General features: G+C 63.8%; 42 protein-coding genes (2 of these 42 cut by a window edge). 13 read left to right on the top strand and 29 right to left on the bottom strand.

Annotated elements, in window-relative coordinates; genetic code table 11:
• The 3 genes in view from ACKAMS_RS07080 to ACKAMS_RS07090 are tightly spaced (at most 53 nt apart) and all read right to left on the bottom strand, a layout consistent with a single transcriptional unit that may run on beyond the window.
• Positions 1-797: the 5' portion of a thiolase family protein gene (locus tag ACKAMS_RS07080; protein ID WP_408988802.1), read on the bottom strand. Its footprint begins 442 nt before the window's first position; 797 of the gene's 1,239 nt are visible here — the first part of the coding sequence; the start codon lies at positions 795-797; its stop codon lies beyond the left edge, outside the window.
• Positions 794-1,726, bottom strand: a complete 933-nt coding sequence (locus ACKAMS_RS07085) for a fumarylacetoacetate hydrolase family protein (RefSeq protein WP_408988803.1) — start codon at positions 1,724-1,726, stop codon at positions 794-796. The genes ACKAMS_RS07080 and ACKAMS_RS07085 overlap by 4 nt, the downstream gene beginning before the upstream one ends.
• 53 nt (positions 1,727-1,779) lie before the next feature.
• Positions 1,780-2,571, bottom strand: a complete 792-nt coding sequence (locus ACKAMS_RS07090; protein WP_052740903.1) for a cyclase family protein — start codon at positions 2,569-2,571, stop codon at positions 1,780-1,782.
• A gap of 211 nt (positions 2,572-2,782) precedes the next feature.
• Between ACKAMS_RS07090 and ACKAMS_RS07095 the strand changes: the two genes are divergently transcribed.
• Positions 2,783-3,391: a TetR/AcrR family transcriptional regulator gene (locus tag ACKAMS_RS07095; protein WP_020905785.1), complete on the top strand. Its 609-nt coding sequence runs from the start codon at positions 2,783-2,785 to the stop codon at positions 3,389-3,391.
• A 13-nt stretch (positions 3,392-3,404) separates the two neighbouring features.
• Here the strand turns inward: ACKAMS_RS07095 and ACKAMS_RS07100 are convergent, their stop codons facing one another.
• Genes ACKAMS_RS07100 through ACKAMS_RS07110 form a run of 3 tightly spaced genes read right to left on the bottom strand, consistent with a single transcriptional unit; the run spans position 3,405 to position 5,862 of the window.
• Positions 3,405-4,388, bottom strand: coding sequence for an alpha/beta hydrolase (locus ACKAMS_RS07100; RefSeq protein ID WP_408988804.1), 984 nt, complete (start codon positions 4,386-4,388; stop codon positions 3,405-3,407).
• 19 nt (positions 4,389-4,407) lie between these two features.
• Positions 4,408-5,334: a PIN domain-containing protein gene (locus tag ACKAMS_RS07105; RefSeq protein ID WP_408988805.1), complete on the bottom strand. Its 927-nt coding sequence runs from the start codon at positions 5,332-5,334 to the stop codon at positions 4,408-4,410.
• A gap of 54 nt (positions 5,335-5,388) precedes the next feature.
• Positions 5,389-5,862, bottom strand: coding sequence for a GtrA family protein (locus ACKAMS_RS07110; RefSeq protein ID WP_276525119.1), 474 nt, complete (start codon positions 5,860-5,862; stop codon positions 5,389-5,391).
• Positions 5,863-5,925: 63 nt separating this feature from the next.
• On the opposite strand from ACKAMS_RS07110, the gene ACKAMS_RS07115 reads away from it, so the two are divergent.
• From ACKAMS_RS07115 to ACKAMS_RS07135, 5 genes are all read left to right on the top strand, one after another.
• Complete coding sequence (locus ACKAMS_RS07115; RefSeq protein ID WP_003943934.1) at positions 5,926-7,359, top strand: FAD-binding oxidoreductase; 1,434 nt, start codon at positions 5,926-5,928, stop codon at positions 7,357-7,359.
• Positions 7,356-8,117, top strand: a complete 762-nt coding sequence (locus ACKAMS_RS07120; RefSeq protein WP_019746424.1) for a decaprenylphospho-beta-D-erythro-pentofuranosid-2-ulose 2-reductase — start codon at positions 7,356-7,358, stop codon at positions 8,115-8,117. The genes ACKAMS_RS07115 and ACKAMS_RS07120 overlap by 4 nt, the downstream gene beginning before the upstream one ends.
• Before the next feature lie 90 nt (positions 8,118-8,207).
• Positions 8,208-10,061 (top strand): galactan 5-O-arabinofuranosyltransferase, encoded by a 1,854-nt coding sequence (locus ACKAMS_RS07125; RefSeq protein WP_408988857.1) that lies wholly within the window; start codon positions 8,208-8,210, stop codon positions 10,059-10,061.
• A 73-nt stretch (positions 10,062-10,134) separates the two neighbouring features.
• Positions 10,135-10,743, top strand: a complete 609-nt coding sequence (locus tag ACKAMS_RS07130; protein ID WP_024487671.1) for a TetR/AcrR family transcriptional regulator — start codon at positions 10,135-10,137, stop codon at positions 10,741-10,743.
• 99 nt (positions 10,744-10,842) lie between these two features.
• Positions 10,843-11,475, top strand: coding sequence for a hypothetical protein (locus ACKAMS_RS07135; RefSeq protein WP_195849558.1), 633 nt, complete (start codon positions 10,843-10,845; stop codon positions 11,473-11,475).
• Between the two features lie 22 nt (positions 11,476-11,497).
• Here the strand turns inward: ACKAMS_RS07135 and ACKAMS_RS07140 are convergent, their stop codons facing one another.
• Positions 11,498-12,169 carry an MspA family porin gene (locus ACKAMS_RS07140; RefSeq protein WP_020968119.1) on the bottom strand — a complete coding sequence of 224 codons (672 nt, stop codon included), beginning with the start codon at positions 12,167-12,169 and terminating at the stop codon, positions 11,498-11,500.
• A 335-nt stretch (positions 12,170-12,504) separates the two neighbouring features.
• Here ACKAMS_RS07140 and ACKAMS_RS07145 point away from each other — a divergent pair, with 335 nt between their 5' ends.
• Complete coding sequence (locus tag ACKAMS_RS07145) at positions 12,505-14,337, top strand: glycosyl transferase (RefSeq protein ID WP_408988806.1); 1,833 nt, start codon at positions 12,505-12,507, stop codon at positions 14,335-14,337.
• A 9-nt stretch (positions 14,338-14,346) separates the two neighbouring features.
• Here the strand turns inward: ACKAMS_RS07145 and map are convergent, their stop codons facing one another.
• Entirely contained in the window at positions 14,347-15,111 is a 765-nt protein-coding gene (gene map / locus ACKAMS_RS07150) for a type I methionyl aminopeptidase (protein ID WP_020905776.1), read from the bottom strand.
• A 49-nt stretch (positions 15,112-15,160) separates the two neighbouring features.
• Between map and ACKAMS_RS07155 the strand changes: the two genes are divergently transcribed.
• The 3 genes from ACKAMS_RS07155 to ACKAMS_RS07165 all read left to right on the top strand — a co-directional run bounded on the left by ACKAMS_RS07155 (position 15,161) and on the right by ACKAMS_RS07165 (position 22,146).
• On the top strand, positions 15,161-15,430 hold the full coding sequence (locus tag ACKAMS_RS07155) for a helix-turn-helix domain-containing protein (RefSeq protein WP_003943854.1): 270 nt from the start codon (positions 15,161-15,163) through the stop codon (positions 15,428-15,430).
• Between the two features lie 82 nt (positions 15,431-15,512).
• Positions 15,513-18,770: an arabinosyltransferase domain-containing protein gene (locus ACKAMS_RS07160; RefSeq protein WP_408988858.1), complete on the top strand. Its 3,258-nt coding sequence runs from the start codon at positions 15,513-15,515 to the stop codon at positions 18,768-18,770.
• A gap of 73 nt (positions 18,771-18,843) precedes the next feature.
• A complete protein-coding gene (locus ACKAMS_RS07165; protein ID WP_408988807.1) occupies positions 18,844-22,146 on the top strand; it encodes an arabinosyltransferase domain-containing protein in 3,303 nt (1,100 codons plus the stop codon).
• On the opposite strand, the gene ACKAMS_RS07170 is transcribed toward ACKAMS_RS07165, so the two are convergent.
• Complete coding sequence (locus tag ACKAMS_RS07170) at positions 22,143-23,093, bottom strand: DMT family transporter (protein WP_408988808.1); 951 nt, start codon at positions 23,091-23,093, stop codon at positions 22,143-22,145. The genes ACKAMS_RS07165 and ACKAMS_RS07170 overlap by 4 nt on opposite strands.
• Before the next feature lie 73 nt (positions 23,094-23,166).
• Here ACKAMS_RS07170 and ACKAMS_RS07175 point away from each other — a divergent pair, with 73 nt between their 5' ends.
• Positions 23,167-24,078, top strand: a complete 912-nt coding sequence (locus tag ACKAMS_RS07175; RefSeq protein WP_408988809.1) for a LysR family transcriptional regulator — start codon at positions 23,167-23,169, stop codon at positions 24,076-24,078.
• Here the strand turns inward: ACKAMS_RS07175 and ACKAMS_RS07180 are convergent.
• The 17 genes from ACKAMS_RS07180 to ACKAMS_RS07260 form a co-directional block, all read right to left on the bottom strand.
• A complete protein-coding gene (locus ACKAMS_RS07180) occupies positions 24,075-25,616 on the bottom strand; it encodes an acyl-CoA carboxylase subunit beta (protein ID WP_019746413.1) in 1,542 nt (513 codons plus the stop codon). The genes ACKAMS_RS07175 and ACKAMS_RS07180 overlap by 4 nt on opposite strands.
• On the bottom strand, positions 25,613-30,556 hold the full coding sequence (gene pks13 / locus ACKAMS_RS07185; RefSeq protein WP_084324967.1) for a polyketide synthase Pks13: 4,944 nt from the start codon (positions 30,554-30,556) through the stop codon (positions 25,613-25,615). The genes ACKAMS_RS07180 and pks13 overlap by 4 nt, the downstream gene beginning before the upstream one ends.
• A gap of 37 nt (positions 30,557-30,593) precedes the next feature.
• Entirely contained in the window at positions 30,594-32,483 is a 1,890-nt protein-coding gene (gene fadD32 / locus ACKAMS_RS07190; protein ID WP_003943899.1) for a long-chain-fatty-acid--AMP ligase FadD32, read from the bottom strand.
• Between the two features lie 182 nt (positions 32,484-32,665).
• A complete protein-coding gene (locus ACKAMS_RS07195; RefSeq protein WP_019746410.1) occupies positions 32,666-33,661 on the bottom strand; it encodes an LLM class F420-dependent oxidoreductase in 996 nt (331 codons plus the stop codon).
• Positions 33,662-33,867: 206 nt separating this feature from the next.
• Positions 33,868-34,821 carry a cutinase family protein gene (locus ACKAMS_RS07200; RefSeq protein WP_408988810.1) on the bottom strand — a complete coding sequence of 318 codons (954 nt, stop codon included), beginning with the start codon at positions 34,819-34,821 and terminating at the stop codon, positions 33,868-33,870.
• Positions 34,822-34,830: 9 nt separating this feature from the next.
• Positions 34,831-35,382 (bottom strand): DUF732 domain-containing protein, encoded by a 552-nt coding sequence (locus ACKAMS_RS07205; RefSeq protein ID WP_019746408.1) that lies wholly within the window; start codon positions 35,380-35,382, stop codon positions 34,831-34,833.
• Positions 35,383-35,488: 106 nt separating this feature from the next.
• Entirely contained in the window at positions 35,489-37,372 is a 1,884-nt protein-coding gene (locus tag ACKAMS_RS07210) for an alpha/beta hydrolase-fold protein (protein ID WP_020905771.1), read from the bottom strand.
• A 253-nt stretch (positions 37,373-37,625) separates the two neighbouring features.
• A complete protein-coding gene (locus ACKAMS_RS07215) occupies positions 37,626-38,636 on the bottom strand; it encodes an alpha/beta hydrolase family protein (RefSeq protein WP_020905770.1) in 1,011 nt (336 codons plus the stop codon).
• Between the two features lie 331 nt (positions 38,637-38,967).
• Positions 38,968-40,887 carry a flagellar motor control protein ZomB gene (gene zomB / locus ACKAMS_RS07220; protein ID WP_029254208.1) on the bottom strand — a complete coding sequence of 640 codons (1,920 nt, stop codon included), beginning with the start codon at positions 40,885-40,887 and terminating at the stop codon, positions 38,968-38,970.
• The gene (locus ACKAMS_RS07225) at positions 40,865-41,770 is read right to left on the bottom strand and encodes a decaprenyl-phosphate phosphoribosyltransferase (RefSeq protein WP_003943808.1); all 906 of its coding nucleotides are present in this window, start codon (positions 41,768-41,770) and stop codon (positions 40,865-40,867) included. The genes zomB and ACKAMS_RS07225 overlap by 23 nt, the downstream gene beginning before the upstream one ends.
• Positions 41,767-42,300: a phosphatase PAP2 family protein gene (locus ACKAMS_RS07230; RefSeq protein ID WP_003943893.1), complete on the bottom strand. Its 534-nt coding sequence runs from the start codon at positions 42,298-42,300 to the stop codon at positions 41,767-41,769. Before ACKAMS_RS07230 ends, ACKAMS_RS07225 begins: the two co-directional genes overlap by 4 nt.
• Entirely contained in the window at positions 42,281-44,194 is a 1,914-nt protein-coding gene (locus ACKAMS_RS07235) for a glycosyltransferase (protein WP_092765756.1), read from the bottom strand. The genes ACKAMS_RS07230 and ACKAMS_RS07235 overlap by 20 nt, the downstream gene beginning before the upstream one ends.
• Entirely contained in the window at positions 44,191-45,405 is a 1,215-nt protein-coding gene (glf, locus tag ACKAMS_RS07240; RefSeq protein WP_046377735.1) for a UDP-galactopyranose mutase, read from the bottom strand. The genes ACKAMS_RS07235 and glf overlap by 4 nt, the downstream gene beginning before the upstream one ends.
• Before the next feature lie 69 nt (positions 45,406-45,474).
• Positions 45,475-46,398, bottom strand: coding sequence for an MBL fold metallo-hydrolase (locus ACKAMS_RS07245; protein WP_408988811.1), 924 nt, complete (start codon positions 46,396-46,398; stop codon positions 45,475-45,477).
• A 108-nt stretch (positions 46,399-46,506) separates the two neighbouring features.
• Positions 46,507-47,658, bottom strand: coding sequence for an acyl-CoA dehydrogenase family protein (locus ACKAMS_RS07250; RefSeq protein ID WP_408988812.1), 1,152 nt, complete (start codon positions 47,656-47,658; stop codon positions 46,507-46,509).
• A gap of 2 nt (positions 47,659-47,660) precedes the next feature.
• Positions 47,661-48,842 (bottom strand): thiolase family protein, encoded by a 1,182-nt coding sequence (locus ACKAMS_RS07255; protein ID WP_007731825.1) that lies wholly within the window; start codon positions 48,840-48,842, stop codon positions 47,661-47,663.
• 90 nt (positions 48,843-48,932) lie between these two features.
• Positions 48,933-50,354, bottom strand: a complete 1,422-nt coding sequence (locus ACKAMS_RS07260; RefSeq protein ID WP_408988813.1) for an amino acid permease — start codon at positions 50,352-50,354, stop codon at positions 48,933-48,935.
• 172 nt (positions 50,355-50,526) lie between these two features.
• On the opposite strand from ACKAMS_RS07260, the gene ACKAMS_RS07265 reads away from it, so the two are divergent.
• On the top strand, positions 50,527-52,020 hold the full coding sequence (locus tag ACKAMS_RS07265) for a PucR family transcriptional regulator (RefSeq protein ID WP_003943944.1): 1,494 nt from the start codon (positions 50,527-50,529) through the stop codon (positions 52,018-52,020).
• Positions 52,021-52,122: 102 nt separating this feature from the next.
• On the opposite strand, the gene ACKAMS_RS07270 is transcribed toward ACKAMS_RS07265, so the two are convergent.
• Positions 52,123-53,685 (bottom strand): SpoIID/LytB domain-containing protein, encoded by a 1,563-nt coding sequence (locus ACKAMS_RS07270; RefSeq protein WP_408988814.1) that lies wholly within the window; start codon positions 53,683-53,685, stop codon positions 52,123-52,125.
• A gap of 331 nt (positions 53,686-54,016) precedes the next feature.
• On the opposite strand from ACKAMS_RS07270, the gene ACKAMS_RS07275 reads away from it, so the two are divergent.
• Positions 54,017-56,026, top strand: a complete 2,010-nt coding sequence (locus tag ACKAMS_RS07275) for an N-acetylmuramoyl-L-alanine amidase (RefSeq protein ID WP_408988815.1) — start codon at positions 54,017-54,019, stop codon at positions 56,024-56,026.
• Positions 56,027-56,063: 37 nt separating this feature from the next.
• Here ACKAMS_RS07275 and ACKAMS_RS07280 read toward each other — a convergent pair whose 3' ends face one another.
• Both ACKAMS_RS07280 and ACKAMS_RS07285 read right to left on the bottom strand, forming a co-directional pair.
• The gene (locus ACKAMS_RS07280) at positions 56,064-56,885 is read right to left on the bottom strand and encodes a Cof-type HAD-IIB family hydrolase (protein ID WP_037131235.1); all 822 of its coding nucleotides are present in this window, start codon (positions 56,883-56,885) and stop codon (positions 56,064-56,066) included.
• Positions 56,886-56,938: 53 nt separating this feature from the next.
• Positions 56,939-57,671, bottom strand: the 3' portion of a protein-coding gene (locus ACKAMS_RS07285) for a 1-acyl-sn-glycerol-3-phosphate acyltransferase (RefSeq protein ID WP_095969475.1). The gene runs 2 nt beyond the window's last position; 733 of the gene's 735 nt are visible here — the last part of the coding sequence; only part of the start codon is in view: it crosses the right edge, with 1 base visible at position 57,671; it ends in the stop codon at positions 56,939-56,941.

A 57,671-nucleotide genomic window follows, 5' to 3' on the forward strand; every position in this document is an offset into this window, starting at 1 on the left:
ACCAAGCTGCAACCGAGTACCCGCGCCGCCCGCCGAGAGGAATCATGCCTTCGCGCAAAGTCTGCAGTGGTCACAACAATTGCCGCCGCACCGTCACTGACGGGCGAACACATCGGAACGGTCAGAGGCCACGCGACTCGCCTCGCGGCAAGCACCTCGTCGACAGTGAAGGGTTTGCGAAAGTGCGACCACGGATTGTCTACGGAATGCGCATGATTTTTGGCTGCTACGAACGCGAGTTCGAACTCGGTCGTTCCGAATCTCTCCATGTGCGCCCGAGCAAGAGAAGCGTAGATCTCCATGAACACCGACCGCTCACCCTGCGATCCGAGTTCACCCGGCACCGGAGCGGAGAGTGAGGCAAGGCCGGCGAGCGTCTCGTCGCGATGCGCAACGTCGAGTGCACCGTCGAACACCTCCAGACTTCGAGCGGGATCCGAGCACACCAGCTTGTCCACCCCGACCGCCAATGCGACCTCGGACAGACCGGCGCGAACGTGGGCGATCGCCAGCCAGAGTGCCGTTGCCCCGCCGGCGCAGGCATTTTCGACATTGACGACCGGGACTCCACCGAAACCGTAAGGCCTCAAGGCAATCTGGCCTGGGATCATGTGCTGCCGGTCGATCGCCTTCTGACTGACGGTCGCGTAGAAGACTGCACCGACGTCACCGCGGGTCAGGCCCGCGTCTTCGACGGCGTCGATCGCTGCACGCCCCGCCAATTCCGAGGCCGAGGTATCCGCGTGCCGCCCGAAGGGGGTCGCGCCGACACCGAGAACCATGACTTCGCCGCTCACGCCACCACTCGATTCCTCAATACACCGAGGCCGGCGACCTCGAGTTCGACTACGTCTCCCGGTTCGAGGAACCGCCCGTGTTCCAAGCCGCATCCACTCGGCACGGTGCCGGAACAGAAGACTTCACCCGGGTACAGCCGCGTGGAAGTCGAGGCGAACGAAATCACGTCCTCGAAACGATGGTCCATGTCGGCGCTGGTTCCTCGGCTCACCTCGTCTCCGTTGATTCTCGCGGTCATCTCGAGCTGGTACGGGTCACCGACTTCGTCGGCCGTCACGATCCAGGGGCCGAGGACATTCGCGTTCGAAAAGTCCTTGCTCTTACTGAGACCGAGTCCGGTGGAGATCTCCTCGAGCTGAGTATCGCGGGCGCTGAAATCGTTGAAGATGGTGTAACCGAAGATATGCGCAGGGGCATCCGCTCGTGAGATGTCGCTTCCACCGCGCCCCAACACACAGGCGAATTCGAGTTCGTAATCGCGCAGGCTCGAGTACTCGGGCCACACGACCTCAGATTCGTGTCCGGTCACCGCCAATCGGTTCGCTATGTAATACAGCGGGCGCTCCAACTGGATCTTCGGCAGTTCGACGTCCTCGAGTGCGACCCCTTGAATTCGGGCGCGAGCGTTGCGGAAGTGATCCATGAAGCAGCCGAAGTCTCGGATCTGGACCGGCTGAGGAAGCGGCGACATCCAGCGCACATCACCCCCGTCGACGATCGCACTTGCCGGCTGCTCGTCTGCGAGCCGATCCAGGATCTCCCGTGCCGCCGGACCACCTTCGATGATGGTTTGCATGGTTTCCAGTTCTGGAGCCGGTTTTCCCGTCACATCATGATGAGCTCGCTCGAGTAACAACAGTTGCTCGCCGCTGCCCGTCACCAGAGCCGTCTGCTGGGTCTTGTCGTATTCGACGGTCGCAAGTTTCACTGTGAGTCAATACCTTTCACTGAATTGTTCGTTAGGTGAGGCAGGAATTTTGCTCAGACGAACGCGACCACACGAGCCGGGGCAGCGCTGGCTCGCGCAAGCTTGATCGGGAAAAACGCCACGTGAAATCCCGAGGGCGGAAGCGCGGCGAGGTTCGCCAGTTGCTGAACGATGAATACTTCACGTGCGCGTCCGGCCCGGTGCCCGTCCCAGAGAACCGAGTTGTCGCCGGTGTCACGAAATTTCTGCGCCATGACTGCAAAGCTCAAGTCCCAGCCGGCAGCGTCGGTGCCCAGCACCTTCGCGCCTTGCTCGGCGAGAAACAGCGTGCCTTCGCGACTCATCCCTGGATACTGAAAGAACCCAGGATCGGCCAAGGTGAAGCTCTCTTGTCCGGTACGGAGCAACACGGCACCACCCTGGGGAACGGACGCACCGTTTTCCGCCAGGGCAGCTTTCAGCGCGTCCACCGAGATCGGCTGATTCGCCTCGCACCGGCCGCGCAGGTCGAGCACCACTGTCTCGCAGAACAATTCATCCAACGCGATGTCTGTGATCGTGCGAGAAGGCTTACCCTCCGAGGTTGATCCGTAGTGCAACGGCGCGTCGACGTGTGTGCCCAGATGGCTGTTGAACTCACTCAACATCTCCGATCCCCACCCCTCACCGTCCGGAAGATCATGAATTCCGCACTGCAGTGCTGCCGCGAACTCGTCGCGTCCGGCACCTGCGGGGTGCGAGTAGGTCACCGAGGGGGCAACGACGGAAGCCAGTGCCTTCAAACCCTCGGGGAGCAGTTCCCGATCGGCCGGATCGAGAGTTCTAGTCAGATCGATGAGTTCCATGTCCGCCCATTTCCGTTAAGTTATTGGACGCTCAGCATAGAACTGGACGATCAACATAGGCAAGAGGGTGTCGCGAGAGGAATACGGCCGTCCGATGACCGGCCTCGTAGCATGAGTGCCGGTGCGCAGGTCTCGGCCCCGACGGGCACGTCGACGTCACCGCGTGCCGGAATTGGCTGCACTCGAGAACGAAAGAAGGCAGGAACACCGAATGGCGTCGACACGCAAGCAGGAGATTTCCGAGGAAACCAGACGGCGACTGGTGAAAGCCGCGGCCGAACTGGCTGCCGAAGGCGGGTCGACCGCGATGTCCGTACAAGCCGTGGCAGAAAGATCCGGTATCAGCAGAGGGTCCGTGGCCTGGCACTTCGGATCGAAGGACGGGCTTCTACGAGCCGTCGTCGAGGACGCATTCCGGTGGGGCATGGAAAAGCTACGCGCAGAGTTGGCATCATCCTCGGCGACCGGAATCGAAGCATTGATCGAAGCCAACTTCGTACTTATGTCATACCCCGAGGCACGAATTTTCTCGACCATCTTGATCGAAGCCGTGATTCCCGGGTCCACCATCCGCGAGACCTACGCAGAGCAGTACGTCGCAATGCGAACGCTGTACGCGGACTACCTGCGTTCGATCGACACCCCGGTCGCCAATCCGGAGTTGGTTGCCGTCACCCTTCTGGCCGGCACTCTCGGGATCAACCTCCAACATCGCCTCGATCCCGACAACGTCGATCGACGTTCAGCAGTAACCGAGCTCGAATCGATCTATGCCCGCGCGATGGCACCTACCGCAACGTCAGGACACGAGAATCCCTAACCGGACCGGAAGTTCAACTTCCCGAACAACTTTCGCCCGCGACCTGGGGCGGGACCGCATCGAGCCTGGCGCGAATGAACCTGGCAACGTCACGTAGCGCGGCCCGGCTCTCCGGCAAGCCAGGCCAGACGGCGGGAAACGCGTGAACCTGGCCGTTCCAGATCTGCAGCGAGCACGGCACCCCCGCGGCGGCGAGCCGTTGCGCCATCACCTCCGAATCGACTCTGAGCACCTCGGATTCGGCGGCGATCAGCAACGACGGCGGCAAAGCTGCAAGATCGCCGTCGACGGGCGAGTTCGTCTGTCCGCCAAGCTTTCCGATCGCCATCAATGCCGACACCGGGGCGATCACGTCGCGTCGAGCGTTGGCATGGACCGATTTGGTGGTGCAATCGAGATCGAGGAGCGGTGAGAGGCCGACAAGACCGGCCGGAACCTCGAGCCCCGCGGAAACTGCTGCAAGCGCCGTCGCGAAGACCAGGAAACCTCCGGCCGAATCACCAACGAAGACAACCTTTTCCGGCAAGGCTCCCTGTTCGAGGAGCCACCGGTACGCATCCAGACAGTCGTCGACGGACCCGCTGATGCTCGTGCTCGGCAACTGCCGATACGCGATGTGCAGGACCGGAAGGCCGGTTCGCTTGGCGATGCTGGCCACGACCGGCCGATGCGTGTTGAGCCCGCAGCACATGAACCCGCCGCCGTGCAGGTAGAGAACTACACCCTCGCGCAGATCAGCCGTCGAGCCTGCCGTCCGGACGAGTTCACCGTCGAAACCTGGAAAACGAATCGCTTCCCGATCGATCCCGGACGGAATGCGTACACCCGCGGCCGAGTCCAGAACTGCGGCGCGGCGCATTGCGCCAGGCGTCAGCGGCGCGATCCCGACCACGGGCCGAAGCATCCATCGACACGCGTTGTAGAGGACCTGCGATTCGATACTCGGCCTGCCGTATCGAGTTCCGGTCCTACGACTGACTGTCGGCAACAGAGACATCTGTCCAGATTAGAAGCGATCAGGCACCGAAGAGGTCGACTTCGTCGAGATCGTCGACGATCGTGACCTTTCGTTTCCGCCCGCCGATGACCTTGCCCAAACCACGCAGTCCACCGGACTGAGCTTTCGGGGCGGGCTCGATGCGCTGCGGCGCAACTCTCGTCCGCGCTGCACGCTGTACGGGCTTGGGTGCGGGAGCTGATGCCGGTGCCTCCGGAACGACGGGCGCCGCCGGAACCTCGGGTTCGGGAATCTCTGCTGGAACGACCGCTTCCGGCTCCACGAAGCCCTGAGCAACCGGCGCCTCGGGCGCGACCTCAGCGACCTCAGCCACCTGCTCCACCTGCACCGGTCCGTCGATCACCGGGATGTCCGACGCCCAGCGGACCCGATACTCGAGGCCGCGCGATGCCAGTTCACGCGCGAGATCCGCGTGCCAGACCCCGTCTTCGCCGTCGCCGTATGCCCGTGCGTCGGTACTGACCCAGATGACGTTGACCTCCGGGTTACGGTCGGCGAGATCGAGCACGGTCAGCCAGTTCAGCGTCGCCGGGTAGCCGTCTCGCTTCTTCTTGTCGGTATAGGGCCGACGCAGCGAGATCGCCCTCTCGGCCACCTCGAGATGCGACACGTCGACCGGATCGACCACTTCGACGCCGATCGCCACGAGGTCTTCGATCACGTCGTCGACGTAGCCGTCGGCCTTGTCGTGAGCCGCGTCGACGAACCTGGTGAGGTCGCGCCGCAACCCCAGTCGGTCGTACATGCGCGCCTGGACGCTCAGGGCCGCGATCATCTCCGCCGATTCCTCGCGGTAGCGGCTCGCAACTTCGAGCACGACCAATCGAGGCACGACGACGCGGTGTCCGAGTGCGCGAGCGTCGGCGATGGCGGCGTCGAACCGTGCGCCCCTGGTCAGGGCCGAAGAATCGAGAACGATGATCATGGGCTCGATTCTCTCTCGAGAAACCGGACGAATGCGCTAATCCACCCCGAACCGTTACTTGATCTTGAAGATCACTGCCCGCTGAACGATGAAGTTGATGACCGTCGCGGTGCCCTGCGCGATGACGAAGGCCAGCGGTGTCCGCCACCAATGCTCGTCGAAGACATGGACCATCAGTTCGTTGAGTCCGACCTGAACCGCAAAAGTGACCGCGTACAGCGCAACTACAGCGATGAAGCGGGCGCGAGAAGGCTCGGCCTTGAACGTCCACCGACGATTGATGAGGTACGCCGTCGTGGTGCCCGCAACGAAGCTCAGCGATTTTGCGGCGACGCGCGGCAACCCCAACGCGAGGAGCAGCACATACAGCCCGTAGTCCACGACCGCCGACAGCCCACCCGTCGCGACGAACCGGACGATCTGCGTTTTCAGGTCCATCGCGTCGTCGGCGATGTCCGTCGTGACAGGAATCTCGACGGGCAGCGGGACATGGGGTTCGTGCTGGTGACTTGCAGGTGTTTCGGGCACGACGACGAGAGTAACCACTCGAGTCGGAGCCGTCGGCACTACTCCCAGGTAACCTCTACCTTGATGTCCACGACAGCAGAAGAGACGCCGCAGCCGGCTCTCCACACCCAAGCCCGCACCCTCACCGGTTGGGGACGCACCGCCGCCACCACCGCACAGGTGCTGTCCACCCCCGACGTGGAAGTGATCGCCAACGCGGTCGCCCAGGTTGCGGAACAGAACGATTCCAAGCCATCGCATCTGCGACGCGGTGTCATCGCGCGCGGCCTCGGCCGCTCGTACGGCGACCCGGCGCAGAATGCCGGTGGGCTGGTCATCGACATGAATGCACTCAGCCGCATTCATCGCATCGATCGCGACACCGCCCTGGTGGACGTCGACGCCGGTGTGAATCTGGATCAGCTGATGAAGGCTGCTCTGCCGTTCGGCCTGTGGGTTCCGGTCCTGCCGGGTACTCGCCAGGTCACGATCGGCGGCGCCATCGGCTCGGACATCCACGGCAAGAACCACCACAGCGCAGGTAGCTTCGGCAACCACGTCGTGTCGTTGGATCTACTGACGGCCGACGGCAAGGTTCGCACGCTCACCCCCAAGGGCGGGCGCAACGACCCGAAGGCCGCACTGTTCTGGGCCACAATCGGCGGCATGGGCCTGACGGGCATCATCTTGCGGGCAACCATCAAGATGACACCGACCGAGACGGCGTACTTCATCGCCGACGGCGACGTCACCAACAGCCTCGACGAGACCATCGCGCTGCACAGCGACGGCAGCGAGGCCAACTACGAGTACTCGAGCGCCTGGTTCGACGCGATTTCCGCGCCCCCGAAGCTCGGCCGTGCGGCAGTCTCGCGCGGATCTCTGGCGAAGCTCGACCAGCTTCCGGCCAAGCTGCAGAAGAACCCGCTCGCCTTCGATGCGCCGCAGTTGCTGACGTTCCCCGACGTCTTCCCCAACGGGCTGGCCAACAAGTTCAACTTCACCGCGATCGGTGAGGTCTGGTTCCGCAAGTCCGGCAAGTACCGCGGCAAGGTCCAAAATCTGACGCAGTTCTACCACCCGCTCGACATGTTCGGTGAGTGGAACCGGGCGTACGGATCCAACGGATTCCTGCAGTACCAGTTCGTGGTTCCGCCGGAGGCCGTCGACGAATTCAAGAAGATCATCGTCGACATCCAGCGCAGCGGGCACTACTCGTTCCTCAACGTGTTCAAGCTGTTCGGCGAGGGCAACCAGGCGCCGCTGAGCTTCCCGATCCCGGGCTGGAACATCTGCGTCGACTTCCGCATCAAGCCGGGCCTGAACGAGTTCGTCACCGAACTCGACAAGCGTGTCCTCGAATTCGGTGGGCGCCTGTACACGGCCAAGGATTCGCGGACGTCCGCGGAAACTTTCCACGCCATGTACCCGCGCATCGACGAGTGGATCGCGACGCGCCGCAAGTACGACCCCACAGGCGTTTTCGCCTCCGATATGTCCAGAAGGCTGGAACTGTGATCAACGCTGTAGGTAACCCGCAAACCGTTTTGCTTCTCGGTGGAACCTCCGAGATCGGCCTCGCCATCTGTGAGGAATACCTGAAGAAGGCGCCGCTCCGCGTCATTCTGGCGGCTCTTCCCGGCGATCCGGGACGCGAAGCTGCGGTCAAGCAGCTCGAAGCGAAGGGTGCCACCTCGGTGGAGCTCATCGACTTCGACGCCGTTGATTTCGAATCGCACCCGAAGGTGATCGACCAGGCGTTCTCGAACGGGGACGTCGACGTCGCGATCGTCGCCTTCGCACTGGACGGTGACTCCGAAGAGCTGTGGCAGAACCAGCGCAAGGCGGTTCTGGTCGCAAACGTGAACTACACAGCGTCCGTCTCGGTCGGTGTTCTTCTCGGCGAGAAGATGAAGGCTCAGGGCTTCGGCAAGATCATCGCGATGTCGTCGGTTGCCGGCGAGCGCGTCAAGCGTGCCAACTTCGTCTACGGCTCCACCAAGGCAGGCCTCGACGGTTTCTACCTCGGACTCGGCGAGGCTCTCGCGGAATTCGGACCGCAGGTCACCGTCGTTCGCCCCGGCATGGTGCGCACGCAGTTCAGTGCCCACGTCAAGGAAGCTCCGCTGACGGTCAACAAGGACATCGTCGCGAAGCTCGCTGTTGCCGCCTCGGACAAGGGCAAGGAAATCGTCTGGACTCCCGGCCCGTGGCGTTTCGTCATGATGGGTCTGCGCCACGTGCCGCGCCCGATCTTCCGGAAGTTGCCGGTTTAAGCTCCTCCCGTGCCAGAAACAACGACTGCTCCGAGTACAGAACTTTCGACCCCGTCGCCGTGGCGTAATGCCGCGGCGACGGTGGTGGAAATGGCCCTCGGAGCGCTGGTCGCCGCTGTTGTAGCCGCTGTCGGGCTCTTTGCTTTCGGCCGAGTGCAGTGGCCGGCGTTCACGTCTTCCAACGTCACGCAGGCCGTCACGACGGTGCTGCAGGTGCTCTGCATCGCAGTGGTCGGTGTTGCGGTTCTGATGTTCCGCGCCCGCAAGGCCGAGCGGGTCGCAAAACTCCTCTCGTGGGCCGGGCTCTCCGGTTTCGTCACCACGACGCTCGGACTTCCCCTGGCCGCGACGAGTCTGTATCTGCACGGCGTCTCGGTCGATCAGCAGTTCCGGACCGAGTACCTGACCCGGCTGACGGATTCGGCTGCGCTGCAGGACATGACGTACGTGGATCTGCCGCCGTTCTACCCGGCCGGCTGGTTCTGGATCGGTGGACGCGTCGCGAACCTGCTGGGCATGGACGGTTGGGAAGCCTTCAAGCCCTACGCGATCGGCTCGCTGGCTGTCGTCGCCGTCGTTGCACTCGTGTTGTGGACCAAGCTGATTCGACGCGATTGGGCCGTAGTCGCAGCGTTGGCCGTCACTGCCGTCGTGTTGGCGTACAACTCCCCCGAGGCGTACGGCGCCGTCATCAACCTCCTGATCCCGCCGGTGCTGATCCTGGCGTGGGGGGCTCTCGATCGCCCGGGTGCCTCTCGATTTGCCGGAGCCGGCGCAATTCTCGGGACGGGCCTGTTCCTCGGTTTCGCCGCAACCGTCTACACGCTGTACCTCGGATTCGCCGCATTCGCCGTGACTCTGATGGCCGTCGTTGCCGCACTACTTGCCGCCCGCGCCCAGAACACGTGGAAAGCCGCGCTGGGTCCCCTAGTCAGGCTCGCCGCAATCGCGGTGATCTCGGGTCTGGTCGCTCTGACGGTCTGGGCGCCTTACCTGTTGAAGGCACTCTCGGGTGCCACTGCAGAATCCGGCACGGCAATGCACTACCTCCCCGATTCCGGTGCGGTACTGCCCTTCCCGATGCTGAGTTTCTCGCTCGTCGGCGGACTGTGCCTACTCGGCACGGTCTGGCTGATTTCTCGTTTCCTCTTCTCCCGCCGCGCCCGGGCACTCGGTATCGGTGTCATTGCCGTGTACCTGTGGGCACTGCTGTCCATGACGTTCACCGTCGCCGGCAGTACGCTCCTCGGCTTTCGACTGGAGCCGGTCCTGATCGGACTCCTTGCCGCCGCCGGCGTGTTCGGATTCTTCGAGTTCGCCGGTTGGATCGTCCTGGCCACCAGCGAAAATCCCCGCGTCAAAGCGGTACTGGTTGCACTCGGTGTCATCGGAGCCATCGCCTTCGCGCAGAACATCCCGCAGGTGCTGGCGCCGGATATCGCTGTGGCATACAGCGATACCGACGGCAACGGCGAGCGCGGGGACAAGCGACCTCCCGGGGCCGAAGCCAATTACGCGGACATCGACCGGATCATCCGCGAACAGTTGGGACGTGAACCCCATGACACGGTGGTACTCACCGCCGACATCGGCTTCCTGAGCTTCTACCCGTACTTCGGTTTCCAAGGTCTGACGTCGCACTACGCAAACCCCCTCGCCGATTTCCGTGCCCGCGCCGCACTGATCGAGCAGTGGTCGGAACTGAAGACCCCTGACGAACTGATAGCTGCGCTGGACGCGTCGCCGTGGCGCAGTCCCGACGCCTTCGTCTTCCGCCAGGGCGCCGACGGGTACACACTGCGGTTGGCCGAGGATGTCTACCCCAACGACCCGAACGTCCGCCGCTACACGGTCACGTTCCCCAAGGAACTGTTCGACGATCCTCGTTTCACAGTCACCGAGCAGGGCCCGTTTGTGGTCGTTACCCGCTCTGACGCGATCTAACCAGGAGATACGTCACAAAAGGCTTACCGTCGGGGTCGTTGACGCGACCCCGACGCACCCCTAACTTCATACCGTGACCCGAACCGATGCCCGAGCGGCAATGATCGATGCAGCCGAGCGTCTGGTTGCCGAACGAGGTCTGGCCGCTCTGACGCTTCGTGATGTTCAGACCGAAGCCGGACAGGCCAACAAATCGGCTGCGCAGTATCACTTCGGTTCACGTGAAGGTTTGCTGGCGGCCGTCGTCGAGTCCAGAATGCGACCTGCCGGTGAGCGTCGACGCGAGTTGCTCGACACGATCGATCTCGACGCGAATCCACCGACGATGCGTGCCCTCGTCGAGGCTCTCGTCCTGCCGTTGGCGGAACAGACCATCTACCGCGAGGGCACGTTGTACGCACGGTTCCTGGTGCAGTCGATCTTCGACCCCGCCATGTCGTCGACCATCCGTGATCACATGCAGGCCGAGAGTTTCCGCGAAGTTCAGCGGCGGATAGTCACTGCGTCCTCGTTGCCGGCAGAGATCGCCGAACTTCGGGCGGCAACTCTGACCGTGCTCGCCGTCGTCACTTTTGCCACGTGGGAGGGTCGCGTCGACAGCCGAGAACGTGCTCACGTGATTGTTGCCGACCTGATCGAAAGTTGCCTCGGAGCACTCTCGGCCCCGGCTGCGCAAATCTGACACGCTGTCCGGCGAGTTTGTTTCCGAAACTGCCGGGGTACTCAGCCCCTCCAAGCGCAGTCGAGCAAACGGCCGCATCAACCACCGGCGGGGTAGGTGATGACAGTGAGCGAACTCGTTACGCAAAGCCGCGAGCTTGTACCGCATCGTGCAGTTCTCGATTCCGCAGAACATGTTCTGGTCATTGCGCGCGGCAAACCGTTCGGGCGCGAGCAGGCCTTCCACGAAGTGTTGAGCGTCGCGATTCGCAATCGCATCGAAGTACTCACTCTGGCAAGGGCTCTCATCGACGTTTCCGAGTCCCGCGACTACCGCGCGATCCCGACCGACACCGCACACACCGTTGCGGTGCTCGAATGGGGTGAGCTACTCGAGATCCCGACCGAACACCACGAGAAGTCCAGAGCCGAATCGGCTGGAGACGCCGATGAATCGAACGACTTCGACGATCCGATCGAGCCGGAGTATCTGGTCGAGACCGACGTGGGCGGACGCGTCGTCTTCGTCGCCCTCGCGTTCACGATCGGCGGGATAGTCGGATTCTTCGCGCACGACTGGGCGCTTCTGCTTCTGATCACCGCCGTGTACCTCGTGTGGATCGCGGCACGGCTGGTCGCGAAACTCGTCAGTGTTTCCCGCAGTGCTCATTGGGCGGACGCCGAGCCTATTCGTGGCACCGATTCGACAACTCACAACGCGGAACGCTCCCACCACCACGCTGTTGCAGCGTGAGGGCGGGAGCGCCGGTACTGCACTACAACCGTTGCGGCACACCGTAAGTGACGACGGTATCGCCATTCGACGTGACAGCCTTCGCGTAGGGCCTGATGGTTACCGGCCCGATTGCTCCCTGTACGTATCCGTGAACTCCGGAGAGCCGGACGGCTGCTTCAGGTCCGTCGAATTCCTGGTCTTCGAGTAGCGCGACGTCGGTGATACCGCCCGGCGCCAGATCGACGTCCAGTTCCTGTGAAGGAATGATGTCGCCGCCGATGGCGAACCCGTTCGAAATGTCCAGGCCCAGTTCGAAGTCCGGAACCAGACCGATACCGAGGTTGGTTCCACTCTCGACAGCCCAGTCGAGACCGGGGCTATTGAGAACAACCGTCGCGCCGGTCAACGCGATCGGGTAGCCGATTTGATAACCGATCGTCAGCTTCGTGCCGGTGAAACTTGCTGCGTCCGGCCCGTCGATCTTCACGCCGGCAACCCCGTCGTGGAAGAACTCGACACTCAGCGGTGAGCTGTCGAGAGGCGGAAAGACGTGGATAGCGGTATCAGCCTGATAGACCTCTATCCGATTTCCTTTGACGTCGGTGATCGAACTGGTGTTGTCGACGCCTGCCGACGCCGTCCCACCCCCCAGGACAACGGCCAGTAAGGCCACTGCTCCCACTGCGCTACTGCGAACTGCTGTCTTCGACATGCACAAGCACCATCCCATCCGGTATAGGCCCCGGACGTAGGTTCCAACTCTTCGTCGAGGATGGGATTCGTCGGGGCTGCCTGAACAAACGCGAGCAAGATCCTTGTTGCGATACCCCGGTCACGAACCCGTCAAACGATGCACGAAAACATTACTTTCCGGACAAGTCGGGTGGCCCGGTTTGTCCCGTCGACTGCGCCCGCTCGCGGACGCGAACCGTTTTGTTCGTTACTCTGACAGAGGAAGTTATCGAATCGAGACCTAAATAGGCCACCCCGAACTTCTGAGAACTGCCACTTCAGGGATGGGCGCCAGAACCGAAAGGCACCGACTGCATGACCGAGACCTTGCCCGACGTCCAACTGCTCGAAGAAGCACGTCCAGGGCGAGTCCGTTCAGCAGTGCGGCGCTCGGTCGTCCAGCGCGGGCGTCTTGTCGACCTCGCGATCATGGCGACGTTCACCGTTGCGGCGATCTACGTGATGTCGAACCTGTGGAGCGATCTGCAGTCCGGCTATCTGTTCAACGCGGGCCGCGACCAGGCCATGTGGGAATGGTTCTTCGCCGACACCGCCCACGCGCTCGCCCAGTTCCGCAGCCCGCTGTTCAGTGACCTGCAGAATTACCCGCTCGGCGTGAACCTGATGGCCAACACCGCGATGTTCGGCATCAGCATCCCGCTGGCCCCGATCACGCTGATTTTCGGACCGACGGCCACGTATGCGATCGGGCTGACCGCCGGACTCGGCGGCACCGCCATAGCTTGGTACTGGGCATTCTCGCGGCACGTACTGACCGGTGTCTCCGTCCGCTCCAAGATCGCCGCCGCCGTCGGAGCGGGGTTCTGCGGATTCGCGCCCGCCATGATCTCGCACGCCAACGGTCATCCGAACTTCGTCGCTTTCTTCGTACTCCCCTTCATCTTCTTGCAGGTAGTACGCATCTCGAACGGCAGCCGTTTGGTTCGCGACGGAATCGTTCTCGGCCTACTCGTCGCGTGGCAGATCTTCCTCGGCGAAGAGCCGCTCCTCATCTTCACGATGTCAGCCATGGTGTTCGGCGCCGCCTATGCACTGCCTGACCTGGCCAAGTCGCGCCAGGCGATCAAGCGCGCGATGCCCGGTCTCGTGATCGGCGGCGCGGTCACACTCCTGATCACCGCGGTGCCGCTGTGGTCGCAGTTCTTCGGCCCTGCGAGCTACGACGGCGTCTCACACGGTCAGGCAGGCAACGACACCGCTGCACTCACCACGTTCCCGACCGAATCGGTTGCGGGTGATCCCGAGGGCGCGGAGTTCCGAATGAACCCGACCGAGGAGAATGCGTACTTCGGATGGCCGTTGGTGCTCCTGCTTCTCGGTGCAACGGTGTGGCTGTGGCGCATCCGCCTGACCCGCGCTGCCGCCGCCGTGATCGTGGTGATGGGTGTGCTCTCGCTCGGTTCGGAACTGACCATCGACGGTGACAAGACCGGCATCACCCTGCCGTGGAAACTCCTCGCCGACTTGCCGTTGTTCGAATCGGTGCTCGAATCCCGATTCGCCATGGGCGCGATTCCGGCGATCGGACTGTTGCTCACCCTCGGCACCTACCGCGCTTTTGTCGAACTTCGTGGACCGCGCCGCACGGCAGCCGGTGTCTGGCTGGTGGCACTCGCCGTCGCGATGATTCCCCTGATCCCGACCCCCATCGACGCCGATCAGCGATCTGCGACGCCCGAATTCATCACCAGCGGCTCGTGGGAGAACTACGTCAGCGACGGCACCCTGGTGACGGTCCCCGTCGCGAGCGCCGAAGACGCCCGCGCACTGAGCTGGCAGGTCGACGCCGACTTCGGCTTCCCCATCGCCGGCGGGTACTTCGTGGGCCCGGATTCGAAGACCCGCGCCGGAATCTACGGCGCCGAGTCACGGCCCACCTCGACCCTGCTGGTCAATGCCAAACAAACCGGCAAGGTCCCGTTGATCGATGTGGGCACCAGAGCGAACGCCCTGACCGACCTGCGGTACTGGCACGCCGACGTACTGGTGCTTCCCCGATTCTCCGGCGACGACGCCCTGCGCCACACGGTCGACGAGCTGGTCGGCTTCGACGCCAAGCGCGTCGACGACGTGTGGGTGTGGGACGTACGAGACCTCGTGAGCGGCAAGACCTCCAACCAGAGCTGAGCGGGTTGATCAGCGGGTCATGATCACCGGACCGTCTTCGGTGATCGCGACAGTGTGCTCACTGTGCGCAGCCCTGGCGCCCGAAACGGTGCGAAGGGTCCACCCGTCGGCGTCGTGCCGGTAGTCGTCGGTTCCGTCGGCGATGAGCATCGGTTCGATGGCGATGACCAGGCCGGGCCGTAACCGGAAGCCTTTGCCTGCTCGACCTTCGTTGGGCACGTCCGGGCCTTCGTGCATCTCGCGGCCGATGCCGTGCCCACCGTGATCGGCGAGCATGCCGTATCCGAGGCCACGCGCGTACTGTCCGATCGCGGCACCGATGTCGCCCAATCGGTTTCCGGGCTGGGCGGCGGCAATGCCACGGGCAAGTGCCTCATCGGTCGCGTCGATCAGTGCCTGATCCTCACTACTTCCCTGTCCGACGGTGAAGCTGATGGCAGAATCGCCGCACCAGCCGTCGAGTCTCGCACCGCAGTCGATACTGACCAGGTCACCGTCACGGAGTCGGTACCCATTCGGGATACCGTGCACCACAGCATCGTTCACACTGATGCAGGCGACGCCGGGAAAGGGTATCGGCGCCGTCGCCGGCCGGTAATTCAAGAACAGCGCCGAGGCGCCGGCAGCCGAAATGACCTCCGCGGCAACGGCGTCCAATTCGAGCAACGTCACTCCGACGCTCGCCGCCTCACGCGCCGCAGCCAGCGCCTGCGCGGTGATTCTCCCCGCCGCCGCCATCGCGTCGATTTCCCCTGCGGTCTTGATTTCGACCATCTCGAACACCTTCCTTGTCGAATAACTATACCGGTATTACTATAAGCACATGGTGCGCGTGCCGCTGACGGCGGAAGAACTCGAACGAGGACTACGACTGGGTGAACTCCTGCGATCGGCGCGGGGGGACCGAAGCATGGTTCAGGTAGCGCTCGACGCCGGTATCTCCGTCGAAACGCTGCGCAAGATCGAAACCGGACGCATCGCGACACCCGCCTTCTTCACCATCAGCGCGGTCGCGGAAGTGTTGGGTATTTCACTCGACACCATCGCCCGAACACTTGAAACACCACAATCCGAACAGGAAGTTGCATCCTGAGTAGTTCTCTCAGGATGTGTGGGCCCGCACTCGCCTAACATCGTTCCTTGTGCCGTCTGAAGTAGTAGTGCCCCCGAAACCCGTGCCCACTGGCCCCGAAGCTCCCCGAGAATCGGATTCCCAGAGAGTCCGGACGGCACGACTCATCGCGATAGTCACCGGCCTTCTTGGCCTGCTTCTTGCACTCGCGACGCCGTTCCTGCCCGTCAAGCAGGAAGCCGCGAGCATCGACTGGCCGCAGGGTGGGACCGTCAACAGCGTCTCGTCGCCGCTGATCTCCTACTCGCCCACATCGCTCGACATCAGCATTCCCTGTTCCACCCTCGGCCAGTTGGGCGGCAGCGGCGGCACACTGCTCTCGACCATGCCGAACGGTGCGCCGGACCGAAACGCTCGCGGCCTCACCGTCCGCACCACTGCCGACCGCCTCGAAGCACTCACTCGCGATTCGGTGTTGATCTCGGCTCCGCTCGATCAACTGAGCGGGTGCACGGCGATCACCATCACGACCAACTCCGAGCAGACCGTCGCGGCGGTCACCGGAATCGACGGCGTCGGCACCACCCTGACCGGTGACTACCGCCCACAGGTTGTCGGCATCTTCACCGACCTGCAGGGCGCAGCGCCCGCCGGATTGTCTGCCCACATGGACGTCGACTCGCGGTTCTCGTCCAGCCCCACACTTCTCAAACTGTTCGCGATGATCGTCGCCGCACTCTCGACCGTCGTCTCGCTGTACGCACTGCACCGGATCGACGGCGTCGACGGCCGTCGTGCCCGGCGATTCCTTCCGGCACGGTGGTGGAAGTTCACCGGCATCGACGCCCTGGTGATCGGCACGCTGGCGCTCTGGCATGTGTTCGGCGCCAACACTTCCGACGACGGTTATCTGCTCGGCATGGCCAGAGTCTCGGAGCACTCCGGGTACATGGCGAACTACTTCCGTTGGTTCGGCGTCCCCGAAGCGCCGTTCGGTTGGTACTACGACGTGCTGGCGCTGTTCGCGAAGGTCAGCACCGCGAGCATGTGGATGCGCCTGCCCGCGTTGATCGCCGGCATTCTGTGCTGGATGGTCATCAGCCGCGAGGTGATACCGCGACTCGGTGTTGCGGTGCGCCGCAACAAGGTTGCCATCTGGACGGGAGGGCTCGTGTTCCTTGCCTTCTGGTTGCCGTACAACAACGGCCTGCGTCCCGAACCCATCATTGCCCTCGGCGCCCTGCTCACGTGGTGCTCCATCGAGCGCGCCATCGCCACCGGACGTCTGTTGCCCGCCGCGATGGCCGTGCTGATCGCCGCATTCTCGCTGGCCGCCGGGCCTTCCGGGCTGATCGCCATCGGCGCGCTGATCGCCGGAGCCCGGCCGATCCTGCAGATCCTGATCGCCCGCGGCAAACGCGTCGGCTTCCTGTCCCAGGTCATGCCGATCCTCGCAGCCGGAACCGTGGTTCTTGTCGCAGTCTTCGCAGATCAAACCCTCGCAACGGTTCTCGAATCCACCAGGGTGCGAACCGCCGTCGGGCCGAACGTTCCGTGGTTCGAGGAGCGGTTGCGGTGGGACGCACTGATGACCATCTCCCCCGACGGCTCACTCGCACGCCGCTTCGGCATGTTCGTCATGATCGTCGGACTCGTCTTCTGCGTCATGATGATCCTGCGCAAGGGCCGGATCCCCGGCACCGCGATCGGGCCCTCGCGCCGAATCCTCGGCATCGTGTTCGCGTCGCTGCTCCTGATGCAGTTCACCCCCACCAAGTGGACCCACCACTTCGGTGTGTACGCCGGTCTGGCCGCTACGGTTGCCGTGCTCGCCGCTGTCGGCGTGAGTGCGTCGAGCATGCGTTCCAAACGAAACCGCGCGCTGTTCGCCGCGGGCATCCTGTTCATCCTCGCTGTGGCGTTCACCAGCTCCAACGGCTGGTGGTATGTCTCGAGTTACGGCGTGCCGTGGTGGGACAAGCCGCCGTCAATCGCCGGCAAGGGATTCTCGACGGGTTTCCTCGGCCTCACGATCCTCGCCCTGCTGCTGGCAGCCTGGTACCACGTCATGGAGCCGCGCGAGCGAAACGGCACAGAAGACAGCGTCAAGAAGACAAGGCGACTTCGCCTTCTCGCCCCGTCACCGTTGACCATCGCGGCCGGAGCCGTCGTGCTCTTCGAGGTGCTGTCCCTACTCAAGGGAGCGGTCGCTCAGTACCCCGCGTACTCGATCGGCAAGTCCAACATCGAATCCGTCTTCGGCGGAAGCTGCGGTCTCGCGGGCGAGGTACTCGTGGAGTCCGATCCCAACACGGGCGTCCTGCAATTGGTGGACAGGCCCACCGACCTCGCCGGCGCCGGAGCTTTCGGTGCAAGCGAATCGACCGGATTCTCGCCGGACGGAGTCGCCGGCGACCTCACCGCAGACGCCGAGGACTCGACGGCGGGCAGTGCAAACAGCCTCGACACCACGACCTCTCAGTCCGGCACCACCAGCACGCCCGGAACCGGATCCGGAACCGCTGGCGGCTCGCAGTCGACCTCGGGCGTCAACGGCAGCAACGTCGCGCTCCCGTTCGGGCTCGACCCCGCAAAAACGCCGGTGCTCGGTAGTTACGGAGCGCCCCAGAACGCGTCGCTGACCACCGGTTGGTACTCACTGCCCGAGCGCAACGACGCCGCACCGCTCCTCACGGTCGCCGCGGCCGGACGAATCCGCTACGTCAACTCCGACGGCATCGTCACCCCCGGCGCGGTCTTGCAGGTCGAGTACGGCAAGAAGCAGGCCGACGGAAGCGTCGACGCGCTGGGACGAGTCGATCCGATCGACATCGGCCCGTCGCCGTCGTGGCGCAACCTGCGCGTTCCGATGGATCAACTGCCCGCAGACGCCGACACCGTGCGTCTGGTGGCCAGTGACACCGACATCAGTGCCGACCAGTGGCTGGCAGTGACACCGCCGCGAGTGCCGACCATGCGCACGCTGCAGGACGTCGTCGGATCCACCGATCCGGTGCTGATGGACTGGGCCGTCGGTCTGGCCTTCCCGTGCCAACGTCCGGTCGATCATCTGTACGGCGTCGCCGAGATCCCCGAGTGGCGCATTCTGCCCGACCGCATCGGCGCGGAGTCCACCAACGCCTGGCAGGACCACTACGGCGGCGGACCGCTCGGTTGGACCAGCGAACTGCTCTCGGCCAGGGCATTGCCCACCTACCTGGACAACGACTGGGACCGGGACTGGGGTTCGCTCGAGCAGTACACACCGCTCGATCCGGACGCGATTCCCGCGCAAATGAACGTCACCACCGAGACCCGGTCGGGCACCTGGACACCGGGCCCGATTCGTTACCAGTCGTAACTGTTACGCGTGGACCTACCAACCACCCAGGCACGGTAGGTCCACGCTCAGCCCTGACATACCATCGGTAGCCGTGCCCGACGCCGTGACAGCTTCACCCCAGACTTCGAGTTCGCCGCCTCCTGCTGGTCAGGATGCCCGCGAGCGTTTCCATCGCACTCGATGGGTTGCGATCATCGCCGGCTTGCTCGGCTTCGTACTCGCACTGGCAACTCCGCTGCTTCCTGTCGTGCAGACGACGGCTTCGGTCAACTGGCCGCAGAACGGCGTGATCGGCGACGTCGAGGCACCGCTGATGGCGCAGGTTCCCATCGACATCAACGCGTCGATCCCCTGTACCGCGGTCAGCTCGCTGCCCGAGGGCGGCGGCATCTTGCTGTCGACGGCACCTGCTCAGGGCGACGGCGCGGCGCTCTCGTCGATGTTCGTCCGCGTGTCCGCTACCAGCGTCGACGTGCTCGATCGCAACGTCGTCGTCGCTTCGGCAGCGCGTGAGGACGTCGAGTCGAGTCGCTGCGGCGCCATCGCGTTCAGCTCTGACGTCAACCGGACCTCGGCAGAGTTCGTCGGCCTGACCTATCCCGACGGCAACCCGATTCGGGGCCAGCTCGACGGCGACTTCCGCCCGCAGGTGGTCGGCGTCTTCAGCGACCTGCCCGACGGCGCTGCCCCCGAGGGCCTCGGCTTCTCGATGACGATCGACTCACGTTTCTCGTCGAGCCCCAGCGTCCTGAAGCTGGTCGCGATGATCGTGGCAGTGCTCTCGACCATCGTCGCGCTGGTCGCCCTGGCTCGCCTCGACGGCACCGACGGCCGCAAGCACCGACGCTTCCTGCCCGAACGATGGTGGAAGTTCTCCGGTATCGACGGAGTTGTGGTCGGCACGCTGGTCGTCTGGCACTTCATCGGCGCGAACACCGCCGACGACGGTTATCTCCTGACCATGGCCCGAGTCTCGCCGGACGCGGGATACATGGCCAACTACTTCCGTTGGTTCGGCGTTCCCGAGGCCCCGTTCGGCTGGTACTACGAAGTCCTGGCCGTGATGGCGAAGATCTCGACGGCGAGCCCGTTCATGCGTCTGCCCGCTCTGCTCGCCGGAATCCTCTGCTGGATGGTGATCAGCCGCGAGGTCGTCCCGCGTCTCGGCCGGGCGGTTCGCCGGAGCAACGTCGCCCTCTGGACCGGCGGTCTGGTATTCCTGTCCTTCTGGCTGGCGTACAACAACGGTCTTCGCCCCGAGCCCATCGTGGCTCTCGGCGCACTGCTCACCTGGTGCTCCATCGAGCGCGCCATCGCCACCGGACGTCTGCTGCCCGCGGCCACGGCAATCTTGATCGGCGCCTTCACTCTTGCCGCCGCACCCACCGGATTGATGTGTATCGCAGCCCTTCTCGCCGGTGTGCGCCCGTTGGTGCGCATCGTCGTCAAGCGTCACCGACTGGTCGGCACACTGCCGCTTCTCGCTCCGATCGCCGCTGCCGGAACCATCGTGCTGGTGGTGATCTTCGCCGACCAGACCTTTGCCGGCGTCATGGAAGCCACGCGCGTCCGAACGATCATCGGGCCAAATCTCGAGTGGTACCAGGACTTCCTGCGCTACTACTACCTCTTCGTCCAGACGGTCGACGGCTCGGTTGCCCGACGCTTCGCGTTCTTGACGATGATCCTGTGCCTCTTCACGACGCTCTTCGTGTTGTTGCGGCGCGGCCGCGTCCCCGGCGCGGCAACCGGTCCGTCGTGGCGCCTGGTCGGCGTCGTCTTCGGCACGATGTTCCTGATGATGTTCAACCCCACCAAGTGGACTCACCACTTCGGTGCGTACGCGGGCATCGCCGGTTCTCTCGCCGCGCTGACCGCCGTGGCTGTGTCCGCGTCTGCCCTGCGCTCGCGTCGTAACCGATCGGTGTTCGTGGCCGGACTGCTCCTGATGCTCGCGTTGACGTTCGCCGGCATCAACGGCTACTGGTACGTCTCGAGTTACGGCGTGCCGTGGTTCGACAAGACCATCTCCTACGACGGCCGTGAATCCAACACACTGTTCCTCGCGCTCTTTGCTCTCGCCTTGGCCTTTGCCGCCTGGCAGTACCTGCGTGAGGGATTTGCTGCCCCGCCCGAGAAACCGAACACGGCCAAGGGCAGACGAATTCGCAAGTTCGCGGCCGCTCCGCTCACCGTGATTGCCGGTCTGATGGTCCTGTTCGAGGTGCTCTCGCTACTCAAGGGCGCAGTGTCGCAGTACCCGGCGTACTCGCTGGGCCGAAGCAATATCGAGGCACTCGCGGGCAAGACCTGCGGCATGGCCGAGGACGTTCTGGTCGAGACCGACGTCAATTCCGGGAATCTGCGGCCTCTGCCCGCTCCCGGATTCAACGCCGAGGATCCGTTGTCCGGAGTCGATTCGAAGGGCTTCTCCCCCAATGGGGTTCCCAGCGATCTGACCGCCGATTACATCGAAGTCAAGCAGGGCATGGGCAATACCGACAGCCAGAGTGTCGGCCCCACCTTCGCCACCGGTTCCGGCGCCGGAACCAGCGGCGGCACCGGTAACCTCGGCGTCAACGGCAGCACGGCCAAGCTCCCCTTCGGCCTCGATCCGTCGAAGACACCGGTCATGGGCAGCTACCAGCCCGGCGTGCAGGAACCTGCTTCCCTCATCTCGAGTTGGTACGGATTGCCCACTCGCAGTGAAGAATCACCGCTGGTGGTCATGTCCGTAGCGGGCCGCGTGTGGTCCGTCGACAACACCGGTGCGATCACGTACGGCCAGTCGCTTCTGGTCGAGTACGGCAAGACTCAGCCCGACGGAACCGTGCAGGTTCAGGGTTCGTACATGCCGCGAGACATCGGCCCGGCGCCGTCGTGGCGCAACGTCCGTATCCCGATCGACGAACTCGCGCCAGATGCCGATGCCGTTCGGGTGGTCGCGTTCGATCCCAACCTCACGGGCGATCAGTGGATGGCGTTCACGCCGCCGCGCGTGCCCAAGCTCGAGTCCCTGGACTCGTACATCGGCAGCGAGCAGCCGGTCCTCCTGGACTGGGCTGTCGGCCTTCAGTTCCCGTGCCAACGTCCGTTCACACATCAGAACGGTGTGGCCGAGATGCCGAACTTCCGCATCCTCCCGGACCGTCCCCTGGCCGTCAGCTCCACCGATACCTGGCAGTCCGCAGACAACGGTGGACCGCTCGGATTCACCGAGGTCCTCGCCGGTGCTACGACGGTTCCGACGTACCTGAAGGACGACTGGGCACGAGACTGGGGATCACTCGAGCGCTACGACCGGTACTTCCCGAATGCTGTTCCGGCAGAGGTGGAGACGGGCACCGCAACCCGCTCGGGCATGTGGATGCCCGGCGAGATGCGAGTGCACTAGCCTGCGCTACCTACTCGGGTGACTGCTCGGGTGCGACGTACGGAGACGGCCGAGACCGCTCCGACAACGACGACGCACCCGAGTAGTTGCCCAACGCCTGGCCGTTCGCCGAGCAGCACAACCGCCAGCAGTACGGCGAGGACCGGTTGCATGAGCAGGAGCGTCGCGCCCACCTCGGCGGGCAGCCGAGGGAGCGAGTGCCCCATCAGCATCCAGCCGAACACCTGGCCGACCAGCGCCAGTGCCGCGAGCCAGCCGAACGCTTCCCAACCCGGGACGAAATCGATCCGGCCCCACAGTGATCCGATGACGGAGCCGGCGATGCCCGCGGACGTCGTCGAGATCAACACCTGGCTCGCGGCCCGATCCGCCTCGCCCGTACGGCCGACCACGAAGATGTAACCGCCGTAAGCGATTCCGGAGACGAGCGAGAGCGCCGTTCCCCACAGCAGTTCGTCGCCGGTTCCCCCGCCCCCGAACACGCCGCCCGCCAAGGCGATTCCCGTGAACATGAACGGTAGGGCGAAGACGAAGCGCATCGGCACCCGATTGCCGAACACCAACCAGGACAGTGCGGGCACCACGATCACCTGCACGTTCACGACGACGCTCGCCATACCCGCGCCGATCATCAGAATCGACTGCGACCACAACGCGAAATCCAGTCCGAGCAACAGACCGCCGAGCACCTGCAGAACGACTGCCCGCCGGCTCGGCTTGCCCACCCGGCGGAACTCTCGCCACGCCAACCACAACAGCGGCGGCAAGGCCAGGAAGCAACGGAAGAAGACGGCCGTCGAGGGCCCGACATCGGCCAGCTTGATGAGGAGCGAACTGATCGAGATCGCGGCTGCGCCTCCGACGACCAGCAATCGAGGGTCGATACGCCCCCGAGGAGTTCTGGTGGATGTCGGTGTCTGCGCAGTCACGGAGGTCAGAGTGGTCACCCGACAATGTTCCTGCCGCTAACTATTCAGCACAAGCAAATGTTCAGACCGTATATTCGGTAGCATTACTACTGTGTTGAATCTCGAAAGACTCCGCGCCCTGCACGCTGTCGCCGAGAACGGATCAGTAGCGGCTGCCGCCCGCACCTTGCATGTCACACCCTCCGGAATTTCGCAGCAGTTGAACAAGCTCGAGCGAGAGGTCGGTGTTCCGCTCCTCGAACCGCAGGGCCGCGGTGTGCGACTCACAGAAGCGGGCCGGATCCTCGCGCGCCGAACCGCAGAGGTTCTCTCGACGCTCGCCCAGGCCGAGGCGGAAATCGCGTCGCTGCAGAGCGAGGTGACGGGCCGCGTACGCATCGGGGCCCTGGTCTCCCCCAGCAGGACAGTGCTGCCGCGAGCCATCGCCGAGATCAGGCACGCGCACCCCCAGCTCGAAATCACCTTCAACGAAGGCGAATCCGAAGAACTGCTCCCCGCACTGATTCGCCGCGACCTCGACGTCGTGGTGGTCGACAGTTGGAGCACTCTGCCCGTCGAACTTCCCGACGGAGTCTCCTTCACGCCCGTGTACGACGACGTGGCGCTGCTCGCTCTCCCCGCGTCACATCCGCTGGCGGAGAACAAGGTCGTCGCGCTCAGCGAGCTGTCCGAGCATGCCTGGGCTACGTGGACCCGGGGAACGGACTTTCACACCTTCACCGTCAGGACCCTGCGCGCGCAGGGGTTCGACCCACGAATCGAGTACGAAGTCGCCGAGTTTCCCACCCAGGTCGAATTCGTAGCTCAGGGCCTCGCCGTCGCTTTGATCCCGCGCCTGGCGAGAGTTGTACCACCGGAAGGTGTTCGAATGCTCGACACGATTCCGCCGCTCGGCCGAGACATCTACCTCGCCTGGCGGACCGACAGCGAAAGACCTGCCGTCCTGGCGGCGATAGAAGCGCTACGCCGCCAGTTCGACGCCCTCGGTGACAAGAAGAATTAGAGCGGCATCAAGTTGTGCTTGCGCGGGTTCTTGAAGATCGTCTTGTCCTTGAGCAACTTCAGAGCCTTGCGGATTTCGAGACGCGTCTGCGAAGGCTCGATCACCGCGTCGATGTATCCGCGCTCGGCCGCGATGTACGGCGTCGCGACGAACTCGTTGTAGAAGTTGATCAACTGAGCACGCACCGCGGGTGCGTTCTCTCCCGCCTCGGCGAGCTGACGACGTCCCATGATGTTGACGGCACCCTCGGCACCCATCACGGCGATACGAGCGGTCGGCCACGCGAGGTTGATGTCGGCACCGAGCTGCTTGCAACCCATGACGGCATAACCGCCGCCGTACGCCTTACGAACCACCACAGTCACCTTCGGGACAGTGGCTTCGATGTACGCGAACAGGAAACGCCCGCCACGCTTGATGACACCGACCTTTTCCTGATCGACGCCGGGAAGAAAGCCTGGTGTGTCGACGACAAAAACGAGCGGGATGCTGAAAGCGTCGCACAGGCGCACAAAATGGGCAGCCTTGTCGGAGCTGTCTGCATCGAGGGCGCCACTGAGGTACGTGGGCTGGTTGGCCACGACGCCGACGGGCAGGCCGTCGACGCGGGAGAACCCGGTGATCACGTTGTGCGCGACCTGGGCTCCGATTTCATGGAAGGTTCCGTCGTCGAAGATCCGCAGAATGATGTCGTGCATGTCGTAGCCGGCATTGTCGGCGTCCGGCATGAAGGCGTTGAGTTCGAGATCCGACTCGGTGATCTCGGGTTCGAGACCCGGGTTGATCAACGGCGCCTTCTCCGTGCACGAGGACGGCATGAAGCTCAGGTACTCACGCACCCAGTCGAATGCAGCCTTCTCGTCGGGAGCGACGTGATGGATGTTTCCGTACTCCGCCTGCTTGCGCGCTCCGCCCAGATCCTCGAGGCTGACCTCTTCGCCGGTGACCGACTTGATGACGTCGGGTCCGGTGACGAACATGTACGACTCTTCGGTCGCGACCACGACGTCGGTGTTGATCGGTGCGTACACGGCACCGCCGGCGCACTTACCGAGGATGACCGAGATCTGTGGGCAGACGCCGGACAAGGGCTCCTGACGTGAACCCATGTTGGCGTACCAGGCCAATGAGGAAACGGCATCCTGGATTCGAGCTCCACCGGAATCGTTGATACCGACGACCGGGCAGCCCACCTTCAGTGCAAAATCGTTGACGGCGGCGACCTTACGGCCGAACATCTCTCCGGCGGCACCGCCGAACACAGTCTGATCGTGCGCGAACACCGCAACCGGACGCCCGTCGACAGTTCCGTGACCGGTCATGACGCCGTCGCTGTACGGGTTGTCCTCGCCCGCCATCTTCACCAGGGCGCCGACCTCGACGAAGCTACCGGGATCGAGCAACATGTCGATGCGCTGGCGCGGCGTACTGTGCCCTGCTGCATCGCGCTTCGCAATGGCCCGAGCCGAGCCGGGTTCCTTTGCCTTCTCCAACTTTTCGCGGAGTTCAGCGAGCTTCTCCGCGGTGGTTGTCGTCACTTCTGAACTCCGGTTTCCGCTGCTTTGGTCTGAGCTGTCTCGATCTGGGCCAGCTTGGTGGTGAGGTCTGCCGCAACCTTCGCGATGTACGGCTCGTCGACGATCTGCAGGTGGTCCCCGCCGATGTAGACGACCTCGAGGTTCTTCACGTAGTCACCCCAACCACCATCTGCCTTGCGGGTCTTGAATGCAGGCTCGAGCGTCATCAACTCGTCGTGGTACTTGTCGGCCATGTAGAGCACGACGTCGCCGTCGTAGCTGCTGAACTCGGCCGTCTGGATGGCGCGGTTGTCCAACCACGACGTCCGCTGATGCTCGATGATGCCGCCGGGAATCTTGGCGCCGCTCATCTTGATCATGTCCATCAAGATCTGGATCTGATCCTCGTCCGCTTCGGTGGAGGCCAGAACGTCAAGCGGCAGCGGAACATCCAGGTTGTAGGTGCGCTTGGCGAACTTGCCGTAGCGCTCCCAACGCTTGCGTCGTTCCGCCTCGGTGTCCGGCACTACCTCGCCGGCCATGACGGTGTCGAGCAGTCCGACCACACGCACGTCAGCGCCCTGCTCACGCAGCAACTTCGCGACCGCATACGACATCACGCCGCCGAACGACCAGCCACACAGTACGTACGGTCCGTCGCCCTGGATCTCACGCAGCAGCGGAACGTAAGCAGCAGCACGGGTTTCGATCGAGCCCTCGACCCGCTCGAACCCGTACATCGGCGTGCCGGCGGGCAGGCGCTTGAGCAAAGGCTCGTACGTCACCGTCGAACCACCGGCAGCATGGAAGACGAATACCGGTACGGCAGTGGAGCCTTCGGGACGGGCACGCAGAGTGCGTACGAGTCCGTCGATCTTGCCGTCGTCCTCGAGGTACTGGCGCACGACGTCCGCGAGCTCTTCGATGGTGGTGGAATCGAGAACGTCGTCGAGAGTGATCTCGCCGCCCGCACGCTCGGAAAGCCGAGCAGCAAGCTTCTCGGCGACCTCGTCACCGACGATCGGCAGATCGTTGAAAATACCCTTGGCGGACTTCCCGGTGACGACGGCCCACGTCGCAAACGTCAAGCGCTCGGCCGCATCTCGCGGCGGAACATCGGAGCCGGCATCGTCGGCAGTTCCGGCTCGAGAAGGATCGGAAGGCGCAGCAGCAACCGGAGCAGTCGCCGGCAGTTCCACCGACTCCTCAGCGGGAGCAGCGTCCTCGTCAGCCGCATCGGCTGCCAACTTCTCGGCAGCCTGCTTGTCGGCCATCGCCTGAACCTCTTCGCGATTGTCGATCGCGTAGCGCAGGTACTTATTGACCTCGTTGAGGCTCGCGTCCTTGACTGCCTGGAGCTGGAGCTGCGGAATGTCGAACTCGTACTCGACGCGGTTCTTGATACGCATCGCCATGAGCGAATCGAGACCCAGTTCGATGAGCGGAACCTCGGCCGGAAGATCTTCCGGCGAGTACCCCATCGACTCGGCCACAACGATCTTGAGGCGGTCGTCGAGGCTCTGCGAACCGTTCGGATCCCACTTGTCTCCGGCGTCTTCGACGACCTCGGCCAGGGTTTCCATCGGCGCACTGGTCTTGACCGGCGCGCTAATGACCAGCTCGGGCAGCGGCTCACCGGACGTGACGACGGCATCGAACAGCAAACGGAACGTAGCGCCCTCGCGTGCGTGCACCTGCACCGACGCTCCACCCGGATGCGGGTTGAGGGTTGTCGTCAGGGTCGCAGCGCCGGCCAGTTCACCGTGCGGAACGGCAGCGGTGAGAGCGACATCCGAGAGCACCTGTCCGGCAGCAGCGCTCACGAGCACAGCCAGATCGGTGACGGCGGATGCGTCGACCTCCCACACGTGGCGGCCGTCGGGCAGAGCGACGTGCGAACCGGGTACGCGAGCCGAACCGCCGGCACTGACGCGAATGTCGAGCCAGTACGGCTTACGCAGGAATGCAGTACGCGGAACCGAGGCGAAATCGCCTGCAGGAAGCAAGGACTCGAGGTTCACGGCATGGCCGTGCACGTACAGCTGTGCGAGAGCGGCAAGCACACCCGCGGACTCGTCTTCCTTACGCTTGAGCGTCTGGATGAGTTCCATGTCGTGCAGGCCCGAATCGAACGCGGTAGCCGCCACCGACATCAGCGTCACCGGGTTGGGTGCAAGCTCGACAAAAGTGGTGTGGCCGTGGGCAACTGCACCGCGTACCGCATTGGTGAAGTACACGCTGTGGCGAAGGCCCTTGACCCAGTACGCCTCTTGATGGATCGGCTCGTGACCGGGACGGTAGAAGGTGTCCTTGTCGACGGACGAGTAGACGCCGAGCTTCAACGTGGTCGGCTCGATACCGGCCAACTCCGCGGCAAGCTCGCCGAGCAGCGGATCCACCTGTGAAGTATGGCTGGCACCCTTGGTCTGCAGGACACGCGCCATCTTGCCGTCGGCCTCGGCGGCCGCGACGATCGCCTCGATGTCCGGCTGCGGTCCACCGATCACCGTGTGCGTCGGAGCTGCGTAAACGCAGACCTCGAGCTTGGGATACGTGGGCAGCAGCGCCTCGATCTCGGATGCGCTGTACTCGAGCAGTGCCATCAGACGGATGTCGTCACCGACGAGTGCGCCCTCGGCCTCACCCATCAGCCGTGAACGTGAACAGATCACGCGCACAGCGTCTTCCAGGTTCAGACCACCGGACACGTATGCGGCAGCGGCCTCACCCATCGAGTGCGGAACCACGGCTTCGGCTTCAGCGCCGTGGTGACGCAACAACGCAGCCAGACCGACCTGGATGGTGAAGATTCCCACCTGTGCGGTCTCGACGTTGTACTCGATCGCATCGTCGAGGAACATCTCGACCATCGAGTAGCCGGCCTCGTCCTGGATCAGCGCATCGACTTCGTCGACGGCTGCCTTGAAGGCCGAGTTCTCCGTGTAGAGCTGCTTGGCCATCTTGCGGTGCTGCGAGCCGAAGCCCGAGAACACCCACACCGCGCCCTTGGGCGACGGCGAGTCGGCCGAGAAGACTCCTTGAGCCGGCTTGCCTGCGGCGACGGCGCGCAGCGAGCTGATGGCCTCGGACCGCGTCTTCGCCAGAACAGCGGCGCGCGAGCGTCCGTGGTTGCGACGCGCGAGTGTGCGGGCAACGTCGGCGAGGGGCGTCTTGCTTCCCTCTTCGGTTTCGAGCCAGTCGGCCAGATCTGCAGCTGCGCGGCGACGACGCGAAGGCAGCGCACCGGACACAGCCAGCACAACGGTGCTCTCGTCCTCTGCTGCCGGTTCGTCAACTACCGGGGCATCCACGACTGGTTCATCGACTGCCGCGTCGGCGGGCACGTATTCCTTGACCACGACGTGCGCGTTGGTTCCGCCGAAACCGAAACCGGAAACACCGGCGACGGCCTTGCCGGTGTAACGCGGCCAGTCGGTGGCCTCGGGCGTCACCTGCAGGTGCGACTTCTCGAAGTCGATGTGCGGGTTCGGGCCCAGGTAGTTGATCGTCGCGGGAATCTTGTTTTCCTGCATCGCCAGAACGACCTTGATCAGGCCGGCGGCGCCCGCAGCTGCTTCCAGGTGCCCGAAGTTGGTCTTCGCACTACCGAGCAGAGCCGGCTTGTCGTCGTCACGGCCACGACCGACGACACGGCTGAGCGCGTCGGCCTCGATGGGATCACCGAGATCGGTACCCGTTCCGTGCGCCTCGATGTAGTCGACTGTGGTCGGCAAGATTCCGGCGTCGCGGTACGCGAAACGCAACACGTCGGCCTGGGCGTCAGGGTTGGGCGCGAGCAGACCGTTGGAACGGCCGTCCTGGTTGACCGCGGATCCGGCGATCACCGCGAGGATGGAATCGCCGTCACGCTCGGCGTCTTCGAGACGCTTGAGCACGACGAGTCCGCCACCCTCACTGCGAACGATGCCCTGAGCGTGTGCGGAAAATGCACGCAGTTTTCCGTCGGGAGCGAGCATCCCGGTCTGATCGAAACCGAGGGTTCCGGGAGGGGCCAGCAGCATGTTGACGCCACCGGCCAGCGCGATGTTGGAATCACCACTGCGCAGCGAACGCACAGCCTCGTGAACGGCAACCAGCGAAGACGAGCACGCGGTGTCCAGAGCGATGGACGGTCCACGGAAGTCGAAGAAGTACGAAACCCGGTTCGCGACGATGGCCGTCGACGTTCCGGTCAGTGCGTACGGGTGCGCCGTCGTCGGATCACTGACCGCGAGCAACTGGTAATCGTTGGCGGAACTGCCGATGAAAACACCGACCTGCTTGCCCTTGAGCCCGCTGGCCGGAATGCGCGCGTGCTCGAGCGCTTCCCACGCGAGTTCCAGGGCGAGGCGCTGCTGCGGATCGACGTTGACGACCTCGAGCGGAGACATCGCGAAGAACTCGGCGTCGAAGCCCTTGACGTCGTCGAGGTACCCGCCCTTGGTGTTGGCGTTCTCGACCGCGGCCTTGATGGCGGGATCCGACATGAACTCGGCCCAGCGGTCCTCGGGGAGGTCGCTGATGCCGTCGCGTCCGGCCGCCAGCATTTCCCACATGTCCGAAGGCGTGTGCCCGGCACCGGGGAATCGTGTGGACAGTCCGACGATGGCGATGTCGTGGGCGTCCGTCGTGGCGCCTGAGACGTAGTACGACGCGTCGACGGTCTCCTCCGGCGCCTCGGGCTCACCTTCGATGATCCGAGTAGCCAGCGAGGCGATGGTGGGGTGTTGGTAGACGATCGTGGCGGTCAGCGTGACACCGAGCAGATCCTCGATGTCTCCGCTCAGAGCAACTGCGTCCCGCGAGGCGAGTCCGAACTCGTCCAGCGGCCGGTCGTCCACAATCGTCGACACCGGCTGACCGGTCGCGTCGGCGATCCAGTTGCGAAGCCACTCACGCAACTGCGCGACACTCATCTCGCTCACAACGTCTTTGCTCTGCACACCATCTTGTTCAACCATCAACTCACCAAGCCACCGATCATGAAGGGACTGCTCCTCAAACGCTATCGGGGAATGCGGTCTGCTGATAGCCGCCTCGCAACGTTCCCTCGATATAACTCGCCTTACACGCGCGGCGAGCGATCTTGCCGCTTGACGTACGCGGAATCGAACCCGCGGGGACGAGCAGGATGTCTCGGGCCGTAACACCGTGACGGGAAGAAATCGCCGCACGCACAGTGTCCGCGATCGGCTGCGGATCGGCCTTGCCTGCGCCGGGAGCACGCTCGGCCACGATGACCAACTGCTCCGAGGAATCGTCGTCGTCGAACTTCAGACCCGAGTGCGTGTTGGAGAACACGACAGAAGGCAGCTGGTTGGCCGGCACGGCAAACGCAGCGATGAAGCCGGGGCGCAGGGCGGGGCTGGCTTCCTGAGCCGAAGCCTCGAGGTCCTGCGGGTAATGATTGCGACCGTCGACGATCACGAGGTCCTTGACGCGGCCGGTGATGTACAGCTCGCCGTCGACGTAGACGCCAAAGTCGCCGGTACGCATCCAGTTGGCATCCGCCGGCGTGCCCTCGGTGTGGCTGTCTTCGCTCAACCGATTGTCCAGCTTGTTGTGGAAGGTCTCCGCCGTCTCGTCGGGGCGACCCCAGTAGCCGATGCCGATGTTCTCGCCGTGCAACCAGATCTCGCCGACGTGATTGTCGGGGACCTCGGTCAGAGTTTCGGGATCGACGATCGCCGCCCACTGACTGCGCGAGACGTACCCACAGGAGACCTGTGCGATGGCGTTCTCGGAGTACTGGTCGACGATGACCATGCGGCCCTTGTTGAGTTCCGTGCGGTCGACGTAGATGACCTTGGCCTCGTCGGAATGCTTGGTCGAGGAGACGAAGAGCGTCGCTTCGGCCATGCCGTACGACGGCTTGATCGCAGTCTTGGGCAGACCGTACTGAGCAAAAGCGTCGTTGAACTTGCGCATCGACGACGTCGTGACCGGCTCACTGCCGTTGATCAGGCCGATGACGTTGCTCAGGTCCAGGGTCTCGCCGTCCTTCGGCAGGCCGCGCGCGGCAGCGTGCTCGAAAGCGAAGTTGGGAGCGGCGGCAAAGGTGCCTGCGCCGTCGGAAACCGCAGCCAGTTCCTTGATCCACCGGTACGGCCGCTGCACGAAAGCGCGCGGGCTCATGATGGTGATGTACTTGCCGCCCAGAGCAGGCAGGATGACCGTCAGCAGGCCCATGTCGTGGAACAGCGGCAGCCACGTGACGCCGCGTGAGTCCTCGTTGAGTTCGATGGAGTCGACCATCTGGAGCGCGTTCGTTCCGACAGCGCGGTGGGTGATCTCCACGCCGGCGGGAACTCGGGTCGAACCGGAGGTGTACTGCAGGTACGCGATGTCGTCGAGTTCGATGTCGGGACGAACCCACGTTTCACCGACGGTGTCGGGAATCGCGTCGACGGCGATGATGCGCGGACGCTCGGCAGCGGGAAGCGAGCGGAACAACTGACGAACACCGGCTGCCGACGAAGCGGCAGTCAGAATCGCAGTCGGCTTGCAGTCACCGAGAACAGCGTGAAGACGGTCGGTGTGACCGGGCTCGTCCGGATCGAAGAGCGGCACCGCGATGGAACCTGCCTGAATGGCGGCAAAGAACGAAATGACGTAGTCGAGCCCCTGCGGCGCAAGAATCGCGACACGGTCGCCACGCTTGGTGACCTGCTGCAAACGGGCTGCAACAGCGCGCAGACGCACACCGAACTGCTCCCAGGTCAGCTCCAGGGCTTCACCGTCACGCTCGCGTGAGTAATCGATGTACCGATACGCGAGCTCGTCCGCGTTGACACGCGAGTGTTGCTCGACGTAGTCGACCAGCGTGAAGCCTGGTTGCAGGCGGATCTGGCCCTTCTCGTCGAGAAAGCCATCGAACAGCGCGTTCATTCCATCTCCTCCGAAGCGATCACACAAGCACTGTCTTTCATGCCTGCGCCCCAGACTTCCTTCGCTCTCTCGGGTCCATCTTCGATCAATCGAATCGCACTTTGTGCGCAACTCACCTGAATCACTTCATCGATCCCAAACCATCGATATGTTACAGATTCGCATCGTCCGTATTCTCCGGCCTACTCGCCCGCCAGTAACGGGATGATCGGGGCGAACGCTTCCATCTGCGTCGGGAAGACCCCGACGTACGACATCGACGTCTTCTCGCGGACCAGTCGAATCTGGTCTGCGATTTCCTCGAAAGTGCCCACAGCCAGGTATGGAGAGTTCAGCAACTCCTCCACGCTCAGCTTACGATCCACTTCGATGTTCGGCGGAAAACCTTGGTCCAGAGCGGCGATTGCCATCTCGGCAGCCTGCTCTCGATCGTCGGTGATCATGATCATGGTGATGGTCCAGTTGAGTTCGATCTCATCGAAACGCTCGCCGGCAGCTTCGCGGATCCGCTCGACACGTTCGATGGTCTTTTCCATCGTGATTCCGGAGAGCAGAAGCCGCCCGTCACGGTTGGTCGGTGTGGCGACCGAGATGATGTCCGCGTACTTCGCGGCGAGAGCGAGCATCTTCGGTCCGCCGCCACCGACGATGATCGGCGGCCGCGGGCCCTGCCGCGGTCGCGGGCTGCCCTTGAGGCCACGCACCTGATAGTGCTTGCCTTCGAAAGTGCATTCCTGCCCGCGCAGCAGTGTGTCGAGAATCTGCAGAGACTCCTCGAGTTTCTCGATGCGAACGCCGGGGCTTTCGTATGCGATGCCGCCCTTGTCGAACTCTTCCTTCATCCAGCCTGCGCCGATACCGAGTTCGAGTCGGCCACCGGACAGCACGTCGATAGTCGCCGCGTCCTTCGCGAGCACAGCAGGATGACGGAAGCCGTTGGCCAACACGGCAGTGCCCAGACGGATCTTGTCCGTGGCCACTGCGAGCGCTCCCAGAGCGGCGATCGGTCCGACCTGATTACCCAGGTGGTCCGGAATCATGAACGAGTCGTAGCCGAGTTCCTCGGCCTTCTGCGCAAGCTTGACGAAACGTCGCGCACCACCCTCTTCGGCGTTGCCCTCGCCACCGGCCGCAAACCGGAATTTGCGTAGGGCATCGCTGCCGTGGGTGGAACTCATATAGCGATTCTCCTGTGATGGACACGTACGTCGTACTCGGACTTCGAAACCGGACAAATCGAACCTACTCGCCAGTCACTTACGTGACAGCACTGTAGAGGACGCCCCCGGACCGTGCAGCACTCTACCGGGACCAAACGAGCAGATTACCCGCGAGCGAACTCCCGAGACGCCCGATTGTGACGAATCAACAGTGCGGCGGTGACTCAACTGTGGGGCGGTGTCGGTGCGGCGTCGATCTTCTCCGCAGCCCACTGTGCCATCCATTGGGTGGCCGTCGTGCCGTTCTGATCGACTTGGAAGGAGTTGTACATCGCGTGCACAGGGTTGTTGTAGTACTCGAGAAGCCGCGGCGCCGAACTCAACCAGTTGGTCGGATTGAGAGCGGCGGCCGGAGCGTCGCAGATACCGTCGCTCGGCGCGCAGATCTGATAAGTCCGGTCGTTGAGGTCGCCGAATCCGCCTGGCCTCGGGCCGGTCATCGTGAGACCGGGAAGCTTCAGCCCGTTCAGCGACAGCTCGGCGCCGACACCGGCAACGCTCGGGCCAACCGTGTTCCCGAACGCCGGATCGCGCCGACCGTCGGCAATCAAGCCCACGCCCAGAACCAGATCGGCAGGCACCGCGCCGGTACCGTCGCCGATACTCGCGGCGACGTCACCCGCGATCACCGCGCCCTGGGAAAATCCGGTCAGGACGTAGCTCGTGAGCGGGCACTCGGCGTGCCGCTTCATCAGAAGGTCGTTAGCGGCAGCAGTTCCCGCAGCCCGGCTGTTGTTGTAGGACTGCTGTCCGTCCGGCGGGATCGCAACCGGATTCGAAAACTGTGCGACGTAAGGAACGGTGTAGACGTCGGCCCTCGAACTATCGAACTTCTCCTGAAGAGGACGGGTCACGTTCAGCATCAACGACGCCGGATTGGCCGTCGGGTTGTACGGGTCGTCGGTAGCGCTCGACTCCCACGTACCCGGTATGGCTACTACCTGGACATCGGGGCAACTGGCCGGCTGAGAGACCGGTGGCTCCGGACTCGGCGGGATCGGAGTCGGCGAAGGCACCCGCCCGGCCAGGATGTACCAACCGCCGATCACGACCGCTGCGACCACAAGAATGATCAGCAGCGGGATCAGGCACCCACGACGCTTTCCAGACCTCGCCATGACCCGCGCCTACTTGCAGTAGGTGGTGTTGGCGACGTCGATATAGATCTGAGCGTTCGCACCTGCCTGCTCGGGAGTGATCTGCTTGCCTTCCGCCGACGCTTCCTGGCCGACGAAGGCAGTCACGAAGGTCAGGACCTCGTCGTCGGTCTGAGGACCGGCAGCGCAGATGTAATTGGCCGTGTTGACGGCGATGCTTCCGTCACCGGCTGGGGTGATGCCCTTCGCCTTCAGTCCGTCGAGGAACTTCTGTGCCTCTGGACTGACCTCGACGACTGTGGGGCCCGGGAAGCCTTCGATGCTCTGCGGCTGCTCCGGCGGCGCAGTGGCTGCTGCTCCTGGACTGGTGGGCGCAGCCGACGCCGTCGTGGTCGCAGAGGCGGACGCAGACGCCGAACCGCTCGAGGACGAAGCCGCAGCGGACGTCGTGGTGACCGGATTGGAGGTTGCAGTGGAGTCGTCACTACCGCACGCGACAAGCGCACCACCCGTGGCGAGCGCCAGGGCGCCGACCGCGATCGCGCGTGCACAAGTGTTTCGGTTACCCGAGAAAAGCGACATCAATGTCCGTCCTTGCCTTCAGTCGAAAGTCCATCAACAGGTTACGCAACGCACGCGGGCGGGCACCGATCCGTGATCGGGCCCGCCCGTCGTGCACCACTGTGAGTTAGTGAACTTCTGTCTTGTCACCGATCACCGTGATGTAGCCGAACTGGAAGTTCTGCTGGACACCACCGGGAATGTCGAATTTGTCACTGATCGGGAATCCGAGGCGGCCGCCCTCGTATCCGACGCTCTTCCAGCCGTCGAAGAGCGGGCCGTTCTCGACGGACCATGCACCGGTGCCGGGGCTCCAGTAGATGTTGCCGCCCTCGAACTCGGTGAAGCGTCCGTTGTCCTTGATCGGAACCTCGTTCGACTTCGGGAATCCGAGCCAGCCGTTTTCCCAACCGAGTTCGCCGTACTTGCCCATGATCATTCCGAGAACCGCGTGAGTTCCGTTGGCGCTGCTGTACATCGCGCCGATCTCGAAACCCTGAACCTTGCCCGGCTTGCCGGGGGTCGCGATCTCGTCGGCGGTCGGGTAGCCGAGCGGGCCACCCTCCCATCCCTGTGCGGACCACTCGGCGAGGATGTCGCCGCTGACGGGGTGAGCGCCGGTCTGCGGGGTCCAGTAGATGGAGCCGTTCTGGAAGTGGTTGAAGCGTCCGCGTCCGTCGGGGGTACCGAGTTCGGGAGTACGCGGGAAGCCGAGCGGGCCGGCCGCTGCTCCGGTGTTCATGTACGCGCCGGCGATACGACCGGCGACAGGCTGGGCGCCCGTTCCACTGGTGAAGTAGATGCGACCGTTGCGGAAGTCCTGTGCCAGGCCACCCGCGACGCTGTACTCGGGGGTGATGCAGTCGCCGATCCAACCGTTGGCTGCGGCCGTCGCACCGATCTCACCCGAAGTGCCGCAAGCCGGCTTCTCCACCTCGACGCCGATGGCGTTGGCCAACTGCGGCCACAGCTGATGAAGCTCGAACTGCCAGTACGGCCACGAGTGGGTTCCGGACGGGCGGTAGTTGACCTGCGCGGGGATGCCGAGCTGGTTGAGCTTGGTCGCGAAGGTCTGCGAGGTCAGGCGAGCGAGGATCTCGAGGCCCATACCTGCGTAGTTGGTGCTGACGCCGGGAATTCCCGACGGCTGGTCGTACGGGCCGGTCGTACCGCTACCACTCGAGACGTACAGGCTGACGCCCTTGAGCTTCTCGGCGAGCGCATACGGATCGTGTGCAGCCCACTGTGCGTTGGACGGCGGTCCCCACATCGCGGCGGAGTTGTATCCACCGGCGTCGGTCATCGCGAACTGGATTGCCTGAGGCATGCCGAGCGAAGTGGTGGTGAGGATGCCGGACAGCGAAGCCGCGAACTTGAAGAAGCCGGGGTTACGCGCCGTGAGGAACATCGCGGACGTTCCGCCCATCGACAGTCCGACGACACCGCGCGTCTGCGTGGTCCGCCAGTCCTTTTCGAGGATCGGGGGCAGTTCCTTGGTCAGGAACGTCTCCCACTGGTAGTTCTTGCCGTTGTCGGGCTCGAGCCAGTCGGAGTAGAAGCTGGACTGACCGCCGACGGGAAGAATGACGTTGACGTTCTTGTCCGCGTAGAAGGACTCGGCGTCGGTTTCGTAGGTCCAGGCGTTCTCGTTGTCGGTCGCGCGAAGACCGTCGAGCATCCAGACCGAGGGGAAGCTGGCCGACGGATTGACGTTCCAATCGCGAGCCAAGAGGATCTGCACCTGAATCGGGGTGCCCATCGCGGGAGAGTTCACCCACAGCGCGACGCGACGCTCACTGAGCCAGTCGACCTTCGTGACCGCTGCGCCGGTGGGGTTCTGGGTCACGGCCGGTGCGGCCTGAGCAGGTGCCGGCGCGGCTGCCGCGGTTCCGGCCGTCGTCAAGCCCGCGGCGATCGGCAGTACCAGCATCGCTGCCAGTGCGCCGACGACCTTTGTCCGGAAGGTTGCGCGGGACCGGCGACGGTCCTCCGTGGCAAGGCCTACTCGCATGAGCTCACTCTCTTTCCTTACGTTCGGTCCGCGCGTCGATCGTGTAGCCGCCTGAGCAGCCAGACCCCCGTTGAAACTATTTCTACACGCAAACGATCCCCGCTTGGGGTAGCCGCGCTGTTACTGGTGGTGCAATTGTTACTGACCTCAGGCGATCGTGCAGCGCCTGAATACACAAGTGCCGTCCCGGTTTCCCTTGGAGGGAGTCCGGAACGGCACTGGTGAAGTGACTAGGTCACGGGATGGCGCACGATCACCAAGCGTTCATGGTGTCGAGGATCTGGCCGCGAGCCTTCCACAGCTCTGCCGACCAGTACGGCCACGAGTGCGTGCCGTTGGACGGGAAGCTGTAGGTGGCCGGGATACCCAGCGAGTTCATGCGGATCTGGAATGCACGGGTGTTGACCAGGGCGAGAGCTTCGAGGCCCATGCCGTTAGCCGTGTTGTAGTAATCGATCGGTGCGCGCGGGTGGTCGTATTCACCGGGCAGGCCGCTTGCCGACGAGATGTACATCGACAGGCCCTGCAGACGCGGTGCGAAGACGAACGGGTCGTTGCGCAGCCAGGACGGGCTCCACGGCGGTCCCCACATGGAGTCGACGTTGAAGCGACCGGCATCGAGCATTGCGACGCGGATTGCCTCGCGCATGCCGGGAGCCGAGATGTTCAGGTAGCCCGACAGCGAGCCGGCGAACTTGAACTGGTCGCGGTGGTAAGCAGCCAGCGTCAGAGCAGCGCTGCCACCCATCGAGAGACCGAGAACCGCGTTGTTGTTCGGCGAGACGCCGTAGTTCGCGAGGAAGTTGGGGAGTTCCTGCGTGAGGAACGTTTCCCACTTGTACGTGATCTGCTGACCGTTGAAGTTCGACGGTGCATACCAGTCGCTGTAGAAGCTGGACTCGCCGCCGACGGGCATCACGAGGGTGATGTTGTCGTTGCGGTACTGGTCCATCGCGTTGGTCTCGAAGCTCCACGCGTTGGCGTCGTTGCGCGCACGCAGGCCGTCGAGGAGGTAGAGGGCAGCGTTTCCGCCGCGTGCGGCCCACTGGACCTGGACCTTGATGTTGCCCATCGAGGAGGGCACCCACAGCTCGTCGTATCCGCCCGAGGGGGCGGTGTGGCTGGGAGCAGTGTGCGCGGGCGCAGCAGAGGCGACAGCACTACCGGCAACTCCTGCAGCAAGGGGTAGCACAAGTGCTGCGGCACCGATGGCCAACGCTCGGTGCTTGAGGCGCTGGGTCAGCCTCTTTCTGGCAAAACGCATGGATACTGCTCTCTCTCTTCGTCTGCGGCACTCACTCGGTGGAGTGGCTCCGGCGGATTCCGTCGGGGAACAGGCTTTTCTGCCAGCCCGAACAAGTTCGGGTCGGCAGCGGACCTCTTCCAAGTCACACTGCGCTCGCTGGACTTTATGTCACAGGTTCAGCTGTGACAAATAGACAGACCGTTACGTCTCAGTCCGCGGGCGACGCCGTCATCACCCGCAGGGAGTGATTCAGGTTAGGTGAATCGTCTTCGAGTACATCGTGGCCAATCGATTCGGTGTTACTGAATCGAAATATTCAAACCTTCAACCGTCGGTGATGCTGATCACATCACTTGGGTGGCTCCGGCGGAACGAGCCCGCAACGTTCCAATTCGTAGGCCGGAACCCGGTCGAATCGGTACTTCGCGAAGTCGAAAGCCTGCTGGAAGTTCTGTTTGAATCTGGCCCAGGTCAGCTCGGAGCGATACGACGTGAGCAGCTCCTGCGTTTCCGGGCACGTGATGGCCAGCTTCGCGTCGGCAACCCAGTCCTCGTCGAGGAAGAACGGCAGCCACGGGCGAACGTCGATCATTCCGGTATCCGCGACCACCCAGTCCGGGTAAAGGTTCTTGTCGTGCCCGATCCGGCCGTCTTCGAGGCGCTCGGTGTGTGCTGCCAGGGGGTACGCCAGCCCCATCTGATCGAGCACCCGAACGTCGAGGCCCACGTTCATGCTCGTCATTCCGAGGTTGAGGAAGAAGACGACGTGCTCGGCAGGCTCCTCGAGCGGCCCTGGCGGTGGGACGACGAACCAGGAGTCGTAACTCGCCGACGGCAACAGCAGCCCACCCTCCGGAGTCCGCGCGATGGTCTCCACCATGGCACGCATTCGCGGATAGTCGAGGTAGTCCTCGGCAAGAATCGGGTGCTTGTGACCGGTGTTGAGTGCATAGAACGCACGCTCGTCGACGATTCCCGAGCGACCCACCACGGAGCCTTCCGGCATGCCCGTCGTGTTGGCGGCGAAGAAGGCCCAGATGATCGTGCCGATCCACAGCACCGCCGAGACTCCGAAGATCGCGGTGTCGCGGTTACTTCCGAACGCTGCCCGCGCCGGAACCCGCAGCGGAATGACGGCGACCGGGATGAGCAGGCAGAACAACACCGGCAACAGGACGCGGCCGTGCATGAAGTCGCCGCCGACGCGCAGAGAGTAGATCCCGAGGATCAGCCCACTGCCGAGGATGAACGTGACGACGGCCCGCGGCGTGCGCAGAAACTGCTGAAAGCGCTGCCACAGCGAGCGTGCGGGTTGATCGGTGGCGGTGGCAGGTGCGTCCGCTCGGCTTCGCCACACGAGCAGCAGCGCGCCGATGAGCAGGAACAGCAGCGGCAGCCAGAGCAGGTACGGCCCGACGAGGTTCCACAGGTACGCAAAACCCTGCGCCCACTTCGCGCCACCGGCGTCCTTCGACACCGCGGTGTTCGGGTACGGCAGGGCGTAATAGCCCATTCGCCAGATCTGATAGCCCACAGGCACAAGTCCGGCGACTACCACGATCAGTGCGCGAATCTTCCAGGTCAGGCCTGCGGAGAGAACGATCATCATCAACGCGGCAGCACCGGGAATTGCCATCTCGGGTCGAACCAATGGTCCGAGGCCTGCCACGAACGAGAGAGTCAGGATCGACGCCGTGGACGGCGTCGACGCCTGCGCCCACCGAACGAGCAGTAGCCACAGGAGCGCGATCCAGAAGATCACCAAGCAAGTCTCGAGCCCGGAAGTGGCGAAATCTCGCGCAGGCGGAACCGCGATGTAGACGAGAACACCTGCCGGTACCAGCAGGATCGTTCCGCCCGCCGACGGCCGAACGCCTCGGTACAGACGACCGGTGCCGAGCATCGCCAGCACGACGGCAGCAGTCGAGAGTACGAGCGCGATCGTCAGAACGACGTATTCGAGGCGGATCTGCGTGAGCCAACTGAACGCGTAGACGATGTATGTCCACGCGGTACTCGTGTTCGCCTCGACACGCTCCCCCGCATTGAAGACCGGGCCGTTCCCCGCGAGCAGGTTGCGGACGGTTCGCAAGACGATGAGTCCGTCGTCGGCGATCCAGCGACGCTCCCACGCCCCCCAGAACATGAGGGCAGCAGCAAGCACCACCCCGCCGAGAAAAACTCCTCGACTGAGGGTGGTGCGATTCGCCGCAGTGTCGACGTGCGGGTCGGCCTCGGTGCGTGGCTCAGACGAGGTAGACAGCGACACCCACTACTCCGATCCACGCAATCGCGAGGAGTTGCAGCACCCGGTCACCGAGCGCGATCTCCTCAGGCTCTCCGGCTTCGCCGCCGTCGACGTCCACCGCATATCGCAGCACCGCGATGGTGAAAGGCACCATCGAGATGGCATACCAGTTGGTGCCCTTGATGGCGTCCTGTTGGAACGCCCACAGTCCGTAGCAGAGGACCAGCGTCGTCGCTGCCATCGTCCACACGAAACGCAGGTACGTCATCGTGTAGCTCTCGAGGGACTTACGGATCTTCGCGCCGGTCTTCTCGGCCAACTGCAGTTCGGCGTAGCGCTTGCCTGCCGCCATGAAGAGTGAGCCGAACGCCATCATCAGCAGGAACCACTGCGAGAGATCGATCTCGGCGGCAACGCCACCGGCGATCGCTCGAAGCAGGAAGCCGGACGAGACGATGCAGATGTCGATGACGGCCTGATGCTTGAGACCGAAGCAGTAGGCGAGCTGGATGACGATGTACACGCCCATGACCACGGCGAGTTGCCAGTTGGCCAGGAAGGACAGCCCGATCGCACCGGCAAGCAGCACGACTGCCATGCCGTACGCGATGTTGACGGGTAGAACTCCGGCCGCGATGGGACGGAATCGCTTCGTGGGGTGAGCACGGTCGGCTTCGACATCCATCGCGTCGTTGACGAGGTAGATGCCCGATGCCGCCATGCAGAACACGACGAACGCCAGCGCGACGGGCAGGAGCACGTCGGCTTCGGTGGCGGTTCCGGCCGCGATGGGCGCTGCCAGCACAAGGACGTTCTTGACCCACTGACGTGGGCGAAGCGCCTTGACGATGCCGGCGGGCAGGGACTTCGGGGGTCCGCTGACCGTAGCCGGTTCCTCGCTCATTTATCTCCACATTTCTGTTCGGCTCTGGCTTCTTCGACCCGGCGAACTACCGCCGCGGATGCGGCTCCCAGTGCCGCTCCGGCGAGTACGTCGGTCGGGTAGTGAACTCCCAGGACCAGACGCGAGAGCATCATCGGGGGCACCAGCAACGCCGGTAAGGGTAGCCCGGTGAGTCGACCGATCAGCACAGCCGCCGCCGTCGTCGACGTCGCGTGTGACGACGGGAAGCTGAGCTTGCTCGGTGTCGAGACGTTGACCTGCACCGAAGGGTCGGAAGGTCGCTTGCGCCTGACGACTCGTTTGATCACCACGGAGGCGGCGTGTGCACCGAATGCTCCGACGGCTGCTCCGGCCCATTCACGTCGACGCGGCTTGTCCACAGCAGCTCCGACGGCAGCGATCGCGATCCACCCGAGGGAGTGCTCACCGAAGTGAGACATACCGCGGGCGACCTTGACGGCTCCCGGCAGCTGCCCGACGGTCGATTGAATTCCGGCCAGAATCTGTACTTCAGGAGATGCCGAAGACACGTTCCCACCTTTCCGTGCTGGTCAGTGAAGGAACGGCGTCCTGGTACTGCTTCTTGAGTTCAGGGAAACGCGCGGCGAGTTCGCGGCGCAAACGCATGGCTTCCTTGAGCAGTTCGAGTGCCTGCTTGGGGTTGCGCTTGCGGTAGACGACGCCGCGGCCGTCGGCGGTGGTGACGGTGACGCCGTCGACCTGCGAGAGCAGGTACCACCTGGCGTCGATGGTCGGCACGTTGAGCTGAGGACGCTCGTGATGCTCAGGGTGCGCAGGCTTGAGGTTGTGTACCACGGCCTTGCCGACGCGGACGATCTTGGCGACGGGGTTGGTCGGCGCGCTGACGTCCCCGACCTCGGCGCCGGAGGGCAGCGGTAGTGCGGTTGCCGAGGGCACCACGACGGCGTCGGGGTACTCCTTGCGCTGGGCATGGACCTCACCGAGTGCGGTGGGCAGCATGTTCGCGACGTGTTCCGGTCCGGCAAGGAAGTCTGCGATGGCCTTGTTCTGGATCGCAACGGTGGAGTACTCGAGGCACAGCAGGTGCTTGAGAGTCGCCTTCACCGTGTTGACGACCAGGCCGCGGCCGTTGCCCGGCATGTGGAGCGCGGCCACCACCAGACGGTTACGGAGGTGGAAGTACGCCTGCCAGTCGATGGCGTCGTCCTTGTCGCTCCACGCCATGTGCCAGATCGCGGCACCGGGCAACGTGACGGTCGGGTATCCGGCTTCCTTTGCGCGCAAACCGTATTCGCAGTCGTCCCACTTGATGAACAGTGGCAGCGGCTGCTTGAGCTCTTCCGCGACCTGGCGCGGGATCATGCACATCCACCACCCGTTGAAGTCGACGTCGATGCGACGGTGCAGCAGTTTCGAATCTCGCAGCGAATTCTTGGAGAAGTCGTGGTCGTATTCGACGTTCGGCGCCGCAGACCACATGAAGATCCCGCGGTTGACCACTTCACCCATCACATGAAGGTGGCTGCGTTCCTGCAGGTTGAGCATCTGCCCACCCACCAGCATCGGCGACTTCGCGAAGCGCGAGAAAGCAAGCGCGCGAAGGATCGAGTCGGGTTCGATCTCGATGTCGTCGTCCATGAACAGGATGTGCTGGCACTGCGTGGTCTTGAGTGCCTCGTACATGATTCGGCTGTATCCGCCGGAGCCGCCGAGGTTGCCCTGATCGTGAATGGCGAGCCGATCACCAAGTGCTGCAGCAGCTTCGGCGAACCCGGGCTCGTCACGCACCTTGCGGGTGCCCTGGTCCGGCATGATGACGGCCTTGATCACGTCGGACACCAGAGGATCCGAGGACAATGCAGCCAGCGCCTTGACAGCGTCGGTCGGGCGATTGAACGTCGGAATACCAACGGCGACCGTCGCTTCGCCGGGAGCCTCGACGGGCGCGTACCAGCCGCCGCTCTCGACGACTACGGCCGTATCGGTGGTGATGTCGAACCAGATCCAGCCGCCGTCCTCGAACGGTGCCAGCTCCACCTCGAGTTCGACCGCGGCATCACCGTCGGCAAATTCCTTGCCTTCCACGTGAATTCGCGAGGAGTCCGCCTTGGAACGGTAGACATCCACGCGGCCGTGTCCGGACAGTTCGAGTCGAAGGACCACAGATTTCAGGATGGACCATCGACGCCAGTAGCTGGCGGGGAACGCGTTGAAGTACGTGGCGAACGAGACCTCGGTCTCGGCGCCGAGCGCGACGGACGTCCGCGAGGTGGAGTGAGCCCGACGACTGTTGGTCGAAGCTTCCTCCAAGTACAGCGTGCGGACGTCGAGAGGTTCGCCGGCGCGGGGAAGGATGATCCGGGAGAGCAGGGACTTGCCGAGGTAGGTCACCTCGTCGCCGGTGACGACTTCTTCGCCTTCGAGTAGATGACGTGCGTTCATTCGCTCTCCCCTGCCAATTCCGCACCCGTTTCGAGATGCGGGCGCAGGGTGTTCTCGAACATCGTCAGTGCGCTGGCGATCGCCATGTGCATGTCCAGGTACTGGTAGGTGCCGAGACGCCCGCCGAAGAGGACCTTGTTCTCCGCGGTCTCCTTCTTGGCGCGGGAGCGGTACGCGGAGAGCTTCTCGCGATCCTCGGGCGTGTTGATCGGGTAGTACGGCTCGTCCTTCGCCTCCGCGGCACGTGAGAACTCACGCATGATGACGGTCTTGTCGGTCGGGTACTCGCGCTCGGGGTGGAAGTGACGGAACTCGTGGATGCGGGTGAACGGCACGTCCGCATCGTTGTAGTTCATGACCGGGGTGCCCTGGAAGTCTCCGGTAGGCAAAACCTCGGTCTCGAAATCGAGGGTGCGCCATCCGAGCGAACCTTCGGAGTAGTCGAAGTAGCGGTCGAGCGGGCCCGTGTAGATGACGGGTGCGTCGGGGCTCGCGGTGCGCAGTTCGTCGCGGACGTCGAAGTAATCGGTGTCGAGGCGGACCTCGATCTTCGGATCCTTTGCCATGTTCTCGAGCCACGCCGTGTAGCCGTCGACGGGCAGGCCCTCGTACGTGTCGTTGAAGTAGCGGTTGTCGAAGTTGTAGCGGACCGGCAGGCGGCTGATGTTCGCCGCGGGCAGCTCGGTGGGGTCGGTCTGCCACTGCTTTGCCGTGTAGTCACGCACAAATGCTTCGTAGAGCGGGCGTCCTATCAGGGAGATCGCCTTCTCTTCGAGGTTGGAGGCATCCTTCGAATCGATCTCGCTGGACTGCTCGGCGATGAGGGCCCGTGCCTCTTCGGGAGTGAAGTACCGACCGAAGAACTGCGACACGAGGCCGAGGCCCATCGGGAACTGGTACGCCTGTCCCTTGTGCAGCGCGAAGACGCGGTGCTGGTAGTTCGTGAACTCCGTGAACTGGGTGACGTAGTCCCAGACCTTCTTGTTGGAGGTGTGGAACAGGTGGGCACCGTACTTGTGGACCTCGATGCCGGTCTCCGGCTCAGCCTCCGAGTATGCGTTCCCCCCCAGGTGGTGACGGCGATCCAACACCAGCACGCGCTTACCCAGCTGGGTAGCGGCACGCTCGGCGATGGTCAGCCCGAAGAATCCCGAGCCGACGACGATCAGGTCGTACTGGGCACGGGCGGTCTCTGAATTTGCAGCGGTCACGATGAACCAGGGTATCGGACCTGTTCGGACGCCGAGGGTTGGATGCGTCACCAGCGACGATGCGGCAAGTCAGGACGTTGCAAGACCGATCAGACCGGAAGCACTCGGTGCACCGCTCGAATCGAATTCGATGGTGATCGGTTCGTCGACGGGGAAGTGTGCGGGAAGTAGAAGCAGTCCCTCCGACGCGCAGCGTTCGAGAAGTTCGCGGCGGGTGACCCTGGCGATCTCGGGATCCGCGTCGCCGCCCTGGCTGAGGTCCGGGTACAGAAACTGGATCGGATGGTGGATCACGTCGCCGGCGATGACGGCGCCGCCGTCGGCAGTGCGGATCTCGATCACGATATGGCCCGGCGTGTGGCCGGGCGCGCTGCGCACGACGACGCGTGTGCCTTCGGACTCGGCCAGGACGTGGCCGTCGTCGACCGCCTCCCACTTCGCCCCGTCCAGAACGGGACGGACGCTGTCCTCGAAGGTCTGCGCCAGATCCGAGACCACTCCTTCGTGTGGACCGTCGGCGGCGAGTTGTTCGAGCGCGGCCAGTTCGGTGCGGTCGAAAATGTAGGTCGCGCGGGGAAAGGTGGGCCGCCAGGTTTCGGCCTCGAGGTTGGTGTTCCAACCACAATGATCGGGGTGCAGATGTGTGCTGACCACCAGATCGACGTCGCCCAAGTCGACGCCGGTGTCGGCGAAGCGCGAGAGGTAGTCGGTGCCGAACATGTGGTGCGGCAGGAGGTTCGGCCGGTGCTTGCTGTTCCCGTTGCCGGTGTCGACGACGATGGCCTTGCCGCCGATCTCCACCAGGTAGGTGTGGATGGCAAGTACGAGGTCACCGCTACCCGCGTCGAAGAACTCCGGTGTCAGCCGCGCCGACGCGTCCTCGATCTCCGCATCACCCGCGTGCGGAAAAAGCTCTCGCGGCGGAAACGGCCAGTGCGCCAGCTCCGTCAGTTGGGTGACGCGCGCCGATCCGACGTCGATGGTGAAGCTCATCAGTGATTGCCTTCCGAACAGCTCGATCCCGCTTGTAGGCACACAAAGGCACCCACCGAAATGCTCGGTGGGTGCCTGGTCGGTGTCAATGGTTTTCGACGCCGGTGATCAAAGACTCTTCGCGATGATGCTCTTCATCACTTCGTTGGCGCCGGCGTAGATCTTCTGGACGCGGGAGTCCTCGTACATGCGCGCGATCGGGTATTCACGCATGTAGCCGTATCCGCCGTAGAGCTGCACGCACCGGTCGACGACGGCGCACTGCTGTTCGGTCAGCCAGTACTTGACCATCGCGGCGTCTGCGCCGTCCAGCTCGCCATTGAGGTGATCCTCGATGCAGTTGTCGAGGAAGACACGGCAGGTGCGCGCGATCGTCTGGCACTCGGCCAGCTCGAAGGCGGTGTTCTGGAACTCGAAGAGGCTGTGCCCGAACGCTTGACGCGCCTTGGTGTACGCGACGGTCTCCTCGACGGCACGCTCGATGGTGCCGATGGCCTGCGCGCCGATGATGAGACGCTCCTGCACCAGCTGCGCCATCAACTGACCGAAACCGAGCCCCTCGGACTCGCCGAGGAGGTTCGAGACGGGAACGCGAACATCGGTGAAGGACAGCTCCGACGTATCGGCGCCGTGCTGACCGACTTTGTCGAGGACGCGGCCGACCGCAAAGCCTTCGCAGTCACGCAGATCCACGATCAGGAGCGAGACACCCTTGGCGCCCGCCTTGGGATCGGTCTTGACGGCAAGCACGATCATGTCTGCGCTGCCACCGTTGGTGATGAAGGTCTTCGACCCGTTCACGACGTAGTGGTCACCGTCGCGGGTCGCGGACGTGGTGATGGCCTTGAGGTCGGAACCTGTTCCCGGCTCGGTCATTCCGATGGCGCCGAGGATCTCGCCCGTCGCCATACCTGGCAGCCAGGCCTTCTTCTGCTCTTCGCTTCCGTACTCGAGCACGTAGTGGGCGACGATGCCACTGTGCACGGAGTTCCCGAGTGCATAGTCCCCGCAGTAGCCCTGCGCCTCGAAGACTGCAAGATCGTGCGCGAAAGTTCCACCGCCCCCGCCGTATTCCTCGGGAATCGAGCAGCACAGCAGGCCGAGCTTGCCGGCTTCGAGCCACACGGACCGGTCGACGCGATGCTGAGCGTCCCACTGCTCACGCTTGGCGATCAGTTCACGATCGAAGAAACCACGGGCCAGTTCGGCTACTGCGGTGATCTCGTCGTCATGCCACGACGGCTTGCGCTTGGTCGCCATGATCAGACCCGCTTCAGCAGGGCAGCGAGTGCCTGACCGCCGCCGATGCACATGGTGACGATGCCGAATTCGAGGTCGCGACGGACCATGTCGCGGGCGGCGCGCAGGGTCAGGATGGCTCCGGTGGCGCCGACCGGGTGGCCGAGGGCGATTGCTCCGCCGTACGGGTTGGTCTTCTCCGGATCCAGGCCACTGTCGCGGATGACGGCGATGGCCTGCGAAGCAAAGGCCTCGTTGACCTCGGCGGTGCCGATGTCGGACGGCTTCAATCCTGTTTGCGCAAAAAGCTTTTCGAGAGCGAGCACGGGAGCGTAGCCCATCAGGCCGGGCTCCATGGCTGCCGTCGTGACGGTTTCGAGCGTGACGAGTCCGGTGAGACCGCGCTTGGCTGCCTCGGTTCCTGTAGCGAGGACGAGGGCGCCGGCGCCGTCGTTGATGCCCGACGCGTTACCGGCGGTGACGGATCCGCCCTCTTCGAATGCGGGGCGCAGCTTGGCGAGGGTTTCGACAGTGGTTCCGGGCTTGGGGTGCTCGTCTTCGGTGACGGTGACGGAGCGCCGACCACCGGTCTCGACGGGAGTGATCTCCTCGGCGAATGCTGCCTTGGCTGCGTCGGTAGCAGCGCGGCGCTGAGATTCCACGGCGAACTCGTCCTGCTGCTCGCGGCTGACGCCGTACTTGCGGGCGACGGCTTCGGCGGTGCGGCCCATATGAGCCTTGCTGAACGGGTCGGTGAGCATGGCGACGGTGCCGTCGACGAGGCTGCGATCGCCGAGCTTGTAGCCCGAGCGGGCGGCGAAATCGTAGAACGGCATGCGGGACATGCTCTCGTCGCCGCCGGCGAGGGTGATGGCAGCTGCGCCCCAGCGCATCTGCATCGCCGCCGACCACACGGCCTGCAGGCCGCTGCCACAGAGGCGGTTGACGGTGTAGGCGGGAACGTTCTCGGGCAGTCCGGCGGCGATGCCCACGCGGCGTGCGTTGTAGGCGTCGGGGCCGACCTGGCCGATGCAGCCCATGACGACCTCGTCGATGTCTTCGGGTGCAACGCCGGCGCGGCTCAGCGCGGCCTTGGCTGCTGCGGCACCCAGCTCGTGTGCGGGTACGTCCTTGAAGACGCCGCCGAAGCTACCGACGGGGGTCCTGGCCCCGTCGACGATGACGATCGGTTCGGGTGTGGTCATGATTGTCCCCATCTGCTGTGCTCACGTCGATTTCTCTGTCCGTGGCCGATACTAGGACATCTAAGTATCTCGCAGATGGGGACGTTGGTGTCAGGGTGTGGGAGCGCTCTCGGACACGGGTACAACCTCGGCGTCGGCGCGTTCGGCGTCCTCGGTCTCTTTGTGGTTCCGGTATCGGTAGAGCCCGATACCCACGAGGATCGCTGCAAGTCCCAGGGACACGATCATCTGGCTGCGCGTCGAGTCCAGGGTGAGCATGCCGATGCAGAGCGCGATGATGGCGGCGATCGTGGCGTAGGTCAGGTACGGGAAGAACCACATCTTGAGTTCCAGCTCCTGGCCCGAAGCTTCGAGCTTGCGGCGGGTGCGCAGCTGGGACACCGAGATGACGAGCCAGACGAACAGTGCGATCGCACCGGAGGAGTTGACCAGGAACAGGAAGACCTTGTCCGGGGAGAGGTAGTTCATGCCGACGGTCAGGAAGCCGACGATCGTCGAGACCAGGACAGCGCGCATCGGGACGCCGGTCTTCTCGATACGTGAGAGCGACTTGGGGGCGTCGCCGCGGCCGGCGAGGGAGAAGATCATGCGGCTCGCGGTGTAGAGACCGGAGTTGAGGCAGGACAGAACCGACGTGAGGACGACGACGTCCATGATGTTGCCCGCGGCCGGAATGCCGTAGGAGTCCATGACGGCGACGTACGGGCTGAGCGCGACCGACGCGCTGTCCCAGGGAAGCAGGGTGACGACCACCGCGATCGAGCCGATGTAGAAGATGAGAATTCGCCAGACGACGGACTTGACGGCAGCGCGAACAGCTTCGAGCGGGTTGGCCGATTCACCGGCGGCGATGGTGGCGATTTCGGCGCCGAAGAACGAGAACACGACCACAAGGACTGCGGCGAGCATGGCTCCTGTTCCGTTCGGCAGGAAACCGCCGTGACCGGTCAGGTTGGTCATTCCCGGTGCTTCGACGCCGGGCATCCATCCGCAGATCGCCACGATGCCCATGCCGAGGAACGCGATGATGGCGACGACCTTGATGGAAGCGAACCAGAACTCGAACTCGCCGAACGACTTGACCGAGATGATGTTGGTCAGCGTCAGCACGATCATCAGAATCAGAGCCCAGGTCCACTGGGGAACGCCGGGAACCCAACGATTCATGATGAGGGCACCGGCGGTGGCCTCGATGCCGAGCACGATGATCCAGAACCACGCGTACAGCCAGCCGATCGAGAAGCCCGCCCAGCGGCCGATGGCCTTGTCGGCGTACGAGGAGAACGAGCCGGTTTCCGGCGACGCTGCCGACATCTCGCCGAGCATGCGCATCACGAGGATGACGACTACGCCGGCAAGCGCGTAGGAAATCAGGACACCGGGTCCCGTCTCCTGGATCGCCACACCGGAGCCGACGAACAGTCCGGCGCCGATGACGCCTGCGATCGCAATCATCGACAGATGCCGCTTCTTCAGCGTGTGCTGAAGTGCCGGCTGGTCTGTACTGGACATCAGTACTCCTTGTGGGCTGTTCGGGAGGGTGGATCTCGGTGGCGCTCTATCCGGAGCGCATTTTCGATAGCGCCAGTGTCGGACCTTCGGCAAGCTCGCGTCAGGCTCCACTTTGTACAAACGTGACCGCAGGCACTACAAAGTGGCGAGTCCGAGGTGTCAGACTGGACCCATGCCCATCACGCTCCGCCAGCTTTGTGCGACCGAACAGTTCGGCCTTCGCGTCCTGGCGGGGCACGACCAGCTCGATCGCACCCTGACCTGGGCACATGTCTCCGAACTTCCCGACCCGACGCCCTTCCTCGACGGCGGTGAACTACTACTCATCACCGGGGTGTCACTACCGACGACGGCCGCGGAAACGACCCGATTCGTACGGACCCTGGTGGCGGCCGGAATTGCCGGAATCGGTTTCGGAACCGGCCTCGGATACGAGCAGGCGCCACAGACTCTGGTGGATGCGGCCACCCGTTTCAGTGTGCCCCTTCTCGACGTCCCATTGCGAACACCTTTCATCGCCCTGACCAAAGCGGTGTCGAAGGCGCAATCCGACGACGACATGAAAGCGCTGCGCAGCAATTACCAGAGCCTGCGGCGACTGCTTCAAGCTGCGGTGACGGTCAACGGCACCCGGGCAGTCGTACGACGGGTGGCGGAATTGATCGGCGGATGGGCGGCTCTGCTGGACTCGGCCGGCCATACCGTCGAGATCTCACACACCGCCGCGGCCGCAGGAATCGAGCGAACTGCCCCCGAGCGCGACGCCCGCCCGATGGAAGTCAGTTTCCTCACGAGTGAGAACGAGGACGTCATCTCCCATCCTCTGCTGACGTCGAGGGGAAAGCTGATGGGGTACCTCGTCGCCGGCTGCCCCGGCGCCGTCGGCTCTCTGAATCAGGGCATCGTCATCGCCGCCGCGTCTCTGCTCACGTTGATGACGGCTCGAACCCGAGATGCGCAGTTGACGATGAACCATTTGCGTACCGTGGCGATGCATCAGCTGTTCGAAGGACAGAATGCGCTCGCCCGCAACATCTCCGGGGAACTGTGGGGAGGATTTCCGGTCGAGCCTTTCCAGGTCTTCCACGTAGCGGGCCCGAGTGGCCTGCTCGAGAGCGTGTCCGTCTCACTGCTCGATGGTCTCAGCCGCGATCTGGCGTTCGGCATCACCGACGGTGCGCTGATTGCCGTCGTCTCGGCTACCGACAGCGGGCGAATCCTCGCCCGTGTCAACGAAATCGACGTCACCGTCGGCGTGTCGGACATGCTGTGGTGGGACGATCTCTCGCGCGCCAGACGCCAAGCCGCGCAAGCAGCAGCCGAGGCCGGTGCCCGCAACCTGCCTTCGATGCGGTTCGCCGAACTCTCGGAGAGCGGATTATCCGCATTTCTCGACCAGGATCGCTCGACGGCATTCGCGGCGGCACACTTGCGCCCGCTTCTGGAAGCGAAGGGCGGTAGCGATCTCTACCGGACCTTGGCCATGTGGTTGGCACACAACGGGGTGGGCGACGCCGCAGCCACAGCGCTGAATATTCATCGGCATACGTTGCGCAGCAGACTCGCTCGGATCGAGAGCCTTCTCCAACTGGACCTCGGCTCCCCCACAGAACGTGCGGAGTTGTGGCTCGAGTACCGCTTGCTCGGCGACGCTCCGACCATCTGACCGACAAGCAACGAACCCTGAACGACCTGAAGGGTCTCCGCCGGGTTACGGCAGAGACCCTTCAGAGTCGATACGTGCGAGTCGCTACCGACCGACCTTCCCCTAGCTTCCGCCCGTCGGTATCCACTCGCGGAGCACGTTGGCATCAACTACCTGCGCACCCAAAACCTTTGTCCAGATGATGGTTCCGTTTTCGTAGACACGGAAAGTGCCTGCTTCGGAGGGCAACTGCATCTCCGGGCCGGCAGGAGCACCGAGAGAGCCGCTTTCACCGCCGAGCTCCCGATACTTCTTCTCGATCTGCGTCTCCGTAACCGTACCCGATGGATCGTCGGATGGCGAATTGGATTCCGGCACTGTCGATTCCGAATCCGGTGCCACTACCACACCAGCGCCGTCGCCGATGGTGAACCAGTCCGATTTCAGGCCGAGTTTCTGGCGGAACTGAATTCCGGTGGCGCCAACAGTTGCATCTGTTCCGACTACCTCGACTGCCGTCACTCGCCCGCCGTCGGTACCGAATCCGTTGCGCGAGAGAATCTTGAGCGATTGCAGCTCGCCCACATCGAAGGCGTCCGCAATCTCACCCGCGGTCAGATTCACTGTCCAGTCGTGATTGGGCGAAAGGGCGTCACCGAGATCCTCGACGGCCGGGAATTCACCGCCGGAGCTGTAACCTCCTGTGGACGAGGAGAATTCGGTGGCAACAATCTTGCCGTCACGCGACAGAACGGCGCCGGCGGTGGACCGGACGGCTTCGGTGGTGCGGGGATCTTCCTTGCCCGCTCCGCCGTAGACCTGGCAGTCCTGAGTGTCGCACGTGTCGGCGTACGAGCTGCGATGCTCGGTCGCAGCGTACGAGCGCGCCGCCACGGCTTGCGCCCGTAGTGCTTCGGCCCCACCGGAATCGGCCCATTCGGCTTTCGCCTCGACCGGCACCACGCCGAGCAGGTAGTCCTCCATGTCGAGGAGATTGACTGTCCGAGCCGAGCCGTTGTCGAGCACTACGCCGAGGGCGCCTCGATAGGGCGCGTCGTTGTTGCACAGCTTCAGGAACTGGTCGGCGGGTCGATCGGGACTGAGATCCACAGGATCCACCCACGGATGCTCGGTGACCGCTTCCCAGACAACCCCGCCACCACACCCGCTGGTGACAACCACCTGCGCACCGCCACCGGGCAGTGCAGTGAGATGGGCAGCCTCGCCGGGCGCGGTGCGCTGACCGTTGACCACGAGGCCGGCGTCGGAGTAGACGTCGAGCGTCGAGTTGTCCTGGGCTGTGAGCCGCACACTCATCTGGGCAGGCGGCATCGAGTCCAGGACGGTTCCCCCGTAGTAGTGACTGAGGATTCGCTCGCCGGACCAGCCGTCGTTCTTGGCGTAGCCGTAAGCGCCCCACTGGCCCATTCCACGGCCATGTCCGTTGCCGTGCCCGGAGAGCGTGAATTGCGTGTCGGCAGCGACGGCGTGCAGGATCGACGGCTCGTCAGCGCGGATTTGCGTGAAACCTCCGATCGCGACGCCGAGCGCAAGAGCCGGAACGAGACCGAGGACCGAGATCCGCATCAGCGAGGTTCGCCTCCCGGGTCCGCCCACCAGAAAGCGACCTGCGCGACCGGACACAGGCCTCTTACCTGCAGTTCCGCTTCTTCCGCTTCTCGCCATCAATGCTCTCCTCATCGCTACCGGCCTCACGAGTCCGCGAAGTCGGTACTTCGCGCGCAGGCCAGTCCACAACGATTTAACTAAAGTCTCACCCTAAGGTTGAGCGTTATGGACTTTTGTGACTAGTGTGGCAAGAGTGTTTGGAGTTAGCAACACCAGTCACACGAGTCACATCAGCATCACGAGTTGCAGACGTACGCGTCCGAAAACTGGAGTTCAACCCCAGAACATGGCATCCGACCTGCTCGGATCCGGTTTTGAAGGATTCCGTTCACGGCCGTCATCGGCCCTGAAGTTCGCTCGCAAGTAACTACAACCGAGGAGTAATCCCTTGCCACACCGTCGACCGAAGCCCTCGCTCGTACTCGGGGCTGTAGCCGCAGTGGCTGTCGCAAGTCCTTTTGCGGTCTACGGCTTCACGAGCACTACGTCCGATGTACGTTCCGCGAACGAGACGACGTCAGTAGCAGTGCCGACCCAGATCGCAGAGGTGCTCCTCGCGTCGGTGCCCGACATCATCATTCCGGTCAAGGAGCTGACCGGTCTCGATCTCCCCGACATCAACCTCGGTGATCTCAGAAACCTCAAGCTCCCGACCGAAATCCCGCTACCTCCAGGGATCACGTTGCCGACCGAGCTGTTCCCGGCACCCGCTGCTCCCGGCGCCCCGACCGAAACCGCTCCGGTTCCTTCCGAGGAAGAGCCAGGTGCCGTGGTCAAGGAAGTCACCCGCGACACTCCGTTCAGCATGGTCGCGTTGACCTCGGACACGCTCGCCTCGGCGCAGTCCAAGGTCCGCGCCCTGGCCGAAGACGGCACCTGGGGCCCGTGGTTCACCCCTGACGCCATCGACTCCGCCAGCTCGGATCAGGCCACCAACTCCGGTACCGCCACCGAACCGGTCTTCGTCGGCGCCACCAAGTCCATCCAGATCCTCACCCCGCAGGGTGTCGCTGCCCCCGCGGCCGAAGCTGTGCCGGCTCCGGAAGCCGCACCCGCACCTGTCGAAGCACCTGCTGAAGCGCCTGTGCCTGCCGAAGCGCCGGCCGAAGCACCTGTGCCTGCGGAAGCACCCGCAGCCACCGGCGAACTCGGGTACACCCCGGCTTCGGTGTCCAAGCCGCTTCGCCAGGCGACGACGGCAGCAGATGCCGTTACCGCAGTGTTGATCGATCCGGGTACCAGCGACGCGGACAGCAATCTGCAGGCAGTCGCGGCACCGCTCGGCGGCAGTGGACCCTCCGTCATCACCCGCGCACAGTGGGGAGCAGACGAGTCACTTCGCTGCGACTCCCCCACGTACGACGACTTCACCGGTGGAGCAACTGTCCACCACACCGCGGGCAGCAACAACTACACCAAGGAAGAATCGGCCGGCATCGTCCGCTCGATCTACGCCTACCACGCACAGACGCTCGGCTGGTGCGACGTCGGATACAACGTCCTCGTCGACAAGTACGGTCAGACCTTCGAAGGCCGCGCAGGCGGACTCGACAAGGCAGTTCAGGGTGCACACGCGGGTGGATTCAACGAGAACACCACCGGTATCGCGATGATGGGCGACTACTCCACCGTCGAGCCTTCGCAGGCGACGCTCAACGCCGTCGGCAAGTTCCTCGGTTGGAAGCTCGGTATGGCCGGACTCGATCCCAAGGGCAGAACGACGATGTACTCCGAGGGCACCGAGTTCACGCCGTACCCGCAGGGCGCAGCAGTCGATCTGCCGATCATCTTCGCCCACCGCGACGTCGGAAACACCGCGTGCCCGGGTGATGCCGCATACGCACACATGAACGACATCCGGAACATCGCGGCCGCGAACATCGGGGGAACGTTGAACCCCTCGAACCCTTCCAATCCGTCGACGCCTGCGCCCAAGCCGACCACTCCGGTCGACACGGTCACCGGTGGCACCGGTTCGTCGATCCCGGATCTGGTCACCCAGATTCTGCAGATCACCGACAATTCACCGCTCGCGCAGAAGTGGATCGCCGAAGGTGGCGAGATCGGACGCCTCGGCCAGGCACTGTCCGGAATTCTGCAGGCGAAGCTCGGCAACCAGGGTGCGCTGTTCCAGAACGGCGCTGTCTACACCTCGCCGAACGGCGGAGTGTTCACCGTGCTCGGCGAGATCTTCAAGTCGTGGCAGAGTTTCGGTTCCGACGCGGGTGAACTGGGATTGCCGATCTCGGACGAGTACTCGATCCCGGACGGCCTGCGCAGTGACTTCGAGAACGGTTCGCTGATCTTCAACCAGATCACCGGCATGGTCACGAAGGTCCTCAAGACCTACAACGAGACCTTTGCCCAGGAAATGGCCAACAGCGCGCCTGTCGGCTGACACTCGAGCAGTACACGTCCTCGGGCGCTGGTGGGTTCTACGACCACCAGCGCTCGAGGACTTTTGCGACCCCGTGTGCCGAATTGGTGTCGGTGACCTCGTCGGCTGCGGCTTTGGCTTCGGGGTGAGCGTTGCCCATGGCGACGCCGAGTCGAGCCATCCCCAGCATCGGGATGTCGTTGGGCATGTCTCCGAAGGCCACCAGACCCGACAGGTCGAAGCCGAACCTCTCCGCGGCAGCAACCAGGCCCGACGCCTTCGTGATGCCCGGCGCCGAGAGTTCGATCAGTCCGTTCTCGGTGGAGTACGTCATGTCGGCGAGCGCACCGACGTGCGGGGCGAGCGTGTCGTACATCGCCGTGCTGGTCATGCCTGGACGGCGAATCAGGAGTTTGACGGCCGGCGCCGCAAGCACTTCGTCCTCGGACATCTCGGTGTTGTCCGGGTTGAGCCAGGCGTGTTCGTAATCTGGTGAGCTGACGAACTGTGGGGTGGCGGCGTCATGTGCGCTCTCCCCCACTCGTTCCGCGGCCAAACCTGCGCCCGGGAGTGCAACCAGTGCCAGCTCGGAGAGTTCGGTGAGTGCGTCGACCGACAAGGTCGCGGCGCTGAGGACGCGGTCGGCGTAGCTGTCGTAGACAACGGCTCCATTGGCGCAGACGGCGAGTGGCGCGTATCCCAAGCCCTCGACGACGGGCGAAATCCATCGCGGAGGACGCCCGGTTGCCAGCAGGAACGGCGTGCCGGATTCGACGACGGCATGCACGGCGGCGCGGGTGCGGGCACTGACCAACTCGTCGTGATCGATGAGGGTGCCGTCGACATCGGTCGCAACCAAGGTTGGGCGGTCAGGGCTGATACGACGGTCTGGGCTCACACCGCCATTGTGCCTGCCCGGTACGACGGTCTCGCTCAGCGCGCCCGCTTCGCGCGTTCCTGTGCGTCCATGGCCGCGGCTTCCTCCGGCGTCGGTGCGCCACCGCCGAGTCGACGAGGCACCCAGTACGCCCCGGGCTCGTGCACGAACCCGTCCTGCACGTGGCGCAGGATTGCATCCATCTCGATGCGCAGAATCTCGCTGAGCGCTTCGGCGGGCTCGACCGGATCGATCGGTGCACCCACCTCCACCGAGATCGGGAAATGATTGCGGCCCAGATTTTTCGGTCCGCCCTTGGTGACGATCCGCTGGGCGCCCCAGACGATCAGCGGAATTATCGGCACGCCGGCGTCGATGGCCATCCGAGCTGCTCCGGATTTCATTTCCTTGATCTCGAAGCTCCGGCTGATCGTCGCTTCCGGGTAGACGCCCACCAATTCGCCACGCTCGAGGGCGTCGACTCCGGCTCGATACGCCTGCGCTCCGGCGGAGCGGTCCACTTCGATGACGCCGCATCCACGCATGAGGAAGCCGAGGACCTTGTTGTCCGCCAGCTCAGCCTTGGCCATCACTCTGAGCTTGCGTTTCGCGGTGCCGACCGCCAGGGCCGCCGGTATGAAATCGAGGTAACTCGTGTGGTTGATCGCGATGACGGCACCGCCGGACACCGGGACGTGTTCCGTCCCGGTGCGGGTGACTTTCACGCCCTGGAAACCGCTCAGACCACGCGCGACTACCTCGACGGCGGTGTAAACGGGTTCGAAGGAC

Origin of the sequence: Rhodococcus sp. 5A-K4 (genome assembly GCF_046097995.1) — a bacterium.
Lineage (GTDB): Bacteria > Actinomycetota > Actinomycetes > Mycobacteriales > Mycobacteriaceae > Rhodococcus_F > Rhodococcus_F erythropolis.

Excerpts from the sequence above, each read along its gene's own strand:
- ACKAMS_RS07260 (WP_408988813.1), bottom strand. The coding sequence starts at position 50,354 with ATGTCCAGTACAGACCAGCCGGCACTTCAGCACACGCTGAAGAAGCGG.
- pks13 (WP_084324967.1), bottom strand. The coding sequence starts at position 30,556 with ATGGTTGAACAAGATGGTGTGCAGAGCAAAGACGTTGTGAGCGAGATG.
- ACKAMS_RS07210 (WP_020905771.1), bottom strand. The coding sequence starts at position 37,372 with ATGCGAGTAGGCCTTGCCACGGAGGACCGTCGCCGGTCCCGCGCAACC.
- ACKAMS_RS07250 (WP_408988812.1), bottom strand. The coding sequence starts at position 47,658 with ATGGCGACCAAGCGCAAGCCGTCGTGGCATGACGACGAGATCACCGCA.
- ACKAMS_RS07135 (WP_195849558.1), top strand. The coding sequence starts at position 10,843 with ATGACAGTGAGCGAACTCGTTACGCAAAGCCGCGAGCTTGTACCGCAT.
- ACKAMS_RS07115 (WP_003943934.1), top strand. The coding sequence starts at position 5,926 with ATGTCCACGACAGCAGAAGAGACGCCGCAGCCGGCTCTCCACACCCAA.
- ACKAMS_RS07155 (WP_003943854.1), top strand. The coding sequence starts at position 15,161 with ATGGTGCGCGTGCCGCTGACGGCGGAAGAACTCGAACGAGGACTACGA.
- ACKAMS_RS07235 (WP_092765756.1), bottom strand. The coding sequence starts at position 44,194 with ATGAACGCACGTCATCTACTCGAAGGCGAAGAAGTCGTCACCGGCGAC.
- ACKAMS_RS07225 (WP_003943808.1), bottom strand. The coding sequence starts at position 41,770 with ATGAGCGAGGAACCGGCTACGGTCAGCGGACCCCCGAAGTCCCTGCCC.
- ACKAMS_RS07095 (WP_020905785.1), top strand. The coding sequence starts at position 2,783 with ATGGCGTCGACACGCAAGCAGGAGATTTCCGAGGAAACCAGACGGCGA.
- ACKAMS_RS07265 (WP_003943944.1), top strand. The coding sequence starts at position 50,527 with ATGCCCATCACGCTCCGCCAGCTTTGTGCGACCGAACAGTTCGGCCTT.
- ACKAMS_RS07200 (WP_408988810.1), bottom strand. The coding sequence starts at position 34,821 with ATGGCGAGGTCTGGAAAGCGTCGTGGGTGCCTGATCCCGCTGCTGATC.
- ACKAMS_RS07270 (WP_408988814.1), bottom strand. The coding sequence starts at position 53,685 with ATGGCGAGAAGCGGAAGAAGCGGAACTGCAGGTAAGAGGCCTGTGTCC.
- ACKAMS_RS07140 (WP_020968119.1), bottom strand. The coding sequence starts at position 12,169 with ATGTCGAAGACAGCAGTTCGCAGTAGCGCAGTGGGAGCAGTGGCCTTA.
- ACKAMS_RS07100 (WP_408988804.1), bottom strand. The coding sequence starts at position 4,388 with ATGTCTCTGTTGCCGACAGTCAGTCGTAGGACCGGAACTCGATACGGC.
- ACKAMS_RS07245 (WP_408988811.1), bottom strand. The coding sequence starts at position 46,398 with ATGAGCTTCACCATCGACGTCGGATCGGCGCGCGTCACCCAACTGACG.
- ACKAMS_RS07125 (WP_408988857.1), top strand. The coding sequence starts at position 8,208 with ATGGCCCTCGGAGCGCTGGTCGCCGCTGTTGTAGCCGCTGTCGGGCTC.
- ACKAMS_RS07215 (WP_020905770.1), bottom strand. The coding sequence starts at position 38,636 with ATGCGTTTTGCCAGAAAGAGGCTGACCCAGCGCCTCAAGCACCGAGCG.
- ACKAMS_RS07145 (WP_408988806.1), top strand. The coding sequence starts at position 12,505 with ATGACCGAGACCTTGCCCGACGTCCAACTGCTCGAAGAAGCACGTCCA.
- ACKAMS_RS07195 (WP_019746410.1), bottom strand. The coding sequence starts at position 33,661 with ATGAGTTCCACCCACGGCAGCGATGCCCTACGCAAATTCCGGTTTGCG.
- ACKAMS_RS07105 (WP_408988805.1), bottom strand. The coding sequence starts at position 5,334 with ATGATCATCGTTCTCGATTCTTCGGCCCTGACCAGGGGCGCACGGTTC.
- ACKAMS_RS07255 (WP_007731825.1), bottom strand. The coding sequence starts at position 48,842 with ATGACCACACCCGAACCGATCGTCATCGTCGACGGGGCCAGGACCCCC.
- ACKAMS_RS07205 (WP_019746408.1), bottom strand. The coding sequence starts at position 35,382 with ATGTCGCTTTTCTCGGGTAACCGAAACACTTGTGCACGCGCGATCGCG.
- fadD32 (WP_003943899.1), bottom strand. The coding sequence starts at position 32,483 with ATGAACGCGCTGTTCGATGGCTTTCTCGACGAGAAGGGCCAGATCCGC.
- ACKAMS_RS07090 (WP_052740903.1), bottom strand. The coding sequence starts at position 2,571 with ATGGAACTCATCGATCTGACTAGAACTCTCGATCCGGCCGATCGGGAA.
- map (WP_020905776.1), bottom strand. The coding sequence starts at position 15,111 with ATGGTCGAAATCAAGACCGCAGGGGAAATCGACGCGATGGCGGCGGCG.